This window comes from Campylobacter ureolyticus ACS-301-V-Sch3b, from assembly GCF_000413435.1.
In the GTDB taxonomy this organism is placed as follows: Bacteria; Campylobacterota; Campylobacteria; order Campylobacterales; family Campylobacteraceae; genus Campylobacter_B; species Campylobacter_B ureolyticus_A.
Genome location: NZ_KE340326.1, coordinates 781901 through 839571, shown reverse-complemented (window position 1 = coordinate 839571; position 57671 = coordinate 781901). Strand labels below are relative to the sequence as shown.

The 57671-nt window shown below is 30.6% G+C and carries 59 protein-coding genes and 6 tRNA genes (2 of these 65 running past the window's edge); 16 read left to right on the top strand and 49 right to left on the bottom strand.

All coding sequences use genetic code 11. The annotated features are described in order from the left end of the window. A protein-coding gene (locus tag HMPREF9309_RS04350) for a saccharopine dehydrogenase family protein (protein WP_016646704.1) crosses the window boundary here: on the top strand, positions 1 to 324 show its end. 939 nt of this gene lie to the left of the window's left edge; only the last 324 of its 1263 coding nucleotides appear in the window; its start codon lies beyond the left edge, outside the window; its stop codon occupies positions 322 to 324. Positions 325 to 541: 217 nt separating this feature from the next. Beyond that, complete coding sequence (locus HMPREF9309_RS04345) at positions 542 to 1561, top strand: AI-2E family transporter (RefSeq protein ID WP_016646703.1); 1020 nt, start codon at positions 542 to 544, stop codon at positions 1559 to 1561. A gap of 36 nt (positions 1562 to 1597) precedes the next feature. Here HMPREF9309_RS04345 and HMPREF9309_RS09210 read toward each other — a convergent pair whose 3' ends face one another. The 29 genes from HMPREF9309_RS09210 to hemB form a co-directional block, all read right to left on the bottom strand. Then, positions 1598 to 1789 (bottom strand): STAS domain-containing protein, encoded by a 192-nt coding sequence (locus tag HMPREF9309_RS09210; protein WP_016646702.1) that lies wholly within the window; start codon positions 1787 to 1789, stop codon positions 1598 to 1600. Between the two features lies 1 nt (position 1790). Next, on the bottom strand, positions 1791 to 3296 hold the full coding sequence (locus HMPREF9309_RS04340; RefSeq protein ID WP_016646701.1) for a SulP family inorganic anion transporter: 1506 nt from the start codon (positions 3294 to 3296) through the stop codon (positions 1791 to 1793). Between the two features lie 176 nt (positions 3297 to 3472). Next, a tRNA-Arg gene (locus tag HMPREF9309_RS04335) sits at positions 3473 to 3549 on the bottom strand. A 101-nt stretch (positions 3550 to 3650) separates the two neighbouring features. Then, positions 3651 to 4037: a hypothetical protein gene (locus tag HMPREF9309_RS04330; RefSeq protein ID WP_016646700.1), complete on the bottom strand. Its 387-nt coding sequence runs from the start codon at positions 4035 to 4037 to the stop codon at positions 3651 to 3653. 302 nt (positions 4038 to 4339) lie between these two features. After that, complete coding sequence (gene fusA / locus HMPREF9309_RS04325; RefSeq protein ID WP_016646699.1) at positions 4340 to 6415, bottom strand: elongation factor G; 2076 nt, start codon at positions 6413 to 6415, stop codon at positions 4340 to 4342. Between the two features lie 12 nt (positions 6416 to 6427). Then, positions 6428 to 6898: a 30S ribosomal protein S7 gene (rpsG, locus tag HMPREF9309_RS04320; RefSeq protein WP_016646698.1), complete on the bottom strand. Its 471-nt coding sequence runs from the start codon at positions 6896 to 6898 to the stop codon at positions 6428 to 6430. A 77-nt stretch (positions 6899 to 6975) separates the two neighbouring features. Next, the gene (gene rpsL, locus HMPREF9309_RS04315) at positions 6976 to 7350 is read right to left on the bottom strand and encodes a 30S ribosomal protein S12 (protein ID WP_016646697.1); all 375 of its coding nucleotides are present in this window, start codon (positions 7348 to 7350) and stop codon (positions 6976 to 6978) included. Between the two features lie 245 nt (positions 7351 to 7595). After that, positions 7596 to 7994 carry a DoxX family protein gene (locus HMPREF9309_RS04310; RefSeq protein WP_016646696.1) on the bottom strand — a complete coding sequence of 133 codons (399 nt, stop codon included), beginning with the start codon at positions 7992 to 7994 and terminating at the stop codon, positions 7596 to 7598. An 87-nt stretch (positions 7995 to 8081) separates the two neighbouring features. Beyond that, the gene (gene rpoC, locus HMPREF9309_RS04305; protein WP_016646695.1) at positions 8082 to 12590 is read right to left on the bottom strand and encodes a DNA-directed RNA polymerase subunit beta'; all 4509 of its coding nucleotides are present in this window, start codon (positions 12588 to 12590) and stop codon (positions 8082 to 8084) included. Next, complete coding sequence (gene rpoB, locus HMPREF9309_RS04300) at positions 12583 to 16722, bottom strand: DNA-directed RNA polymerase subunit beta (RefSeq protein WP_016646694.1); 4140 nt, start codon at positions 16720 to 16722, stop codon at positions 12583 to 12585. Before rpoB ends, rpoC begins: the two co-directional genes overlap by 8 nt. 93 nt (positions 16723 to 16815) lie before the next feature. Next, positions 16816 to 17193: a 50S ribosomal protein L7/L12 gene (gene rplL, locus HMPREF9309_RS04295; protein WP_016646693.1), complete on the bottom strand. Its 378-nt coding sequence runs from the start codon at positions 17191 to 17193 to the stop codon at positions 16816 to 16818. 26 nt (positions 17194 to 17219) lie between these two features. After that, positions 17220 to 17699, bottom strand: coding sequence for a 50S ribosomal protein L10 (gene rplJ, locus HMPREF9309_RS04290; protein WP_016646692.1), 480 nt, complete (start codon positions 17697 to 17699; stop codon positions 17220 to 17222). Between the two features lie 98 nt (positions 17700 to 17797). After that, positions 17798 to 18499: a 50S ribosomal protein L1 gene (rplA, locus tag HMPREF9309_RS04285; protein ID WP_016646691.1), complete on the bottom strand. Its 702-nt coding sequence runs from the start codon at positions 18497 to 18499 to the stop codon at positions 17798 to 17800. Between the two features lie 56 nt (positions 18500 to 18555). Then, positions 18556 to 18981 carry a 50S ribosomal protein L11 gene (rplK, locus tag HMPREF9309_RS04280; protein ID WP_016646690.1) on the bottom strand — a complete coding sequence of 142 codons (426 nt, stop codon included), beginning with the start codon at positions 18979 to 18981 and terminating at the stop codon, positions 18556 to 18558. Between the two features lie 18 nt (positions 18982 to 18999). Continuing rightward, complete coding sequence (gene nusG, locus HMPREF9309_RS04275) at positions 19000 to 19530, bottom strand: transcription termination/antitermination protein NusG (RefSeq protein ID WP_016646689.1); 531 nt, start codon at positions 19528 to 19530, stop codon at positions 19000 to 19002. A 9-nt stretch (positions 19531 to 19539) separates the two neighbouring features. After that, positions 19540 to 19719, bottom strand: coding sequence for a preprotein translocase subunit SecE (gene secE, locus HMPREF9309_RS04270; RefSeq protein WP_018712752.1), 180 nt, complete (start codon positions 19717 to 19719; stop codon positions 19540 to 19542). 15 nt (positions 19720 to 19734) lie between these two features. Beyond that, positions 19735 to 19810: transfer RNA gene (locus HMPREF9309_RS04265), tRNA-Trp, on the bottom strand. An 8-nt stretch (positions 19811 to 19818) separates the two neighbouring features. Continuing rightward, complete coding sequence (gene rpmG, locus HMPREF9309_RS04260; RefSeq protein WP_016646688.1) at positions 19819 to 19977, bottom strand: 50S ribosomal protein L33; 159 nt, start codon at positions 19975 to 19977, stop codon at positions 19819 to 19821. 59 nt (positions 19978 to 20036) lie between these two features. Continuing rightward, a complete protein-coding gene (gene tuf, locus HMPREF9309_RS04255) occupies positions 20037 to 21236 on the bottom strand; it encodes an elongation factor Tu (protein WP_016646687.1) in 1200 nt (399 codons plus the stop codon). 73 nt (positions 21237 to 21309) lie between these two features. Beyond that, positions 21310 to 21384, bottom strand: a tRNA-Thr gene (locus tag HMPREF9309_RS04250). A gap of 125 nt (positions 21385 to 21509) precedes the next feature. Next, positions 21510 to 21586, bottom strand: a tRNA-Gly gene (locus tag HMPREF9309_RS04245). 6 nt (positions 21587 to 21592) lie between these two features. After that, positions 21593 to 21677 (bottom strand) — tRNA-Tyr (locus HMPREF9309_RS04240). A 37-nt stretch (positions 21678 to 21714) separates the two neighbouring features. Continuing rightward, positions 21715 to 21790, bottom strand: a tRNA-Thr gene (locus HMPREF9309_RS04235). A 137-nt stretch (positions 21791 to 21927) separates the two neighbouring features. Next, on the bottom strand, positions 21928 to 23388 hold the full coding sequence (locus HMPREF9309_RS04230) for an aldehyde dehydrogenase family protein (protein WP_016646686.1): 1461 nt from the start codon (positions 23386 to 23388) through the stop codon (positions 21928 to 21930). 76 nt (positions 23389 to 23464) lie between these two features. Next, positions 23465 to 24727: a (Fe-S)-binding protein gene (locus tag HMPREF9309_RS04225; protein WP_016646685.1), complete on the bottom strand. Its 1263-nt coding sequence runs from the start codon at positions 24725 to 24727 to the stop codon at positions 23465 to 23467. After that, positions 24724 to 26097 (bottom strand): oxygen-independent coproporphyrinogen III oxidase, encoded by a 1374-nt coding sequence (gene hemN, locus HMPREF9309_RS04220; protein WP_034907699.1) that lies wholly within the window; start codon positions 26095 to 26097, stop codon positions 24724 to 24726. Before hemN ends, HMPREF9309_RS04225 begins: the two co-directional genes overlap by 4 nt. Beyond that, entirely contained in the window at positions 26078 to 26536 is a 459-nt protein-coding gene (locus HMPREF9309_RS04215; protein WP_016646683.1) for a DUF2603 domain-containing protein, read from the bottom strand. The genes hemN and HMPREF9309_RS04215 overlap by 20 nt, the downstream gene beginning before the upstream one ends. 9 nt (positions 26537 to 26545) lie before the next feature. Continuing rightward, positions 26546 to 27469: an ornithine carbamoyltransferase gene (argF, locus tag HMPREF9309_RS04210; protein WP_016646682.1), complete on the bottom strand. Its 924-nt coding sequence runs from the start codon at positions 27467 to 27469 to the stop codon at positions 26546 to 26548. Positions 27470 to 27477: 8 nt separating this feature from the next. Next, the gene (gene hemB / locus HMPREF9309_RS04205; RefSeq protein ID WP_016646681.1) at positions 27478 to 28443 is read right to left on the bottom strand and encodes a porphobilinogen synthase; all 966 of its coding nucleotides are present in this window, start codon (positions 28441 to 28443) and stop codon (positions 27478 to 27480) included. Positions 28444 to 28607: 164 nt separating this feature from the next. On the opposite strand from hemB, the gene ribA reads away from it, so the two are divergent. Genes ribA through HMPREF9309_RS04185 form a run of 4 tightly spaced genes read left to right on the top strand, consistent with a single transcriptional unit; the run spans position 28608 to position 30314 of the window. After that, on the top strand, positions 28608 to 29171 hold the full coding sequence (gene ribA, locus HMPREF9309_RS04200) for a GTP cyclohydrolase II (RefSeq protein WP_016646680.1): 564 nt from the start codon (positions 28608 to 28610) through the stop codon (positions 29169 to 29171). Further along, positions 29168 to 29734 (top strand): 16S rRNA (guanine(527)-N(7))-methyltransferase RsmG, encoded by a 567-nt coding sequence (gene rsmG / locus HMPREF9309_RS04195; RefSeq protein WP_016646679.1) that lies wholly within the window; start codon positions 29168 to 29170, stop codon positions 29732 to 29734. The genes ribA and rsmG overlap by 4 nt, the downstream gene beginning before the upstream one ends. Beyond that, positions 29727 to 29927: a PP0621 family protein gene (locus HMPREF9309_RS04190; RefSeq protein ID WP_016646678.1), complete on the top strand. Its 201-nt coding sequence runs from the start codon at positions 29727 to 29729 to the stop codon at positions 29925 to 29927. The genes rsmG and HMPREF9309_RS04190 overlap by 8 nt, the downstream gene beginning before the upstream one ends. A gap of 3 nt (positions 29928 to 29930) precedes the next feature. Next, the gene (locus HMPREF9309_RS04185) at positions 29931 to 30314 is read left to right on the top strand and encodes a hypothetical protein (protein WP_016646677.1); all 384 of its coding nucleotides are present in this window, start codon (positions 29931 to 29933) and stop codon (positions 30312 to 30314) included. Here the strand turns inward: HMPREF9309_RS04185 and HMPREF9309_RS04180 are convergent. From HMPREF9309_RS04180 to bioB, 12 genes are all read right to left on the bottom strand, one after another. Beyond that, positions 30307 to 31566, bottom strand: coding sequence for a hypothetical protein (locus HMPREF9309_RS04180; RefSeq protein ID WP_016646676.1), 1260 nt, complete (start codon positions 31564 to 31566; stop codon positions 30307 to 30309). The two genes, HMPREF9309_RS04185 and HMPREF9309_RS04180, sit on opposite strands and share 8 nt — an antisense overlap. Next, complete coding sequence (gene cmeU, locus HMPREF9309_RS04175; protein ID WP_016646675.1) at positions 31563 to 31796, bottom strand: CmeU family protein; 234 nt, start codon at positions 31794 to 31796, stop codon at positions 31563 to 31565. The genes HMPREF9309_RS04180 and cmeU overlap by 4 nt, the downstream gene beginning before the upstream one ends. Before the next feature lie 3 nt (positions 31797 to 31799). After that, a complete protein-coding gene (gene argS, locus HMPREF9309_RS04170) occupies positions 31800 to 33395 on the bottom strand; it encodes an arginine--tRNA ligase (RefSeq protein WP_016646674.1) in 1596 nt (531 codons plus the stop codon). A 4-nt stretch (positions 33396 to 33399) separates the two neighbouring features. Beyond that, entirely contained in the window at positions 33400 to 33609 is a 210-nt protein-coding gene (locus HMPREF9309_RS04165; RefSeq protein ID WP_016646673.1) for a Sec-independent protein translocase subunit TatA/TatB, read from the bottom strand. Between the two features lie 17 nt (positions 33610 to 33626). After that, positions 33627 to 34241 carry a guanylate kinase gene (gene gmk / locus HMPREF9309_RS04160; RefSeq protein ID WP_231370848.1) on the bottom strand — a complete coding sequence of 205 codons (615 nt, stop codon included), beginning with the start codon at positions 34239 to 34241 and terminating at the stop codon, positions 33627 to 33629. Beyond that, the gene (locus HMPREF9309_RS04155) at positions 34241 to 35554 is read right to left on the bottom strand and encodes a hypothetical protein (protein ID WP_016646671.1); all 1314 of its coding nucleotides are present in this window, start codon (positions 35552 to 35554) and stop codon (positions 34241 to 34243) included. Before HMPREF9309_RS04155 ends, gmk begins: the two co-directional genes overlap by 1 nt. 87 nt (positions 35555 to 35641) lie before the next feature. Further along, positions 35642 to 36286: an ABC transporter ATP-binding protein gene (locus HMPREF9309_RS04150; protein ID WP_016646670.1), complete on the bottom strand. Its 645-nt coding sequence runs from the start codon at positions 36284 to 36286 to the stop codon at positions 35642 to 35644. A gap of 7 nt (positions 36287 to 36293) precedes the next feature. Beyond that, entirely contained in the window at positions 36294 to 37343 is a 1050-nt protein-coding gene (gene tsf / locus HMPREF9309_RS04145) for a translation elongation factor Ts (RefSeq protein ID WP_016646669.1), read from the bottom strand. Then, positions 37343 to 38134 carry a 30S ribosomal protein S2 gene (rpsB, locus tag HMPREF9309_RS04140; RefSeq protein ID WP_016646668.1) on the bottom strand — a complete coding sequence of 264 codons (792 nt, stop codon included), beginning with the start codon at positions 38132 to 38134 and terminating at the stop codon, positions 37343 to 37345. Before rpsB ends, tsf begins: the two co-directional genes overlap by 1 nt. Positions 38135 to 38251: 117 nt before the next feature. Further along, the gene (gene pgeF / locus HMPREF9309_RS04135; RefSeq protein WP_016646667.1) at positions 38252 to 38965 is read right to left on the bottom strand and encodes a peptidoglycan editing factor PgeF; all 714 of its coding nucleotides are present in this window, start codon (positions 38963 to 38965) and stop codon (positions 38252 to 38254) included. Next, the gene (locus tag HMPREF9309_RS04130) at positions 38929 to 39546 is read right to left on the bottom strand and encodes a riboflavin synthase (RefSeq protein WP_016646666.1); all 618 of its coding nucleotides are present in this window, start codon (positions 39544 to 39546) and stop codon (positions 38929 to 38931) included. The genes pgeF and HMPREF9309_RS04130 overlap by 37 nt, the downstream gene beginning before the upstream one ends. Positions 39547 to 39566: 20 nt before the next feature. Continuing rightward, entirely contained in the window at positions 39567 to 40532 is a 966-nt protein-coding gene (bioB, locus tag HMPREF9309_RS04125; protein ID WP_016646665.1) for a biotin synthase BioB, read from the bottom strand. A 104-nt stretch (positions 40533 to 40636) separates the two neighbouring features. On the opposite strand from bioB, the gene mnmG reads away from it, so the two are divergent. Continuing rightward, entirely contained in the window at positions 40637 to 42499 is a 1863-nt protein-coding gene (mnmG, locus tag HMPREF9309_RS04120; RefSeq protein ID WP_016646664.1) for a tRNA uridine-5-carboxymethylaminomethyl(34) synthesis enzyme MnmG, read from the top strand. A 91-nt stretch (positions 42500 to 42590) separates the two neighbouring features. Here mnmG and HMPREF9309_RS04115 read toward each other — a convergent pair whose 3' ends face one another. From HMPREF9309_RS04115 to petA, 3 genes are read right to left on the bottom strand one after another with little or no spacing between them, the layout of a single operon-like run. Beyond that, positions 42591 to 43724, bottom strand: coding sequence for a c-type cytochrome (locus HMPREF9309_RS04115; protein WP_016646663.1), 1134 nt, complete (start codon positions 43722 to 43724; stop codon positions 42591 to 42593). A gap of 1 nt (position 43725) precedes the next feature. Beyond that, positions 43726 to 44985, bottom strand: coding sequence for a cytochrome b (locus HMPREF9309_RS04110; protein ID WP_016646662.1), 1260 nt, complete (start codon positions 44983 to 44985; stop codon positions 43726 to 43728). A 10-nt stretch (positions 44986 to 44995) separates the two neighbouring features. Beyond that, positions 44996 to 45496 (bottom strand): ubiquinol-cytochrome c reductase iron-sulfur subunit, encoded by a 501-nt coding sequence (gene petA / locus HMPREF9309_RS04105; protein WP_016646661.1) that lies wholly within the window; start codon positions 45494 to 45496, stop codon positions 44996 to 44998. A gap of 243 nt (positions 45497 to 45739) precedes the next feature. On the opposite strand from petA, the gene HMPREF9309_RS04100 reads away from it, so the two are divergent. Further along, positions 45740 to 46156: an Hsp20/alpha crystallin family protein gene (locus HMPREF9309_RS04100; protein ID WP_016646660.1), complete on the top strand. Its 417-nt coding sequence runs from the start codon at positions 45740 to 45742 to the stop codon at positions 46154 to 46156. A 212-nt stretch (positions 46157 to 46368) separates the two neighbouring features. Here the strand turns inward: HMPREF9309_RS04100 and HMPREF9309_RS04095 are convergent, their stop codons facing one another. After that, complete coding sequence (locus HMPREF9309_RS04095; RefSeq protein ID WP_016646659.1) at positions 46369 to 47595, bottom strand: DUF2130 domain-containing protein; 1227 nt, start codon at positions 47593 to 47595, stop codon at positions 46369 to 46371. Further along, entirely contained in the window at positions 47585 to 49093 is a 1509-nt protein-coding gene (gene putP, locus HMPREF9309_RS04090) for a sodium/proline symporter PutP (RefSeq protein WP_016646658.1), read from the bottom strand. The genes HMPREF9309_RS04095 and putP overlap by 11 nt, the downstream gene beginning before the upstream one ends. Positions 49094 to 49243: 150 nt before the next feature. Between putP and HMPREF9309_RS04085 the strand changes: the two genes are divergently transcribed. The 7 genes from HMPREF9309_RS04085 to HMPREF9309_RS04055 all read left to right on the top strand — a co-directional run bounded on the left by HMPREF9309_RS04085 (position 49244) and on the right by HMPREF9309_RS04055 (position 54342). Beyond that, positions 49244 to 49675 carry a hypothetical protein gene (locus HMPREF9309_RS04085; RefSeq protein WP_016646657.1) on the top strand — a complete coding sequence of 144 codons (432 nt, stop codon included), beginning with the start codon at positions 49244 to 49246 and terminating at the stop codon, positions 49673 to 49675. 85 nt (positions 49676 to 49760) lie between these two features. Beyond that, the gene (locus HMPREF9309_RS04080; RefSeq protein WP_016646656.1) at positions 49761 to 50471 is read left to right on the top strand and encodes an amino acid ABC transporter permease; all 711 of its coding nucleotides are present in this window, start codon (positions 49761 to 49763) and stop codon (positions 50469 to 50471) included. Positions 50472 to 50475: 4 nt separating this feature from the next. Then, on the top strand, positions 50476 to 51204 hold the full coding sequence (locus HMPREF9309_RS04075) for an amino acid ABC transporter ATP-binding protein (RefSeq protein ID WP_034907793.1): 729 nt from the start codon (positions 50476 to 50478) through the stop codon (positions 51202 to 51204). A gap of 135 nt (positions 51205 to 51339) precedes the next feature. Continuing rightward, on the top strand, positions 51340 to 52167 hold the full coding sequence (locus tag HMPREF9309_RS04070) for a transporter substrate-binding domain-containing protein (RefSeq protein ID WP_016646654.1): 828 nt from the start codon (positions 51340 to 51342) through the stop codon (positions 52165 to 52167). A 23-nt stretch (positions 52168 to 52190) separates the two neighbouring features. Then, a complete protein-coding gene (locus HMPREF9309_RS04065) occupies positions 52191 to 52916 on the top strand; it encodes a basic amino acid ABC transporter substrate-binding protein (RefSeq protein WP_016646653.1) in 726 nt (241 codons plus the stop codon). Between the two features lie 33 nt (positions 52917 to 52949). After that, the gene (locus HMPREF9309_RS04060) at positions 52950 to 53579 is read left to right on the top strand and encodes a thiamine phosphate synthase (protein ID WP_016646652.1); all 630 of its coding nucleotides are present in this window, start codon (positions 52950 to 52952) and stop codon (positions 53577 to 53579) included. Then, on the top strand, positions 53566 to 54342 hold the full coding sequence (locus HMPREF9309_RS04055; protein ID WP_016646651.1) for an undecaprenyl-diphosphate phosphatase: 777 nt from the start codon (positions 53566 to 53568) through the stop codon (positions 54340 to 54342). The genes HMPREF9309_RS04060 and HMPREF9309_RS04055 overlap by 14 nt, the downstream gene beginning before the upstream one ends. Before the next feature lie 17 nt (positions 54343 to 54359). Here HMPREF9309_RS04055 and HMPREF9309_RS04050 read toward each other — a convergent pair whose 3' ends face one another. Both HMPREF9309_RS04050 and HMPREF9309_RS04045 read right to left on the bottom strand, forming a co-directional pair. After that, positions 54360 to 55139 (bottom strand): sulfite exporter TauE/SafE family protein, encoded by a 780-nt coding sequence (locus HMPREF9309_RS04050; protein ID WP_016646650.1) that lies wholly within the window; start codon positions 55137 to 55139, stop codon positions 54360 to 54362. Positions 55140 to 55208: 69 nt separating this feature from the next. Then, positions 55209 to 56513 (bottom strand): aminotransferase class V-fold PLP-dependent enzyme, encoded by a 1305-nt coding sequence (locus tag HMPREF9309_RS04045; protein WP_016646649.1) that lies wholly within the window; start codon positions 56511 to 56513, stop codon positions 55209 to 55211. Between the two features lie 141 nt (positions 56514 to 56654). Here HMPREF9309_RS04045 and HMPREF9309_RS04040 point away from each other — a divergent pair, with 141 nt between their 5' ends. Next, entirely contained in the window at positions 56655 to 57446 is a 792-nt protein-coding gene (locus HMPREF9309_RS04040; protein ID WP_016646648.1) for a DUF234 domain-containing protein, read from the top strand. A gap of 81 nt (positions 57447 to 57527) precedes the next feature. On the opposite strand, the gene HMPREF9309_RS04035 is transcribed toward HMPREF9309_RS04040, so the two are convergent. Continuing rightward, a protein-coding gene (locus HMPREF9309_RS04035) for a hypothetical protein (protein WP_016646647.1) crosses the window boundary here: on the bottom strand, positions 57528 to 57671 show its 3' portion. It continues 54 nt past the right edge of the window; only the last 144 of its 198 coding nucleotides appear in the window; the start codon falls outside the window, past its right edge; its stop codon occupies positions 57528 to 57530.

Below are 57671 nucleotides of genomic sequence, written 5' to 3'. Positions count from 1 at the left end.
GCAAGAACAAAGGGCAAGACCAATATCGGATGTGTGATTCGCGGAGTAAAAGATGGCAAAGAAAAACAAATTTACATCTATAATGTTTGCGACCACGAAGAGTGCTATGCCCAAACTGGAGCTCAAGGAGTAAGCTATACAACAGGAGTTCCAGCGATGATTGGTGCAAAAATGATAGCCCTTGGAAAGTGGAGTGGTAAAGGTGTGTTTAATATGGAGGAATTTGACGCAAAACCTTTTATGGATGAGCTTAACAAGCAAGGACTTCCTTGGAAGATAATTGAGATGAAACCAGGTGAAAGCTATAAAGTGGGCGAAATTTAAAAAATTAAAGCAAATTTGAGATTTTTTAAAATTTGCTTATTTTGCCAAAATGCATTTAAGTAAGTTGATAGCACAACTCAAAATTTAACTAAAAATAAATTTTGTACTTTGTCTTGTAAAATCAACTTACTTTTCTATTCATCAAATCAAAATTTTTATTATATTTTTATATCTTTTTGCTAAAATTACAAAATTTAGTAAATTTGAGGAATTTATTTTGAGACTACAAACAACTTTAATAACTCTTGCTTCCATAATTATAATTTTTGCAGGTTTAAAAGCCGCAAACTCGGTAGTAGTGCCGTTTTTATTAGCTACTTTTATAGCAATTGTAACTTCTCCTGTTTTAGACGCCTTAGAAAAAATTAAAATTCCAAGAACTATTTCATTTATATTTGTAGCATTTTTACTGCTTGGATTTTTAGCATTTATCGGAAGTGTTGCAGTTACTACGATGTTTGACTTTTTAGGACAACTTCCTGAGTTTAATAGAAAATTTCAAGTATTGCTAAATGAATGGATGGAAAAACTAAATAGCACAGATTTTAGAGATATGATAGTTTTTGATCCAAATATGTTTAACCTAGAATCTAATAAAATTATCACAACAACAAGCTCACTTGTTAGAAAAACAGGTTCGATGATGTCGATGTGGCTTTTTGTACTTTTACTTGTTGCATTCATGCTTTTTGAAACAAGAGTTATGCAAGAAAAAGTAAAATATCTAAGCCGTAAATATTCAAATGCTGTTGTTTTTGTAAACTCTTTTGTCTATAATCTTAAAAGATATCTTTTTATAAAAACAATAGTTTCAGCAGCAACTGGACTTGTTATAGGTTTTGGGCTTTATTATTTAGGCATTCCATACGCAGTTTTATGGGGAATAGTTGCTTTTATAATGAATTATATACCTACAATTGGTTCTTTTGTAGCTGCTGTACCAGCTGTTTTTGTAGCATTAATAAGTGGAAATTTTTCAGATACTATTTGGGTTGTAGCGCTATATGTAGCAGCAAATATTATTTTTGGAGTAATTTTAGAGCCAAGATTAGTTGGCGAAGAGCTTGGAATCTCAACTATAACTGTGCTTTTTAGCTTACTTTTATGGGGATATGTTTTGGGAATAGGTGGACTTTTTTTAGCAGTTCCACTAACCATGACTATTCAAATCGCACTTAAAATCAATCCTAAAACAGAATTTATAGCTGTAATGTTAAGCAACAAAGCTGAAAAATAACTGTTACTTTATATAGATTTATTTGAGCTTTTTAGACTACTTGTTATCTCTAGTTAAAGAATCTACTTTTTTATTTGGATATAACTCTTTAGGCTCAAAATCCTTTAAATAATCAATATTTGCTTTTAAGTCTTTAAAAATATTTTCTTTTTGTATCTCATCTATAAAACCATAATTTTTTAAAATTTTATAAACCCTACTTCTTATTCCACAAAAATATATTTTCAACTCATTTTTTTTTACAATTATTATAAAAAATTTTTAATCCTCTATATCCAGTAGCATCAATTAAAGGAACATTTTCTAAATTTACAACAATTATTTTTGTTTTAGGTTTGACTATATCTAGTAGCATATTAGAAAATTTCTCTGCAGCACCGAAGAAAAAAGGACCATTTATGTTATAAACAAGAACTCCATTTGGAATTTCTAATATATTGCCATCAGCATGTTTTAAATCTTTTGTAATCATTTCAAAATTTGTTAAATCACTCATTCGCTTCATAAATATAATCAAAGCAAATATCATACCAACTGATATACCAATAATCAAATCAAAAAATACCGTTAATAAAAATGTCGCAATAAAAACAAAATAATCACTTCTTGGCGCTTTTTTGATTTGTTTAAAATACTCCCATTCGCCCATATTGTATGAAATTACTAGCAAAATCGCACCAAGAGATGCCATAGGTATAAGATTTACAAAATTTAGTAAAACCATAACCATAATAAATAAGGCAATCGAGCTTATCATAGCAGAAACAGGGCTTTTTGCACCATTTTTTATATTAGTTGCAGTTCTTGCAATCGCTCCAGTTACAGGAATGCCTCCAATGGCCGCAGAAGCAATATTTGCAAAACCTTGTCCGACAAGTTCTGTGTTTGAATTGTGTCTATCATTTGTCATACCATCTGCAACTACCGCAGATAAAAGTGACTCAATACCAGCTAAAACCGCAATTGTTATGGATGCTGGCAATAAAGACTTAATAAGTTCAAAGCTAATTCCATTAAAATTTACAAAAGTAATTTTTAAATCCAAGCTTCCAAACCTTGAGCCAATGGTTTCAGTAGGAATGGTAAAAAACTGAACCAAAAGCGTTAAAACAATCACAGAAACTAACATACTAGGTATTAATTTGCCAAATTTTGGAATTTTTGGCCATAAAATAATTATAAAAATAGATACTATGGTTATTAAAATTGCGTAGAAATTTAGTGTTTGAATATTTTGTATGTAACACAAAATTTGTTCCATAAATTGAGCTGGAATTTTTTCAACACCTAAGCCTAAAATATCTTTTATCTGACTTGAAAAAATCGTTACGGCAATGCCACTTGTAAATCCTGCTACAACTGGATATGGGATAAATTTTATAATTTCTCCACCTTTTAAAAAACCTATAACTACAAGCATTACGCCAGCCATCATCGTTGCAATGGTTAATCCCAACATGCCGTGTTGCTCTATAATACTATAAACAATCACAATAAATGCGCCAGTTGGTCCTGCTATTTGAAATTTTGTTCCACCTAAAATGGCTACAATAAAACACCCAATAACAGCAGTAATAAGCCCAACTTCAGGCGTTACTCCCGATGCAATTCCAAGAGCTATAGATAATGGCAATGCAACAATAGCCACTATGATACCTGCGGCCATATCATTTAAAAACATCTTAAAATTATAATTTTTTAAGCCTATAAAAAACTCTGGGATAAAATCTTTCATATTATCTACCTGCATAAATTATTAATAAATACAATTCACCTATTTGAATCTTAGTAAGCATTATATCTTTTTATATCATAAAAATTTACTACTGCTTGAAATATGCCACGAATACTGGATTTTTGTTTAAAAAAGCGTGTTTAAAATATTAATATAACCTTAATAAGTATAAAAAGTGGTCTCCTCAGCGAGATTCGAACTCACGGCCTCAAAATTAGGAATTTTGCGCTCTATCCTGCTGAGCTATGAGGAGAAATTTTAATTCAAATCGTTATTTTATCTTATTTGAAATTAAACTATATTGAAATTTGTATAATTTTGAGAGAAAGGCTCAAATTTGAGCCTAAAATTTAATTATCTTCTAAAAATACCCCTAAGACTGTCTCTTATAGCAGTGGATGCTTCGTTTTTAAGAGTATTGGTGGCATCTTTTGTGATATCATCAGCAAAAGAACTTGACCCATCACCAGTTGAGCGAATGGAAACATCATCTACGATACCTTTCTTATTAAAACTAATGGAAACTGTATCACTATAATCATTATTATAATAATTCCAAACATCACTATATCTATTTGATGATTTAGAATTTGGGTGACCTAAAATTTGAATTACTTCGGTTTTTGTGCTTTTGTTAAGCTTAATATTTTCAGCTTTCGTGCCTAAATTTGGTGAAGGTTGTGCAAGATTGCAACCAGCTAAAAAAATTGTTAAAACTAAAACAGAGACTAAATTTTTCATAAATATACCTTTAAATAAAATTTAAAAAGCATTTTATCAAAAAAAAAAAAAAAAAAAAAAAAAAAAAAAACGACTTAAATAAAAATATTAATTATAAATTATAAGTTTATTTTAATATATAAAACCGCATAAATTTGAATTTTGAAAAATAAAAAATAAAATAAATTTTAAAGCAAAAAAAACAGAGGAAAAAAATTTAAAAAATAAAATAAAATTTAATCAATTTCAGCGGAAATTTAAAAAATTTTAAAAGGTAAAAATTTTTAAAAAAATAAAAAGGGGTAAAATTCTACCCCTTAAATTTAGCCGTTTCTTTGTTTAATTATCTCTTCGCTTACATTTTTTGGAACCTCATCGTAGTGATCAAATTCCATTGAGTAAGTTGCACGACCTTGAGTTTGACTTCTTAAATCTGTTGAATAGCCAAACATCTCAGCTAGTGGGCAAAATGCATCAATTATTTTATTTCCACCTCTATCGCCCATATTATTAACTTGACCACGGCGTTTATTAATATCACCTATAACATCACCCATATACTCTTCTGGTGTCTCAATTTCAACTTTCATAACTGGTTCAAGTATAACAGCTCCTGCTTTTCTAGCACCTTCTTTAAAGCCCATTGAAGCAGCTAGTTTAAATGCCATTTCAGAACTATCAACTTCGTGATAACTTCCATCATATACAGTTACCCTAACATCCTCAACTGGATATCCTGCTAAAACTCCACCTTGCATTGCTTCTTGGCAGCCTTTGTCAACAGCTGGAATATATTCTTTTGGAATAGCACCACCTTTAATATCGTTAACAAACTCATATCCAGTGCCTGGCTCGAGCGGTTCAAGTCGTAAATAAACATGACCATATTGACCACGACCACCTGATTGTTTAGCATATTTATATTCTTGCTCAACTGTTTTTCTAATAGTTTCACGATATGCAACTTGTGGTTTACCTATTTCAGCATCAACTTTAAACTCTCTAAGCATTCTATCAACGATAACTTCAAGGTGTAGCTCACCCATGCCGCTAATAATGGTTTGACCGCTTTCTTCATCAGTTTTTACTTGAAAGCTTGGATCTTCTTGAGCTAGTTTTTGAAGCGCAATACCCATTTTTTCTTGATCTGCTTTTGTTTTAGGCTCAACTGCAACACTTATAACTGGATCTGGAAAATCCATTTTTTCAAGTATTACTTGATCTTTTTCTCCAGCTAATGTGTCACCTGTTAGAGTATCTTTTAGTCCCACAACAGCACCAATTTCTCCAGCATAAAGTTCTTTAATTTCTTCTCTTTTGTTTGAGTGCATTCTAAGAATTCTTCCAATTCTTTCTTTTTTGCCTTTTACAGTATTGTAAACATAGCTTCCACTTTCTAGGATGCCTCTATAGGCTCTAACAAAAGTAAGCTGACCAACGAAAGGATCTGTCATAATCTTAAATGCAAGTCCGGCAAACTCACCATCATCTGATGATTCTACAAAAACCTCATCTCCGTTTTCGTACTCGCCTCTAATATCAGCAACCTCATCAGGTGCTGGCAAATAATCAACAATTGCATCAAGAAGTGGTTGAACGCCTTTATTTTTAAAAGCGGTTCCGCACATCATAGGAATTATACTTAAATTTAAACAAGCTTTTTTAATACCCTCTTTAATCTCATCTACGCTTAATTGTTCACCACTGAAGTATTTATCCATTAATGCATCATCAGTTTCAGCAACAGCTTCAATTAATTTATCATGGTATTCTTTTGCTTTATCCATTAGCTCAGCAGGAATTTCTCTTTCAACATAAGTTGTTGGTTTTGTATCATCTTCCCAAACTAAAGCTTTCATATTTACTAAATCAACAACGCCTTTAAAGTCATCTTCTGCACCAATTGGAATTTGAAGTGGTACAGGATTTGCTTTTAATCTATCTTTAATTTGTTGTTCAACATTGTAAAAATTTGCCCCAACTCTGTCCATTTTATTTACAAAAACAATTCTTGGAACATGGTATTTATTTGCTTGTCTCCAAACAGTTTCACTTTGAGGTTGAACACCACCAACTGAACAAAATACCGCAACAGCACCATCTAAAACTCTCATTGATCTTTCAACTTCGATTGTAAAATCAACGTGTCCTGGGGTGTCTATAAGGTTGATTTGGTGATTTTTCCAAAAACATGTTGTAGCAGCTGATGTAATTGTGATGCCTCTTTCTTTTTCTTGAGCCATCCAGTCCATTGTAGCTGTACCCTCGTGAGTTTCGCCAATTTTATGACTAACTCCTGTAAAGAATAAAATTCTCTCACTTGTTGTTGTTTTACCAGCATCGATGTGAGCAGCGATACCGATATTTCTAACCATATGTAAAGGTGTTTTTCTAGCCATAATAACAACTCCTTACCAGCGGTAGTGAGCAAAAGCTTTATTTGCCTCTGCCATTTTATATGTGTCTTCTTTTTTCTTAAATGAAGCACCTTTTGAACTTGCAGCATCCATAAGTTCATAAGCTAATTTTTCTATCATAGTTCTTTCACTTCTTTTTCTTGAAAATGAAATAATCCATCTAATAGCTAAAGCCTGTTGTCTTACCGGTCTAACCTCAACAGGAACTTGGTATGTCGCACCACCTACTCTTCTTGACTTAACTTCTAAAATAGGCTTAACATTTTCAATAGCATCATTAAAAACATCTATACCTTTTACATCTTCGCTTTTGCTGTCGATAAGATCTAAAGCACCATACATTATTCTTGTTGCAGTGCTTTTTTTACCATCATACATAAGTGCATTAATAAATTTAGTGACTACTTTATTGCCATAAATAGGATCAGGCATTACTTCCCTAACGGGAGCTCTTCTTCTTCTCATATTATTTTTCCTTCAAATTTATAAAATTTTACTCAAACTTAGCCAAATCAAGGGCTAGTCTGTTTTTGTTAGCTAAACTATTTTTTAGGGCGTTTAGCACCGTATTTAGATCTTGAAACAGTTCTTTTTGCAACGCCTGCTGTATCCAATGCTCCACGAACGATGTGGTATTTAACACCAGGTAAGTCTTTTACTCTTCCGCCTCTTACTAAAACGATAGAGTGCTCTTGTAGGTTGTGACCTTCACCGCCTATATAACTAATAACTTCAAATCCACTTGTAAGCCTAACTTTGGCAACTTTTCTCAAAGCTGAGTTTGGTTTTTTAGGGGTTGTTGTATAAACCCTAGTACAAACTCCTCTTCTTTGAGGACAATTTTGTAACGCTGGTGATTTTGATTTTTGAATCACTTTTTTGCGTTCTTTTCTGACCAATTGATTAATGGTTGGCACAATAATTCCTTTCATCATTAAATTTATTAAAAAGACCTAATATTATCTAAAAACTGCTTAAAAAATGTTAAAACCTACTAAATATCAAAGATTTAACAGTAGATATTGTAAAATAGATGATTTTTAAATTTCTTCATAATTGCTTTTTTTATAAAATTAAAAACTCATTATATAAGGCTTTTACGGTAGCAACTCCCATATTTATGAGTTTTGCATTTTTATAAGTAACATATTTTTAAAATCCTTTAATCATTTTTTATGCTGAATTTGCCACCGCCGCAAAATAATAAGCATAAAGACGCACCTAAATAAAGATAAACTATCTCAGGTACAAGCCCGCCAAAATTTGTAACAGCAAAAAGCTTATCCATATATGCAACATATAAAATCACACCAGATGTTGCTATTAACATAATAGAGGCAAAGCGAGTATAAATTCCAAATATTATCATAACTGGTGCTAAAATTTCACCAAGATATACAAAATAAGATAAAAATGAAGGTATTTTAGCATTTATAAGAAGTGAAGCAACAGGTTCTATTCCAAATTTTAGTTTAAAAAGTCCATGATATAAAACGCAAATTCCTAAAAATATCCTAAGAATTAATAATCCAAAATTTGGATAATTTAGATATTTAGACATAAATTTCTCCTAAATAAATTTATGTCATTATACAAAATTTATCTAAATTTCAAAAGGTTATCCCTTTTGAAATTTAGTGTTTTAAATCTACTCGTTAGATTTTATCTTAACTTTATCTTTTTTATAAAGTCCTGTTCCAACAGGAATCATTTTTCCTAAAATAACATTTTCTTTTAAATCTTCTAGATAGTCAAATTTACCAGAAATACTTGACTCGGTTAAAACTTTAGTAGTTTCTTGGAAAGATGCAGCTGAAATAAAACTATCACTTCCAATAGCCGCTCTTGTAACACCGAGTAAAATAGGCTCTGCAATAGCTGGTTCGCCACCCATTTTCATAACTTTTTCGTTTTCGGCTCTAAATTTACGCCTGCTTACCAAATCCCCTACAATAAAGCTTGTATTTCCACTATCTAAAATGCTAACTTGTCTTAACATTTGAGAAACGATAATCTCAATATGCTTGTCATTAATAGCAACACCTTGACTTCTATAAACTTGTTGAATTTCACTTATTAAGTATTGATGAAGTGCTTTTTCACCTAAAATTCTAAGCACATCTTGACTGCTTATAAGCCCATCAGTTAGCTTTTCACCAGCATGAACAAACTCACCTTCTCTTACTTGAATTTGAAGAGATTTATCTATCATGTGCTCAACCTCAAGACCATCAGGAGATTCAATAACAATCTTTTCTTTTGAACGAAGTGCCTTTCCAAATTTAACAACACCGTCAATTTCAGCTATAACAGCTGCATTTTTTGGTCTTCTAGCTTCAAAAAGCTCACTAACTCTTGGAAGACCTCCGGTAATATCGCTTGATTTTGCTACAGCTTTTGGAGTTTTTGCCAAAGTATCAGCCAAAGCTACTTTTTGACCATTTGATACATAAATGATAGTTTTTGGCTCTATTTGATAAGTTAGAGTTTTACTATCAGTAACTACACTAATAGTTGGTTTTATACCTTGTGGCAAATACTCATTTACAACTAAACGAGTTTGTCCTGTAAGCTCATCATACTGCTCAGTTGCACTAAATCCTGGCTCAATTCCCTCAAAACTTACAACACCATTATCTTCTGCAATAATTGGAGTTGAATATGGATCCCACTGAGCTATTATAATTTTTTCATTTTTCTTAGGTTTAAATATAACATCACCATTTTTTACTTTGCTATTATCATCAAACTCAACAATAGAAGTTCTAGGGATATAATATCTTGCAGCCTCTCTATCATCATCATCGGCAACTACTACAAAAAGACCTTTTTCTTTTACTTCATAGCCTTTTTTAATATCTCTAATTCTTGTAAGTGAAGCACCATCAAGAATATAAAATTTAAGTGTTCCACTTGAGCTAGTTTTTGTTACTTGGCTAATAGGCTCACCATCATCTATATGAATTTCACTTGCATATGGGATACGACCTGGAACATGCCAACCCTCTTTTACAATCTCAACTATACTTTCTGAAGCTGCTACTTTGTCGCCATTTTTATATGGAAGATAAAACTTACCTTCTATCTTTCCACTAACTCCTGCTAGCTCATTCACTTTTGCAATATTATGCTTTCTAATAGTGTGCTTTTCTTCTTTGCCTTTTGATTTTACTGTTAAAATAACATCTTCGTATGAAGTTTCAATTTCCAAAACTCCATCAAATGAGGCTTTTATCTTTGGTTCAACAATTAAAATAGCCGCATTTCTTCTATTTGCAACTATTTGCTTTCCTTTATTCTCGTAAGTTTTTATATTGTAATATCTTACAAAACCCTCACTTTTTGCTAGAATTTGGTGATCTTGCTGTTCTGTTGAGGCTGTTCCACCAACATGGAATGTTCTAAGTGTTAGCTGAGTTCCTGGCTCGCCAATTGATTGAGCTGCAATAATTCCAACTGCTTCTCCTGGTTTTACCATTTTACCTTCGCCTAAATTTATTCCATAACATTTCGCACAAACACCTTTTTTAGCCTTACAAGTAATTGGTGTTCTAATACTTACTGATTTAATTCCAGCTTCTGATATTTCTTTTGCGATTTGTGCATCTATTAAAGTGCCTTGAGAAAAAAGTATCTCATTTGTAATTGGGTCAATTACATCATCACTTAAAACTCTTCCAATAATTCTATCTTCTAAGCTCTCTATTAAAGCACCATTTGCAGTTATTTCTGTTATTTCGATACCTTCATGAGTTCCACAATCATGCATAGTTACCTTAACATTTTGTCCAACATCAATTAGTTTTCTTGTTAAATATCCAGCGTTTGCAGTTTTTAACGCAGTATCTGCAAGACCTTTTCTAGCTCCGTGAGTTGAGATAAAATACTCAAGCACGTTTAATCCCTCACGGAAATTTGAAGTAATTGGAGTTTCAATAATACTTCCATCAGGTTTTGCCATAAGTCCTCTCATACCTGCAAGCTGACGAATTTGTGCAGCACTACCTCTAGCTCCACTATCTGCCATCATATAAATAGAGTTAAATCCACTTTGGTCATTTTCAATTAAATTCATCATCTCTCTTGCGACTTTGGCATTTGTGTTTGTCCATATATCGATGATTTTATTGTATCTTTCGCTATCTGTTAAAAGACCTACGCCATACTGACTTTGTATTTCTTTAACCTCTTTTTTGGCCTCATCTATATATTTTACTTTTGACTTTGGAGTTATTATATCAGCCATAGAGATACTTACTGCAGCCTTTGTAGCCCAGTCAAATCCTAAATCTTTTAAATCATCTAAGAATTTTGCTGTTACTTCAAGCCCGCCTTTTTCATAAACTTGATCAATCAAATTTGCAATATCTTTTTTCTTTAAAATTTTATTCCACATTTTTTCATCTATAAAATCAGGAATAATTGATTTTAAAATAAGTCTTCCTGCTGTTGTAAATACTGTATTTGACTCGATCATAGTTTTTATTTTTGCATGAACATCTAAATATCCGCTATCAACAGCTATCATAACCTCATCAACGCTTGAATAAATTTTATTTGTTCCTTTTGCATTTTCTTTTTCCAAAGATAGATAATAAAGTCCTAAAACCATATCTTGTGAAGGAACACAAACTGCTTTTCCACTTGCAGGAAGTAAGATATTCATTGAGCTTAGCATTAAAACTTTACACTCTGCAATAGCCTCTTGAGAAAGTGGTACATGAACGGCCATTTGATCCCCGTCAAAGTCAGCGTTAAAAGCAGCACAAACGAGCGGGTGAAGCTTTATCGCTTTTCCATCAACCAATACTGGGTGAAAAGCTTGAATTGACATTTTGTGAAGTGTTGGAGCACGGTTTAGCATGATAGGATAGTTTTTAACAACTTCTTCTAAACATTCCCAAACCTCAACTGCTTTATCATCAAGCATTTTTTTAGCTTGTTTTACAGTTGCAGCATAGCCTTTTTCTTGAAGTCTTGCAATTAAATGTGGCTTAAAAAGCTCTAGTGCCATAGTTTTTGGCAAACCGCATTGATCCATTTTTAAATTTGGCCCAATAACAATAACTGAACGACCTGAAAAATCAACCCTTTTTCCAAGTAGATTTTGACGAAATCTTCCTTGTTTTCCTTTTATAATTTCACTTAAGGATTTTAAAGGTCTTTTGTTTGCTCCTTTTACAGCATTTGCGCGTCTTCCGTTATCAAAAAGAGCATCAACTGCTTCTTGAAGCATTCTTTTTTCATTTCTTATAATTATTTCAGGAGCATCAAGCTCTAAAAGTCTTTTAAGTCTTGTGTTTCTATTTATTACTCTTCTATATAGGTCATTTACATCGCTTACTGCAAATTTACCACCATCTAAACTAACCAAAGGTCTAAGCTCAGCTGGTAAAACTGGAAGAGCTGTTATCATCATCCACTCTGGTTTATTATTAGAAGATAAAAAGCTCTCTACAACTTTTAATCTTTTTATAATATCTTTTTTTCTAGCTTCTGATTTTGTTGACTCCATAGCTTCTTTAAGTTCTGCAACTATGGAAACTAAATCAAGCTCGCTTAAAAGCCTATGTATAACTTCTCCACCCATTGCAGCACTAAAGCCTGTATTGTAAAATCTACTACTTAAAAGTTGATATTGCTCTTCATTTAAAACTTCATATTTCTCAACTTTTTTTGTATTTTCATTATCATAATATGCATCACCTGGATTATCCACTATATAAGCTTCATAATATAAGACTCTTTCAAGATCTTTCATTCTAATGCCTAAAAGAGTACCAATTCTACTTGGAAGTGAGTTTACATACCAAATATGTGCAACCGGAGTAACTAGCTCAATATGACCCATTCTAGTTCTTCTAACTTTAGAGCTTGTTACCTCAACACCGCACTTTTCGCATCTATGTCCCTCAAATCTCATCTTTTTATATTTGCCGCATAGACACTCATAATCCCTTATTGGTCCAAAAATTTTAGCACAAAAAAGCCCATCTCTTTCAGGCTTTAAAGTCCTATAATTTATTGTTTCAGGTTTTTTTACTTCTCCATGACTCCAAGCTCTTATCTCTTCAGGGCTTGCAAGCTGAATTTGAACTGCATCAAAGTCGTGAGGTCTTTTATTTTCAGTTATCTCAATTTTTGCGAAATCACTCATTATCCTCATCCTCTTTTTTAAATATATTTATATCAAGTGCTAATGATTTAAGCTCTTTTGTTAAAACAAAAAATGTTTCAGGAACACCTGCTGATGGAACATTTTCACCTCTAATTAAAGCTTTATAAGCTTCAAGTCTACCATCAATATCATCTGATTTAATTGTTAGCATTTCTCTTAATGTATAAGCCGCACCGTAAGCCTCTAATGCCCAAACTTCCATTTCTCCAAATCTTTGACCACCACTTAGTGCTCTACCACCAACAGGTTGCTGTGTAACAAGAGAATATGGCCCTGTGCTTCTTGCATGAACTTTTTCATCAACAAGGTGATGAAGTTTTAGATAATACATACAACCTACATTTACTCTTTCTTTAAATTTCTCACCAGTTCTTCCATCATAAAGTTCGGTTTTGCCATCTGGGTCAATATTTGCCATTTTAAATAGTTTTTCAAAATCCTCAGGCACAATACCTTCAAAAATAGGTGCAGCAAATTTAATACCATGACTCCAATCTCTTGCATATTTTAAAAGCTCATCATCACTTAACTTTTCTAAAGTTTTTTTGGCATTCATAAGTTTTGAAGTACTTGCGATATCAATCATTTTTGCTCTTAAATTTTTAATCCATTCACCTGTTTTTTCTTCCATCATTTTTTCAATTTGTTCGCCAAGTTTTACACCAACTAAACCTAAGTGGCTTTCCATAATTTGTCCGATATTCATACGGCTTGGAACACCTAATGGGTTTAAAACTATATCAACTCTTTTTCCGCTTGGAAGATATGGCATATCAACTTCTGGAACGATGTTAGAAACAATACCTTTGTTTCCGTGACGACCAGCCATTTTATCACCAACTTTTAGCTTTCTCTTTGTTGCGATATAAACTTTTACAAGTTTTACAACACCACTTGGTAAAATATCATCTTTTTCTAAAATTTCAAGCTTTTCATCATGATTTTCTTTTAGTTTTTTCTTCTCGTTTTGGAAGTGATTTTTTATATCATCATATTCGGTTTGAATTGCTTTTTCATAAGATTTTATAAAACTGTTTAAAGCAAATCTATTGCTTTCTTCAAGATCACTTCTTGGAACGAAATCACCTTTTTTAAATTCCAACTTACCAAGTTTTCCATCTTCTTTTAATGGCTTTTTCTCAAGTAAAGATGAAACCATTAAAGTCTCTTCTCTATCTAGCATTAAAAGTCTATCATGGTGTTCTTTTTCAAGGGTTGTTTTTTCAGCCTCATACGCCTTTATAGCTCTTGAGTCTTTTTCATATCCTTTTTTTGTAAATATCTTAACATCTATAACAACACCTTCAGTTGAGGAGTTTGCATACAATGATTTATTTACAACATGGCCTGCTTTTTCTCCAAAAATTGCTCTTAAAAGTCTTTCTTCAGGAGTTGGCTTAACTTCACCTTTTGGGGTTACTTTACCAACTAAAATCATTCCAGATCTTACCTCAGTACCGATTTTTACGATTCCACTTTCATCAAGATGGATAAGCTCTTCTTCTTTTACATTAGGAATGTCTCTGGTTATTTCTTCAACACCATCTTTTAATTCTCTTGCCTCAATACTTTTTTCATAAACATGAATACTTGTATATTCGTCATTTCTAATCATCTTTTCACTCATAACAACGGCATCTTCGTAGTTGTATCCATGCCAAGGCATAAATGCAACAAGAGCATTTTTACCAAGAGCAAGTTCGCCCTCATGCATACTTGCACCATCTGCTATGATTTGACCAGCTTTTATTTCATCACCTTTATTGATAATTGGGTGCTGAGAAAACATTGTATTTTGGTTTGTTCTTAAGTTTTTTTCCATTGAGTAATGGTCTATAAAAGGACCACTTTCATCTTCGCCTAAAATAAATATGTTTTTACTATCTACTTTTTCAACAATTCCTGCTCTTTTTGCTTTTACAGCTGTCCAAGAATCTCTTGCAATAGTAGCTTCCATACCTGTTCCAACAATTGGAGCAATTGGCTTTAGAAGTGGAACGGCTTGTCGCTGCATGTTTGAACCCATCAAAGCTCTGTTTGCATCATCGTGCTCCAAAAATGGAATAAGTGAAGCTGCAACACCAGCTATCATGCCAGAACATAAGTCAATTAAACCTACTTCTTCTTTTCTAGCTAATATGTTTTCACCATCTTTTCTAGCTTCTAAAAACTCATCAAGTAAATTTCCATCCTCATCAACTCTAGCTGAGGCAGGCGCTATTACAATTCCTTCTTCTTGTGTAGCTGTTAAATAAACTATATCATCAGTTACTTTTGAGTTTACTACTTTTCTATAAGGTGCTTCAACAAAACCTAAGTCATTTACTTTTGCATAAGTAGCAAGTGTGTTTATAAGGCCAATATTTTGTCCCTCAGGTGTCTCAATAGGACAAATTCTACCATAATGAGTTGGGTGAACATCTCTTACTTCAAATCCTGCTCTTTCTTTTACAAGACCACCTTGTCCAAGAGCTGAAAGTCTTCTTTTATGGGTTATTTCACTTAATGGGTTTGTTTGATCCATAAACTGGCTAAGCTGCCCAACTGTAAAAAATTCCATCAATGTAGTTGTTATAATTCTTGCATTTATTAAATCATGCGGCATTAACTCATCTACATTATTGCTAAGTGTTGTAAATTTATCTCTTATAGTTTTTTGCATCTTTACAAGACCTAAATGAGTTTCATTTGCCAAAAGCTCTCCAATAGATCTAATTCTTCTGTTTCCTAAATGATCTCTATCATCTATAAAGCCTTTTCCATTTTTAACACCAATTAGATATTTTGCAGTTTTTATAATATCTTCGCTTGTCATTACAGTTACATACTCAGGAACTTCAATACCAAGCTTATGATTCATTTTCATACGACCAACTTTTGTTAAATCATATCTTTCTGGATTAAAGAAAAGATCATTTACAAACTCTCTTGCTGCTTCTTTTACAACAGGTTCGCCAGGACGCATAACTTTGTAAATTCTAATTGCTGCAAGATCATTTTCATTATCTATTTTTTCAAGCTGTTGAAGTGTTTTTAGAGTATCACCATCTTGTAAAAATGAGTTAATAACACTACTATCAACACCATCAGCAAGGTCGTTTACTATGGTGATTTCTTTTTGCGATTTTAAAATTTTTTCTATCTTTGCTTCATCAAGCAAGGATAAGGTATCGTATAGAATTTCTCCACTTTCATTATTTATAATAGGATCAAAAAGATATCTTTCAAGTAATACATCAATTGGATATTCTACATATTCCAAACCATCATCAATAAGTTTTTTAGCCTTACTTGGAGTAAGTCTTTTTCCAGATTGATGAACAACATTACCTTTTGGATCTTTTATATCATATTCTAACCTTGTTGTGTAGTCTTTTGGATCAAATTTTGTTAAAAATTTACCTTTTTCAACACGAAGTGTTTTTATAGGATAAAAAAGTTTTATAATATCTTGTTTTCCATATCCTAATGCCCTAAATAAAATAGTTATAGGCATTTTTCTTTTATTATTTATACGGACATATAAAATATCTTTTGCATCATATTCAAAATAAAGCCAACTACCTCTATCTGGTATTATTTGTGCTGTATAAATTCTTTTATTTGATACTGTTGGGCTTTCTTCTTCTTTGAAAATAACACCAGGACTTCTATGAAGTTGATTTACAACAACTCTTTCAACTCCATTTATGATAAAAGAAACTCTATCAGTCATTAAAGGAATATCTCTTAAAAATATCTCTTGTTCTTTTATTTCTTTAATTCCTGTTTTTTCCCCAGTTTTTTCATCTTTATCATAAATGACAAGTCTGATTTTCATTTTTGAGCTTACGGAGTAGGTTAATCCTCTTTCTACGCACTCTCTAATTGAATATTTTGGTTTTAAAATTTCATAATCAACATATTCTAAACTAAGTCTGTTTTGTGGATCGTGTATAGGAAAAATTGATCTTATAGCTCTTTCCATACCACTTTCAATACTGTCTTTTTTGTATAAAAAACTATCAAAACTCTTTTTTTGTAATTGTAATAAATTTGGAATATCAATCTCTTTTTTGGCTTTTGAAAAATCAATTCTAAGACGATTTCCAGAATATAGGCTATTTAGCATTTGACCACCTCATGGCAAAATTTGAAAGAAAAATTGGTGCTAAAGTTAGCACGAAATGTTTTGAAGGAAGGCTTACCCTCCTTCATTTTTGTTTTATTTAAGCTCGACTTTAGCTCCAGCTTCTTCAAGTTGTTTTTTAGCTGCTTCAGCATCTTCTTTACTGATTCCTTCTTTAAGAGTTGAAGGTGTTTTTTCAGTAGCATCTTTTGCTTCTTTAAGTCCTAATCCTGTTAAAGCTCTTACAACTTTAATAACATTAATTTTTTTATCACCTGCATCAAGTAATACAACATCAAATTCTGTTTTTTCATCTGCACCATCACCGCCTGCTGCACCACCTGCTGCACCTGCAACCATTACTGGTGCTGCACTAACACCGAATTTCTCTTCAAATTCTTTAACTAATTCACTTAACTCTAAAACTGTTAAATTAGAAATATATTCTAATACATCTTCTTTTGTAATTGCCATTTATTATCTCCTAAAATTTTTATTATTTATGCTGATTGTTCTTTTTTTTCTTTAAGCGCATTTAAGCCGATTGTAAAATTTTGAACCGGCGCATTCCAAACTTGTAAAAGCATTGCAATAAGCTCTTCGCGACCTGGTAATTTGGAAAGTGCTTCAACTTTACTAACATCACAAACTTCGCCATCAATATGAGCAGATTTTATGATAAAATTTTTATTTTTTTCTGCATATTTGAAAGCTACTTTTGAAACATTTAGCTGATCGCCCCAAAGAAAAATATTGGTATCTTTTAACTCTAATCCTGTTTTTTCTACACTATTTAAAGCAATTCCGGCTAATGTGTTTTTTATAACTTGAACTTTTACATCAGATTCTTTGGCTGCTTTTCTTAACTCTTCAAGTGAAGAAACACCAATTCCTCTATAATCAGCTACAACAACACCATCAGCTTCTTTAAAGCTTTCAGTTAGTTTTGAAACAAGAGCTACCTTATCTTCTCTATTCAACTTTTCTCCTTTCCGATCAGTGATTTCAAGCAGAGAGAATTACTTCAATTAAGCCTAAAGGCCTCTGGCTATCTCCAATCTAAAATATATTATTTATTTTATTTTAAATCAATTATTTCTTGCGAATCAAGATTAACTGATGGACTCATTGTAAGCGATAAGGCTGCATTTTTAACATATCTACCTTTTGCAGTGGCAGGTTTATGTTTATTTATCTCTTTAATAAAAGTAGTTAAATTTGCCATAATCTCTTCTTTTGAAAAACTTACTTTGCCAATGCCAGCATGAATATTTCCTTGCTTATCAACTCTAAAGTTAACTTGTCCGCCTTTTGCATTTTTAACAGCTTGTTCTACATCCATTGTAACAGTACCTGTTTTTGGGTTTGGCATAAGACCTTTAGGTCCTAAAATTCTACCAACTTTACCAACTAAACCCATTAAATTTGGTGTAGCTATTAAAACATCAAAATTAATATTACCTTTTTGAATTTCTTCAACCAAATCATCATCGCCAACTATATCAGCGCCTGCATTTTTAGCCTCATCAGCTTTAATATCTTTTGCAATAACTGCTACTCTTACCACTTTACCTGTACCTGATGGAAGAACAACTGAACCTCTTACCATTTGGTCTGCGTACTTTGGATCAACATTTAGTTTTAGTGCTATTTCCACTGTTTCATCAAATTTAGCAGATGAAAGTGTTTTTACAGTAGCTACCGCTTCTTCAAGCGAGTAATTTTTTTCAGAATCAACTTTTTTTAATAATTCCGTAAATCTTTTTGAATTTTTTTTCATAAATTTCTCCGCATTAATTTTGCTTCCACCTTTTTATCCTTGGTGGTAAAAGGATTTTAATCAACTACGGTTATACCCATAGATTTTGCAGAACCAGCTATAATTCTAGCGGCTTGCTCTTTATCTGTTGTATTTAAATCAGCAATTTTTTTCTCAACTATCTCTAAAACTTGTGCTTTTGTTAAAGTAGCAACTTTATTTTTTAGAGGATTATCTGAGCCTTTGCTAATTCCAGCAGCTTTTTTTATTAAATCTGTTGCTGGTGGTTGTTTTGTTACAAATGTAAAACTTTTATCAGCATAAACAGTTATAATAACAGGGATATTAAAACCTGCCATATCTTTTGTTTTTTCATTAAAAGCCTTACAAAACTCCATAATATTTACGCCTTGCTGACCAAGTGCTGGACCTACCGGAGGACTTGGATTTGCCTTTGCAGCAGCAATTTGTAGTTTAATCTGACCTGTTACTTTCTTAGCCATTAGATTATCTCCTTAATCTTAAACAATTTTCTCAACTTGTGAATATAATATTTCAACTGGGGTACTTCTACCAAATATAGAAACATTTAGTTTTAAAGTTCCATGTATCATATCATACTCTTCTACAGTTCCAATAAAATTTGCAAAAGGACCTTCTTTTATTCTCACGCTTTCACCCTCATCAAAAGAAATTTTTGGTTTTGGTGCAGCTCTTTTATTGACTTTATCCAAAATCATTTCAACGTCTTTATCACTTAAGGCTGAAGGTTTTTTACTCTCGCCAATAAAACGACTAACTTTTGGCAAACTTTGAATTTTGTGCCAAAGTGCAGTATCTAAATCAAGTTTAGCAAAACAATATCCAGGATAAAGGCTTTTTTCCTTTATTGTCTGTTTGCCATTTTTAATATCTATTAAATCTTCAGTAGGAACAACAACTTGTTCTACTTTATCTTGCAATCCTTGATTTTCTACCAAAGTCTCAATTGCATTCTTTACACTCATTTCAGAGCCAGCATAAGTCTGTATAGCATACCATCTGTGTGCCATCATCACACCTCACACTATCTTTGAAATGGTAAAAGACATAATTAAATCAACCAAAGCTAAAAATACAGATACAGCAAAAACTACGATAATAACCATAACAAAAGCATTTCTAATTTGTTCTTTTGTAGGGAATATTACCTTATCTAGTTCTATTTTTGATTGATATATATAACTTTTAATTTTTTCCATCATTAAACCTTTTGGTGGCAGGGCAAGAGGGATTCGAACCCCCAACCTGCGGATTTGGAATCCGACGCTCTACCGTTGGAGCTATTGCCCTAACTAATCTTAACTTTTTAGTTTAACCTCTTTATGAACTGTGTGTTTTTTAAGTCTTGGGCAATACTTTTTAAGCTCCAGTTTCTCAGTAGTAGTTTTACTATTTTTATATGTAGTGTAGTTTATATCTCCACTCTCACTACATTTTAAACCAACTTTTATTCTCATATGGGACTTCCTTAAATAAAAAATAAGAGTGAGACAAGCTCACTCTTTTTTGTAAAAAATTACTCTATAATTTTTGCAACAACACCAGAACCAACAGTTCTACCACCCTCACGGATAGCAAATCTTGTTCCTTGCTCTAGTGCAACTGGGTGAATAAGTTCAACTGTTATTTTAACGTTATCACCTGGCATAACCATTTCTTTGCCTTCACCAAGAGTAATTGAACCTGTAACGTCTGTTGTTCTAACATAGAATTGTGGTCTATAGTTATTAAAGAATGGTGTATGTCTTCCACCCTCTTCTTTAGTTAAGATATAAACCTCAGCTTCAAATTTACTATGAGGAGTAATTGAGCCTGGTTTACATAAAACCATACCTCTTTCAACATCATCTTTACCTGTTCCTCTAAGTAATATACCAACATTATCGCCAGCTTCACCTTGATCCATCTCTTTTCTAAACATTTCAACGCCTGTTACAGTAGTTGTTTGAGTTGGTTTAATACCTACTATTTCAATAGTATCACCTACTTTTACAACACCTTTTTCAACTCTACCTGTAACAACTGTTCCACGACCTGAAATTGAAAATACATCTTCAATAGGCATTAAGAATGGTTTATCAGTATCTCTTTGTGGAGTTGGGATATAGCTATCAACTGCATCCATAAGCTCCATTATTTTAGCTGACCACTCACCATCAACACCAGCTTTTGCTTCTTCTAGAGCTTTTAAAGCTGAACCTACAATGATAGGTGTATCATCACCAGGGAAACCATACTCGTTTAATAGCTCTCTAACTTCCATCTCAACTAGTTCGATAAGCTCAGCATCATCAACCATATCAGCTTTATTTAAGAAAACTACTATGTAAGGAACACCAACTTGTCTTGAAAGTAAGATATGCTCTCTAGTTTGTGGCATAGGACCATCAGCTGCGTTAACAACTAATATAGCACCATCCATTTGTGCAGCACCAGTAATCATGTTTTTAACATAGTCAGCGTGTCCAGGACAGTCAACGTGAGCATAGTGTCTATTTGTAGTTTCATACTCTATGTGTGAAGTTGCAATTGTAATACCACGATCTTTTTCTTCAGGAGCATTGTCTATGTTATCATAGTCTTTTAGCTCAGCTAGACCTTTTCTTGAAAGAACTGCAGAAATAGCAGCAGTTAAGGTAGTTTTACCATGGTCAACGTGACCAATAGTACCAATATTAACGTGTGGCTTGTTACGCGTAAATTTTTCTTTAGCCATTTTATCCTCCATTAATTAATGTTTTTTTATACTTTTAAAAAATTTGTGTTTATTTGTTATTCTATAATTTTGATGGAGCTCATAGTGGGACTTGAACCCACGACCTCTTCCTTACCAAGGAAGTGCTCTACCTCTGAGCCATATGAGCACAAACTCATGGCAAAAGTAGAATTAAACAAATTTAACATACACAAACAACTATTTGGAAACTTAAAGCTAGCAACTGTAATAAAAAATAATACATACAGCTCCCAGTTTTAAAATCCTAAATTTTGGAGCGGGAAACGAGGCTCGAACTCGCGACCCTCAGCTTGGAAGGCTGATGCTCTAGCCAACTGAGCTACTCCCGCAAACAATGGTGGTGAGACGTGGATTCGAACCACGGAAGGCGAAGCCAGCAGATTTACAGTCTGCCCTCGTTGGCCACTTGAGTATCTCACCCCTCTACATATCTGGTCAAACACTGTTTTTTAAAAAATGGAGCTGGTGAACGGACTTGAACCGCCGACCTACTGCTTACAAGGCAGTAGCTCTACCAACTGAGCTACACCAGCACCAAATACAATTTTTTAAATTGTAAAGGTGTATTGTATCTTATTTTTTTTTCTATGTCAAGGAAATTTATAAAAATATAACTAAAAAAATAATTTAAAACCCCTTTGTCTATAAAAGGGGTTACTTTATTAACTTATTAATACAGACCAGATGTTTTTCCTGTTAAATCTACCATTATATTTTTTGCTTGAGTGTAATGCTCAAGAATCATTTTATGTGTTTCTCTACCAATTCCTGAGTTTTTATATCCACCAAATGGTGCACCTGCTGGAATTTGATTATAACAATTTATCCAAACTCTTCCAGTTTCCATATTTCTTGCTGTTCTTAACGCTTTTGTAATATCTTTTGTAAAGACGCCGCCGCCTAAACCATACTCACTGTCATTTACCATTTTTATAAGTTCATCTTCGTTTTTAAACTTAATAACAACGCCTACTGGTCCAAAAATTTCTTCTTGTGCAACTCTCATATCATTTCTAGCATTTACTATCAAAGTTGGCTCTACAAAAGCATCTCCAGCAGCTGATCTTTTACCACCAACTGCAATTTTTGCACCTTCACTTAAAGCAATATCCATATAACTTAAAATTTTATCGGCTTGTTTTTTATTAATTTGTGCACCCATTTGAGTATTTGGATCAAGCGGGTCACCCATTTTTATATTTTTAAATTTCTCTACTGCTTTTTCAATAAACTCATCATAAATACTTTCTTCAACAAAAATTCTACTTCCAGCACAACAAACTTGACCTTGATTAAACAAAATGCCCATTTGAACGCCATCAAGAGCTTTTTCAATATCTGCATCAGCATATATTATGTTTGCACTTTTTCCACCTAATTCAAGAGTTGAAGGGATTATCCTTTTTGCAGCAGCTATTCCGATATCTCTACCAACTTCAGTTGAACCTGTAAAAGCCAATTTATCAAGATCTGGATGATTTTTTAACCACTCACCTGATTTACTACCTTTTCCAGTAATCACATTTACAATACCTTTTGGTAAAACATCTTTAATAAGTCTCATAAGCTCTAAAACACTTAAGCTTGTTTCGCTTGACGGTTTAAAAACAGTTGTATCACCGGCTGCGATAACTGGTGCTAATTTCCATGCTGCCATTAAAAATGGAAAATTCCAAGGAACAATTTGTCCTACAACACCAATTGGCTCTCTTAAAACCATACTTAAAATTTGTTCGTTTAGAACATTTGCACTACCTTCTTGTGCTAAAATAACACCAGCAAAATATCTAAAATGATCAGCAGCATAAGGAATATCAACATTTAAAGTTTCTCTAATTGGCTTTCCGTTATCCATAGATTCAACTTTTGCTAAAAATTCTTTATTTTCATCTATAATGTCTGCGATTTTGTTTAATATTTCTGAGCGTTCATTAACAGTCGATCGTCTAAACTTTTCAAAAGCTTTTCTCGCTGCTTTTACAGCCAAATCAACATCTTCTTTTGTAGCATCGGTAATGTCTGCAAGTTTTTTACCATTTGCTGGATTGAAAACCTCAAGTGTTTCATTGGCACTTGATTTTACAAACTCACCACCAATAAATAAATTATATTTTTCTTGTAAATTTACCATAATTTCTCCTTTAAATAATATGGAGAAATTATAAGGTACTTAATTAAACACTTTACTTACTTTTTGATAATATTTATTAAAAAGTAAGAGCTTTGGCAATTAATTCAACTGGATTAACACACCTTATATCTGATGATATTAAATTTAAAGAGTTGTTTAGTTGCATTCTACAGGCACTACACTCAGCACTTACAAAATCTGCCTTTGTTTTTTGTATCATCGGGGCTTTTTTAAGGCCTGCAGTTTTACTTAAGTGATAATTATTTGTCTGCATTGTAACCCCACCAAATCCACAGCACATATCAGGATTTTCCATCTCTAAAAGAGTAAAATTATTAGATAAAAGTTCACGTGGTTCTTTGAAAACACCTTGCATTTTTTTAGCATGGCATGGATCGTGATAGGTAATTTTTAAATTTAGTTTTTCTTTTTTTGCTAAAATTTCTTTTAAATTTGTGTGTTTGTAAAAATACTCACTTGCTAAAAATATCTTATCTTGCAATTTTATAGCTCTTTCTTGCCAGCTTGGCTCATCATAAAACAAATGAGCGTAATCAACCTTTATCATACCAGAACAGGTGGCTTCAGGTATTATAATGGCATCAACTTTTTTAAGCATTTCTTCAAAATAAACTATGTTTTTCTTAGCAAGTTTTTTTGTAGTTTTATTATCTCCAGTAAAATACATGGCCGCACCACAACAAACTTGCTTTTTCATTAAATCTAAATTTATTTTTAGACTTTGGCAAATTTTTAAAATACTTTCTCCAATATTTGTATAAGCATAATTTCCCATACAGCCGATAAAAAGTCCAATTGTTTTTTCTCCGCCATTATCTATAAACTCTTCATGTGAGTTTAAAAAGCTTTTTTTAGATGCAGTTGGAAGCAATCTTTCTTTTTTTACAAGAGGCATTTTAAATCGTGGCTTCATAGAATTTGAAAAATTTTCTTTTTTTATTTTAAAGCCACAGCTTTGAAAAACATATCCCATTCTTGCACAAATATCTAAAACTTTTCTATGACTTAAAAACCAAAAAGCCATCTTTTTATACCACGCAATACCATACTTTTTAGCGATATCAACTCTCACGTTTTCAATCGCAGCATCTGTTTTTATGCTTTTTGGACATGCATCAACACAATTTGTGCACAAAAAACAACTCTCAAATATAGTTTTTAAATTTTTATCAAGAGCTAAATTCCCATCCTTATAAGCTCCTAAAAGATCCAAAAATCCTCTTGGAGATGTTGTTTCATCGCGGTTTATATTATAAATCGTACAAACTTGTATACATTTACCACACTTTATACATTCATTTGAAATTTCTTTTATCATACTGTTTTTGAAAACCTCTTATTTGCTATATTTTTCATATATTCATCAAAGCACATTGCGATATTTCTTATAAGTAAAGTGCCTGTTGGATTTACTTTTATAGCCTCATCGCTAACCTCAACAAATTCGCTTAATTCTTTTAACTCTTCTAAACTTTCTTTAAAGTGCTCTTTAAAATTTATACTAAATTTAGTTTCAATTTTTTTGATATCAAGGTAGAAATTACTCATTAAACTCATTATAACTTCTTTCCTTAAAATATCTTCTTCATTTAGTAAAACTCCTTTACAATATGGTAGTTTTCCATTATCAATTGCTTCTTCATACTCTTTTAAATCTTTAGAGTTTTGTCCATAGTGCCTAACGCCCTCGCCAATGCTTGTAAGTCCTATGCCTATTAAATCCGCACCGCCTTTGGTTGTATATCCTTGAAAATTTCTATGCAAACTACCATCTTCTAAGGCTTTAAAAAGCTCATCTTCTGGCTTTGCGTAGTGATCCATGCCAATCATTTTATAGCCATTTGATGTTAAATAATCGTGTGTAAATTTTAAAATTTCAAGCTTAACACTAGGATGAGGAAGAGTTGTTTCATCAAATTTTCTCATAGATTTTTTAATCCATGGAACATGTGCATAATTAAAAATTGCATATCTATCAGGATTTAACTCAAGTGATAATCTTAGAGTTTCTTTAAAGGTTTCTAAATTTTGATAAGGAAGTCCATAAATTAGATCAATATTAACCGAAGTTATTCCTTTTTTTCTAACCATATCAATGGCATTTTTAGTTAGTTCAAAAGACTGGATTCTGTGAATTTCTTTTTGAACTTTTTCATTAAAATCTTGAACTCCAAAACTTATCCTATTAAAGCCATGTTTTATCAAAACATCACTTTGTTCTTCTGTTAAAAATCTAGGATCAATCTCGCAGCTAATCTCTGCATCATCGCTAAAATTTTTAAAATATTTTTTTATAGATATTATTAATCTATCAAGGCTTTGTGCATCATAAAATGTAGGTGTTCCACCACCAAAGTGCATTTGAGCTACAACTCTTGAAGTATCTACAACTTTACTTAAAAGTAAAAGCTCTTTTTCAACATAATCAAGATATCTTGTCATTTTGTCTTTTTTACTTGTATAAATTACATTGCATCCACAAAAATAACAGGCAGAACGACAAAATGGAAGATGAAAATACAAAGAAAGTGGTCTATTTCTATCTTGCTTTTTTAACTCGTTTAAATACTCATCATAGGTAAATTTTTCACTAAATTCCAAAGCAGTTGGATAGCTTGTGTATCTTGGTCCTGGTTTTGAATATTTTGCATACGCATCAAAATCAATTTTATTTAAAGTTTTCAACATTTCCCCTTATCATATTATCAATATCAACAAATAAATTTGGATATTTAAGCTTTACATTATCAACTATTTTATCAAGATCTAAATTTGAAACCTGAAGTTCAGGTTCTAATAAAGCAAGTTTTTTAATTTCTTCCATACAAACACTCCAAACGTCTCCAAAATCAATCGGCAAAGTCCTTGCTATGCTTTTTTCAAGCTTTAAATCAAAATTCTCCCTTGCAACATTTTTGTAGCTGTTTATAAGTGATGTTAGACTTTTGAGCGATAAAACTGAATAAATATTTTTTTCTTCATCTATACCAAACCATGGATATCTATTTTTCCATGAGCCTTTTTTTAGCATAATAGTCTTTTTATCGCTATTTTCGGTGTTTAAAATTTCAAAAATTGTTTGATCTTTTCCAAAATCTTGCTCTATTTTTTCTATTTCTTTATCCATTTTCACCTCTTATGAGTTTTTACACGCCTTATTAAGCCAAACCATAATACCTTTTTGTACATGAAGCCTGTTCTCAGCTTCCAAAAAAATCTCTTTACTATGTTTTTCAAAGACCTTATCGCTTATCTCATATCCTCTATAAGCTGGCAAGCAATGAAGTAAAATCGCATCTTTTTTAGCTAAACTCATCAAATCTTCATCTATTAAAAAACCTTTAAAATCTCTTACTTTTTGATCCTTGCTAACTTCATCACCCATTGAAAACCAAGTATCAGTAGCTACAACATCTACATCTTTTATTGCAATTTTTGGATCATTTGTTACTATTATTTTTGCACCACTTATTTTTGCATTGTTCATTGCTATTTTTAAAACTTCATCATTTATTTTATAATTTTTTGGAATTGCAACGCTTAAATTTAAACCCATAATGCTTGCTAAGTTTAGCCACGAGTTGCACATATTATTACTATCTCCAATATATGCTATGTTTTTACCAGCATTAAGTTCTATCATAGTTAGATAATCAGCCATTAATTGAACTGGATGAAAAAGATCACTTAGTCCATTAATAACTGGAATTTTGGCAAATTTAGCAAATTCTTTTAAATCAGCATGTTTATATACTCTAAGCATAGCCATATTACACATAGATGATATTACTCTTGCTGTATCTTTTATCGGCTCACCTCGTCCTAACTGAGTCGTTTTACTATCTAAAAAAAGTGCATGTCCACCAAGTTGATACATTCCAACTTCAAAGCTTATCCTTGTTCTGGTTGAGTTTTTTTCAAAAACCATTGCTAGAGTTTGGTTTTTTAAATAAGGCGTGAAAATACCTTTTTTTACTTCATTTTTTATATTTTTTGCAATTTCTAAAATTTCTAAAATTTGCTCTTTGCTAAAATCATTTAGCGTTAAAAAATCTTTCATAACATCTTCTATTTATTTAAAATTTTAGCTAGCTCTTTAGCGTGATAAGTTATAATTAAATCAGCCCCTGCTCTTTTTATAGAAATCATCGTTTCAAGCATTACTTTTTTATAATCAATCACCCCTGCTTTTTCTCCAGCTTTTAATAAGGCATATTCACCACTTACATTATAAGCGCAAACTGGAAGCAATGTTCTATCTTTTAAATCTCTTATTATATCTAAATATGCTAGTGCTGGTTTTACCATCAAAATATCAGCTCCCTCTTCTTCATCCTCCAAGCTTTCGTTTATAGCCTCAAGCCTATTTGCTGGATCCATTTGATAAGTTTTTCTATCTCCAAAACTAGGGCTACTTTCTGCTACATCTCTAAACGGTCCATAATAAGCACTTGCAAATTTGGTTGAATACGCCATAATAGGCAAGCTCTCATAGCCATTCTCATCAAGGCCATTTCTTAATGCCTCAATAATACCATCCATCATACCACTTGGAGCTATCATATCAGCGCCGTTTTTAGCATGGATTAAAGCTTGCTTAACTGAAATTTCAAGTGTTGCGTCATTATCTACTGTGTCTCCACACAAAATTCCACAATGCCCGTGATCAGTATACTCACAAAAGCAAAGATCAGTTATAACATATAAATTTGGAAACTTTTCTTTTATAGCTCTTAAAGTTCTTGCAATAATTCCATCATCGCTTAATGCATCACTTCCAACACTATCTTTTACATCAGGAATTCCAAACAATAAAATAGATTTTATACCTAAATTTACAACTTCTTCGCACTCTTTTAAAAGCTCGTCAATACTCATTTGAAAAACGCCTGGCATAGAGGAAGTTTCTTTTTTTACTCCACTTCCTGGAACGACAAAAAGTGGATAAATCAAATCATCAACACTCAAACGTGTCTCTCTTACCAAATCTCTAATTGCTACATTTCTTCTTAATCTTCTAAATCTTCTAAACATCTATAATCCTTTTATATCTATCAAATATCAAAATAAGTTTATATTTTATCATATAGCTAGTAAATAATCTATTAAAAATTTAATTTTAATATTTTAATTTCATTATAAAAGACCTGTCAAATTTAGATATAATGCAAGCTTAAATTTCAAATGATTGGATAAAAATGGATATAAAAATCTCAAATTTAGCAAATTTACCAACTAAATTTGGCGAGTTCAAAGTGCAAACTTTTAAAGAAAACGAAAAAGAACATTTAGTTATTTTAAAAGAGCCATTAAACGAAATTGTAAATGTAAGAATACACTCAGAGTGTTTAACAGGAGATGCTCTTGGAAGTCTTAAATGTGATTGTGGAGAACAACTTCAAAAAAGTTTAGAATACATCTCAAAAAATGGCGGAATGGTAATTTACTTAAGACAAGAAGGACGAAATATAGGTCTTTTTAACAAAATAAATGCCTATGCCTTGCAAGATAAAGGCCTTGATACAGTTGAGGCAAATCATCAACTTGGCTTTAGAGCAGATGAAAGAACTTATGAGATTGTGGATTTTATCCTAAAATACTACAAAATAGATAAAATAAATATGTTAACGAATAATCCAGATAAATTAAAAGGACTTCATTTTATAAAAGTAGAAAAAAGAATTCCTCTAATAATTAAACCAAATAGCTATAATGAGGGATATTTAAAAGTTAAAAAAAATCAAATGGGGCATCTTTTATGAATGATTTTGATGAAATTATTCATAGTCCAGATTTTAAGCAAAAAACTAAAAAATTTGGTGAAATTCTATCTAAATTTAATAAAATCCATAGCCTTACAAAGTATGAAAATTTAGATTTTGTAATGCAAGATAGCCTAAATGGGCTTAAATTTATAACAAACTCACCAAAAATAGCAATTGATGTTGGAAGCGGTGCTGGATTTCCTGCTATTTTTTTAGCTCTTGTTTTAAAAGATTGTAAATGGCATTTATTTGAACCAAATATTAAAAAATCATCTTTTTTAACATATGCAAAAATAAATTTAGGACTTGAAAATGTTATAATACACTCGAAAAAAATAGAAGATGAGGCTAAATTTGAGGCTGATTTAATAACATCAAGAGCTTTAATGAGAGCTGATTTGCTTTTAGAAATTTGCAAAGGTTTTTATAACAAAGAAACTTTGTTTTTGCTATACAAAGGCTCAAATGCAGAAAATGAGATAAAAAATTTAAAAGATTATAAACTTAACAGATATCAAAATAGAGTATTTCTAACTTTTAAAGGAGAGAAAAATGGCTAAATTATTAATGCTTGGAATTATCATAGCAATAGTTTATTTTTTTATATTACCAAGATTTCAAAGACCAAAAAACAGTGATAAAAAAATACAAAATTTTGTAGAATGTAAAAAATGTGGCACTTTTATCGACATAAAAGAAAGTGTTATAAAAAATGGAGATTATATCTGCAAAGAGTGCATAAACAAGGAATAAAATATGCAAATAATAGGGCATAAACTAATAGAATATGAGAATTTTAATTTAATTCAAACAGTTGAAAATATCTTAAATTTTGATAATTTAATTTTTGAATATAATGAAAATTTTATAAAAAATGCTAGAAATAGTGGTAAAACTTTTAGTGTCATTGTTAGAAATCTAAATGAAGCTATTTTGGCAAATGCATTAAATGCTAAATTTATAATTATAGAAAAAAATAATATTTCAATAGCAAAAGAAGTTGTAAAATTAGCTGAGTTTTATCTTTTTGATAGCAAAATAGCCGTAATTATTGAAAATTATGAAAAAGACCTGCTAAATGCTATAAACTTAAGAGTCGATGCTGTAATTTACAAAAATATTATAAATTATATTATTTAGAAGTTTTGAGCTCTTTATAGCCAAAATTTATAACCTTCTCTTCGCTATTTTTAAGTATAAAATTTTTTTCTATTTTACCGTTTGAGTCAGCACTTGCATTTAGATCGCCCAAAATTTCAACCTCTACATTTACTGGAATTTTTGTTACAAAAGTTATATTTTGATCTATTGATGAGCTATTTTTTATATTAAATTTTGCTTCATTGTTATTTAGATCTATTTTTGAGACCTCTATCAAATTATTAAGTCCAAAAAAGTAAGTTGAAATTTTGTTTTTTGATATCTTACTTTCATAGGAATTTTGCACAAAAACATCATTTAAAAAAAACTGAGTCAAAGCCTCATTTATATCATTTTTAGGACTAAAACTAGCAGCAATATAAGCTTTTGAGCCACTATATGCATCAATATAGTTTGTTAAATTTGCATCCAATACTTGGCTATTTAAAATAATAATATTTTCTTTTAGTGCTTTTAAGTGCTGTTTTGAAATTTCAAAAAAATTAATTTTATTTTGATTTTGGCTAACTTCTAAATTTGAAGCTTTTAAAGAGTCATTTTTAGCTATACTCATCGTAGCTGGCGCATCGAAGACTTTTGTTTTTTCCTCGTTATATATAAAAGTAGGTGTAAATTTTCCAGGAGTTTTGCTTGATTTTACGCTGTATGGATAGATTTTTATAAAAACATCATCTAGGTTTTCTTTTAAATTTGAAATTATTAAACTTTGTTTTATGGAAATTTTACCATCTTTAAAATTTACACTATTTAAAGTTTTAAATAAGGCATCATCTAATGGATAACTTATAGTTGCTTTTGGGTTTTTACAACTTTGTTTTATTGTAACTTTTTTAGTATAAAAAGCTGGTTCGTTAGACAAACTATCAATTTCTTTTAAAATTTCAGCTTGAGATGTAAGGTTTTCATTTAAAATGCCACTTAAATTTTTTATATCATTTATATTGTTTAAATTTGAGTTTTTTATAATTTCATAACTATCTTTTAGTGCTTTTAGCCTATTTTGCAAACTCTGTTTTTTTAAAGAAATTTCATCTTCTATTTTGTTTCCAAAACTTATCTCTTCTATATTGCAATTAGAGTTTATGCTAAGATCTTTTTGATCAAGCTCAAAAGGAACTATAAAACTATTTTCTTTAATATTTTTTGTAAGTATGGCTTTATCGCTATAAATTTCAAGAGTGTTTGCAAAAATAGGAAAAATACCTAAAAATAAAATTAAAACAATTTTCATATTTTTATTTCATAAGCCTTATAAAAATAAGGCAAAAGCTTTCTTATAGAGTAATCATAGGAGTAAAATTTTGCATAAATTTCTTTTAATTCTTTATTGTCTCCAAAATCTAAAACATCTGTATTTGGTATCTTTGAAGCTTTAGAATCGAGATGGTTAAAAAACTCATCTCTTGAGCTAAATAACTCCCTTAGTTTTTTAACAACTTCTTTTTTTTCTTCTTTTTGCAAAATTTATTCCTTTGTCATTATATTTTTAGCTTCAATTCCCATCAAAGACAAGCCAGTTTTTATACAAAGTGCCACAACAGCAAAAACTTTTAAAAGAGCATCTTCATTCTCACTACCTAAAACTCTGTTTTCATTATAAAATTTATGAAAATTTGAAGCTATATTTTTAAGATAATCAGGAATTTTTTGCAAATTTCTACTTAAAAATGCGTCTTCTAAAACTTCATTTAAAGTAAGTGCTTCAAATAATAAATTTAAAGCTTCGTCATTTAAATTTAAAATACTAGCTTCTTTTATATCGTCTATTTTTTTTTCACTTTTTGCAAAAATTTGATGAATTCTTGCATGGGCATAATTTATATAAAATATAGGATTTGAACTATCTTCTTTGCTAAGTTCTGAAACATCAAACTCTAAAGCCGTGTCACACTTTTTAGTTATAAATATAAATCTTAAAGCATCACTTCCAATTTCTTCCAAAACATCGCTCATAAGTATGAAATTTCCAGCTCTCTTACTCATCTTGAAAGTTTGGCCATCTTTTAAAAGACTAACCATTTGTGCTAAGATAACTTCAAGCTTATTTTCATCAAATCCAAGATAATGAATGCTTGACTTTACTCTTTTTATATAGCCGTGATGATCAGCTCCCCAAATATTTATGTAGTGATCATATCCTCTTTTAAATTTATTGTAGTGATAGACGATATCGCCTGCTAAATAGGTAGGCCTTTTATCTTCTCTTATAATAACTCTATCTTTTTCATCGCCAAGTGCACTAGAATTTATCCAAATTTTACCGTCTTTTTCATATACTCCGCCATTTTTTTTAAGGCAATCTAAAGTATCGAAAAGCTCATTTTCAAAACTTTTTTCACTAACCCAATTTTGAATTTTAATATTAGCCTTTAAAAGATTATCTTTAATTAGCAAAAGCATTTTATCTTTTCCCCAAAGGCTTAATTTTTCTACATTTTGCTTATTTTTAAAAATATCTTTTCCAAACTCTTTTAAAGCCTCATCTGATAAATTTTCTACATAATCGCCTTTGTAGCAATTTTCTTCAAAATCTAAATTTGCGTTTAAAAATTTATTTGCACCTGTTATAAAGATAGAAAGCCCAAGCATGTTTATCTGATTTCCAGCATCATTTATATAATACTCGGTTGTGATATCATATCCTAAATATCTTCCAACTCTTGCTAATGTATCTCCGTAAACAGCCCCTCTTACATGTCCTATATGAAGAGGACCTGTTGGATTTGCACTAACATATTCAAGTAAAATTTTTTCTTTTTTATCTTTGCTTTTTGCAAAATTTTTACCTGAATTTAAAGCATTTGTAGCAAGCTTATCTAAAAACTCAGGTTTTAAGTGAAAATTTAAATATCCATTTAGGGGACTAGCTGTAAAAATGTCACTGTTTTTAAACTCTAATGCAAGCTCATCGGCTATTAATTTTGGCGATTTACGAAGCTCTTTTGCTAAAGAAAAAGCTAAAGGTGTAGCATAATGAGCTAAGTTTTTATCTTTTGGCTTTTCTAAAACAAAATCTTTTTTTAAAATTTCTTTTATTTTGTCGAAAACTATATCTTTCAAACTATTAAGCCTTTGTTTCTTCTTTTATCTCATCAGTTTTTTTGGCTTCATCTTTTTGAGCTTCAACTTTTTCAGTTTTTTCTTCACTCTCCATCTCTTTTTTAAAGACCTTTATTCCTTGTCCAACGCCTTTTGCAAGTTCTGGAATTTTCTTTGCACCAAAAAGTAAAATTATAATTATCAAAACAATTAATAATTGTTGCATACTAACCATACTATTCTCCTTAAAAATTAATTTTCATATATCCAATTATCAATAATATCACTAAGATCTAAATTTTTAGTATTATATCTAATGGCGTTAAATATTGATTTTAAAGCCTTATAGGACTCATTGAAATCATCATTTATTATAAGATAATCATATTCGTTTAAATGCCCCATTTCAGTTGCTGCATTTATAACTCTTCGCTCTATATCTTCTTTTGAATCAGTTCCTCTTTTAATAAGTCTATTTTTTAACTCGCCCTTATTTTTAGTTGTTATAAAAATAGAAACTATTTCATCTTTTAAGCGCTCTTTTGCGAGTTTAAAACCTTGAACATCTATATCAAAAATAACAAATTTACCACTATCTAAAGCTTTTTGAACTGGCACCAAAGATGTTCCATAATAGTTTTTATGAACAAGAGCCCATTCTAGAAAATCACCATTTTCAATGCCTTTTTTGAAGTCATCTTTGCTTACATAGTGATAACTCACTCCATCTTTTTCGCCCTCTCTAATGCTTCTTGTAGTGCTTGAAATAGAGAAGTAGATATCTTTCTCATCTTCTAAAAGTCTATTTATAAGTGAGCTTTTTCCACTCCCACTTGGTCCTGATATTATTATCGCTTTTTTCACTATTAATCTTCTTTGAAAGAAATTTTTATTTTAATTTTCATATCTTTAAAAATCTCTTTAAATTTACCATTTTTCAAAGCCTCTTTAAGCTCTTTTTCCATCTCTTTTTTAGCAATTTTTTTAAGATCCTCATCTGAGGTTTCATTTTCTTTTTTGCTTAATAAGTCATTTAAGCTAATAAAGTCTTGTTTTTTACAAGCATTATCTTTTGCCTCACAAGATTTATCATCTTTATTTTCACACTCATTAGATTTTATTTTAAACTCATCATCAAGGTCATAATCATTTAATTCATCATCTTCTAATTCATCATCTTCAAAATTTTGGCTATTTTTATCATCACATCTATCATCAAGCTCTTCAATATCAAGAGCTGTTAGTGGAGGATTGTGTGGTTTTACCTCATCATATTCATCAAAAAAAGATAGCTCATCAGTAGTTTTTGACTCTTCGTTTTTTGTGACTTCTTCTATTTTTTTTGATTCTTCATCTTTATTAGAAATTTCATCTTCTAAATTTTTTTGATCATACATAACCAATGGGATAGTTTTAAAATCTTTACTAGTTTCTATTTTTTCTACTTCATCTTGCTTTGATTTTTGATCTTTATCGTGATTTTCTTTTGTAACATCTAAATTTTCATCCAACAACTCAGTATCTATAGAAATAGGCTTAATATCAGCATCATTTAGCTCTTTTTTTTCATCCTCATTGCAAGTAAGCTCATCATCAAAACCAGCATCAAGCTTGCCGATTAACTCATCTAAAGGCACATCATCATCTAAATTTTCAAGTAAATCATCTAATTCATCTTCATCTAAAGAATCTTCTTCTTTTAGAGTTTTGTCATTGGTTTTTGAATCATCCATCTTATCAATTTCATTTATTAAAGAGCCAATTTTTTCAAGCTCATCTTTTTTATCTTCATCTCTTAAAGAAATAATTTGCTTGCTTAAATTTTCTTCACTTACTAATGGACTTATTTTCTCATTTAGATTTTCTTTGGTATTTGATGAAAATTTTTCTTCACTAAAATCTGTCTTAGTTTCATAATCTTTTAAAAATTTAATTAATTCAGTAGGTAAAAAAGGCTTTATGATAAAATTTACATTTCCTACCTCATCTTTAAAATTTCTTGGAATTAAAAAAAGAGTTTCTTTATCATCAGTTACATCTTCCAATCTCTCACAATCCTTTATCACCAAATCAAACTCACCATCATCCTTGGTATAAGGTCTATCAAAACCAGCTCTCTCACAACAAATTTCAACTATTGATAAAACTGCTGGATTTTCGCTTTTTAGTAAAATTTTCATTTGGCATTTCCTTCTTATAATATATTTTATGATATTTTATGATAAATTTGATTATTAATTGCTTAGTTTTAAAAAGTTTTTTATTTTTTAACTGATTTTTTTTAAAATTTTATTTTCAAGTCTATAAACTTCATCGCAATTTGAAGCGATTTTTTCATCATGAGTTACTAAAATAAGACCGGAATTTGTATTTTTTATATAATTAAATAAAGTGCTCATAACATCACTTGCGGTATCTTTGTCCAAATTTCCAGTTGGCTCATCGGCAAAAATAATACTTGGTTTTTTACTAAGTACTCTTGCGATACTAACGCGTTGCTGTTGTCCACCGCTTAATTCTCCAACTTTTTGATTTAAAACATTTTCAATTTTAAGCTTTTTAAAAAGCTCGTTATCCATTTTTTGTTTTGTAAGAAGTGTGGAAAGTTCAATATTTTCATAAGCACTAAAACCTTTAAATAGGTAATGTGACTGAAAAATTATACCAAAATCGTGTCGTCTAATTTTTAATTTTTCATCTGTATTTTGCGAATAAAGTGAGATGTTCTTATAAAATACCTCGCCCTCATCAGGCTTTAAAAGTGTAGATAAGATGTGTAAAAGTGTAGATTTTCCACATCCACTAACCCCCAAAATAGCTAAACTCTGCTTACTTAAAAGAGTTAGATTCAAATTTTCAAAAAGAGTGTAGTCAAAACTATGTTTTAATCCCACACTCTTTAAAAGTTCCATATTTAGCCTATAGTTGTGCTGCTACTTCCGCTGCAAAGTCATCAACTTTTTTTTCTAAGCCCTCGCCTACTTCAATTCTTACGTATGAAGTAATCTCTATCTTATCGCCAAGCTCTTTACTTTTTTCTTCTATAACTTGCTCAACTGTTTTTTTGTCATCCATTACATAAAATTGACCTAAAAGAGTACATCTTTGATCAATTACAGTGTTATCTGCAAAAAATCTATCAAGTTTACCAGGAATTATTTTATCCCAAATTTTTTCAGGTTTTCCCTCTTTTTTAAGCTCTTCTTTTATCTCATTTTCTGCTTTTTTTATGGCTTTTTCATCTATTTGAAGTCTGCTGCCATACTCAGGAATGTGATGAAGTGTTTTGCCAAGTCTAACAAGTTCTTCGTTTTCCTTTTCAAACTCACCTTTTAAAGCAATAAGTTCTTCTTCAACAAACTTTGGATCAAGCTCTTTATAGCTTATTACTTTTGGTTTCATTGCTGCAGCGTGCATTGCTAAATTTCTTAAAAACTCAACTACTTTTTCTTTGTCAGCATTGCCGCATTTTGCAGCAATTGCTACAGCTATTTTACCATTTGAATGAACATAGCCATTTATAGCTTCACCTTTTATAGTAGCAAATCTTCTAACTACTAAATTTTCACCTATTGTTGCAATTTGTGATTTTAGATATTCTTCAAAATTTTCACCATTTATAGTTGCTTTATTTAGCTCGTCTAAATCCTTAATATCATTATTTTGGATTAATTTTAAAGTATCATTTACCAAAGTAATAAATTTATCATTTTTAGCAACAAAGTCTGTTTCTGAATTTACTTCAATTAAACTTGCTTTTGTGAAATTATCATTTATAATAAGACCTGCAAGACCCTCACTAGCTAGTCTATCAGCTTTTTTTGCTGCTTTTGCAAGACCTTTTTCTCTTAAAATAGCAACAGCTTTTTCAATGTCGCCATTAGTTTCAACAAGGACCTTTTTGCAGTCCATCATACCAGCTCCAGTTGCCTCACGGAGCTCTTTTACCATAGCTGCAGTTATTGCCATTATTCTTTATCCTCCATTTCATCTACATCAATTTCATCCAAATTCATAGCCTCATCTAAAACTTCATCTTTTTCTTCTTGTGTTGCAGGAACTTTTTCTTCACCATCTTCATCTCTTAAAGCTTTGCCCTCATTGATTGCCTCTGCCATTTCACTGCAAAATAGCTGAATTGATCTAATCGCATCATCGTTTCCAGGAATTGGGTAAGTTACAAGGTCTGGATCACAGTTTGTATCAAGCGGAGCAACAATAGGAATACCTAATCTATTAGCCTCTTGAACGGCAATTTTTTCTTTTGCAACATCAATTATAAACATCATATCAGGAAGTTTTTCCATGTTTCTAATACCACCAAGATAAGCAATTAATTTATCTTTTTGTCTTTTAAGCATTAAAGCTTCTTTTTTTGTTAGTAAATCAACTGAACCATCTTCTTCCATTTGCTCAATTACTTCAAGCTTTCTAATTGATTTTCTAATAGTTCCAAAATTTGTTAGCATACCGCCTAACCAGCGATGATTTACATACGGCATTCCACATTTTTCAGCATATTCTTTTAGAGTTTGACCGGCTTGCTTTTTAGTACCTACAAATAAAACAGTTTTTCCCTCAGCTGCTGCATCTCTTACAATGTTATAAGTATGTCTAAAATATCTTATAGTTTTTTGTAAATCTATAATATAAATGCCTTTTCTCTCTCCAAAGATAAATTTTTTCATCTTTGGGTTCCATCTTCTTGTTTGGTGACCGAAATGTACACCACACTCTAGTAAATCTCTCATTGTAATCATGAGTTTCTCCTTAAAAATATTTAGTTTTTTTCCTCCACGCACCTTAGCAAATTTGCAACTAAATAAGGATTTGCGTGTGTGAAATAAAGGCTTAATTTTATCAAAAATATCTTAATTTTACTTTAAATACACCCAACCTGCAAATCTTCCAGTTATTTTATCTCTTCTGTATGAAAAGTAGTTTTTATCACAATGCGTGCAAATTTTTGAAATTTTAACACTTTTTAAATTTAAATTCTTAATCTCATCTAAAACTGCACTTTTTAAATCAAAACATCTTTTATTTTTATCATTTAAAACTACAAATTTATTAAATTCTTTTAAATCTAAATCACCTATTTCATAACAATTTTTTTGTATAAAAGGTCCTATGAAAAGTGAAATTTGATCTACTTTAAACTCATCTTTCATTAAATTTATGGTTTTTGAAATAATATGTTTTAAAACTCCACTTCTTCCTGCATGAACAGCAGCTACGCATTTTTTTGAATATAAAATAACTGGCATACAATCAGCCACCATAACACAAAGTGCAATATTTTTTAAATTTGTAATCACAGCATCACATGGTTGCAAAATTTGGTTATGGCTTTTTAGAATTTCAACTTTATCGCTGTGAATTTGCTCCATAAAAATAATTTTTTCAACACCTAAATTATTTTGTAGAATCTTTTTATTTTTTATAACATTTTCTGCGATATCTCCAACATGAGAGCCTAAATTTAAGCTTTCAAATGGTTTTTTTGAAACACCTCCAAATATATTTGTAAAGCCTAAATTTACAAAATCATTATTTAATAAAGGCTTGAGATATGATCTATCTCTTCCCATGAAAGTTCCTTTTTTTTATCCTTATAACCCAAAATTCGTTTTGTATATCTTGCCAAAAGATCGCTTTCTACATTTACGACTCTGCCTACTTTATATTCACCAAAAAGCGTATCTTTCATAGTTAGTGCAATGATAGTAAGCCTTATGCCATCTTTTAAAACTTCATTTATTGTTAAACTAACTCCATCAATTGCCACGCTTCCTTTGTTTGCCATCAAAGGCATCAAATTTAAAGGAAGTTTTATAAAAAAATCAAACCCGCTTTTTAAAGTAGTTATTTTATAAATTTCTCCAAGTCCGTCAATATGACCTTGCACAAAATGTCCATCAACTCTATCACCAACTTTTAAAGCAGGCTCTAAATGAACTTTGCCTTTTAAATTCTGCACCGCCAAAACACTTTTACTCTCATCACTAAGCTCAACATTAAAGCCATTATCAAAAACTTTTACTACACTTAGACAAGCTCCATTTACAGCAATGCTATCACCTATATTTGGCTTTAAATTTGACTTTAAACTTAAAGTTTTTCCATCAAATTTTACAACTTCACCAAATTCTCTTATAAGTCCATTAAACATATTCTCTCCAAATTTGCATTTTAAATTTCAAATCCATTTTTTAAAACCATATTTTTATCATTTTCAACACCATCGCCTTTGGTTGTTAAAAAATCTCCCGTTAAAGCTGAGTTTATACCACCTTTTAATCCAGCTTCTACAAACTCGCCAAGATTATTTCTTCCACCTGCATATCTTAAATAAGCCTTTGGTAAAATAAATCTAAAAATTGCAATACTTTTTAAAATTTCATCTTTTGGTAATGGAGATAAATTCTCAAGTGGAGTTCCTTTTATCGGTGTTAAGATATTTAAAGGCACACTTGAGACATTAAGCTTTTTTAAATCAAATGCTAAATCAATTCTATCTTCTAAACTCTCACCCATTCCAAAAATCGCTCCACTACAAACATCAAGTCCGGCTAATTTCGCGTTTTTAATGGTATTTATCCTATCATCATAAGTGTGGGTTGAACAAATTCTTGGAAAAAAGCGTCTTGAGGTTTCAAGATTGTGATGATATGTTTTAAGCCCTGCATTTTTCAATTTTTTAAGAGTTTCAAGACTAACTATACCAAAAGAACCACAAAGATGGATCTTAGAGTTTTTAGTTAAGTATTTATAAATTTCTTCAAGCCTATTAAGCTCATCTGAGTTATCTTTTACACCTTTTCCGCTCATAACTAAAGAAAATCTGTGAACACCTTTTTCTTCAAATTTTAAAGCCTCTTTAAAAATTATATCATTGTTTAAAAGTGAGTAATTTGGTGAATTCGTTTTGAAATGAGCTGATTGAGCACAATATTTGCAGTTTTCACTACATTTTCCTGATTTTGCGTTTATGATTGAGCAGAGGTTAAAATTGTTTTTGCAAAAATGTTTTCTTATTTTATCAGCATTTTTTAAAAGCTCTTCTAAATCACTACTACAGGCTAACTTTAAAGCATCTTCTTTTGTAATATCTTCTGTTTTTATGACTGAATTTGCCAAATCTGAAATAAAACTCAAAATTTTTCCTTTTTTATATTTTAGTTTGAAATTGAAGTGACATTATATAAAATTAACATAAATTTTGATAAAATCTAAGCTTTAAATTTAAAGGAATATAGAAAATGAATTATGATGTAATAGTCGTAGGTGGTGGACACGCTGGAATTGAAGCGTGTTTGGCTGCTGCAAAAATGGGTAAAAAAACTCTTCTTATAACGATTTTAGCAGAACAAATCGGAGCAGCAAGCTGCAATCCTGCAATTGGAGGTTTAGCAAAAGGACACCTAGTAAAAGAAATAGATGCTCTTGGCGGCTGGATGGGTGTAGCAACTGATGAGTGTGGTATTCAATTTCGTGTATTAAACGAAAGTAAAGGTCCAGCAGTTAGGGGAAGTAGAGCTCAAATTGACATGGATAAATATAGAATTTATCAAAGAAATACACTTTTAAACACAAAAAATTTAGATGTAACCCAAGAAATTGCAACTGAAATTTTAACGAAAGATGGAGAAATACAGGGCGTAAAAACTCATCTTGATAGTATTTACTATACTAAAAAATTAATAATTACAACAGGAACTTTTTTAAACGGACTAATTCATGTTGGCACAAATAAACTTGAGGCAGGAAGAGTTGGAGAGTTAAGTTCAAAATCTTTATCAACTTCTTTAAAAAGTCTTGGCTTAAATATGGGGAGATTAAAAACAGGAACTTGCTCTAGAGTGCTTGGAAATAGTATCGATTTTAGTGATTTAGAAATTCAAGGCGGAGATGAAAATCCAAAACCATTTAGCCTAAGAACAAAAAATTTTAATCCCAAACAACTTCCTTGTTATATAACTTATACAAATGAAAAAACACATGAAATAATAAGAGCAAATTTTGATAAAGCTCCAATTTTTACAGGACAAATAGCAGGTGTGGGACCAAGATACTGCCCTAGTATAGAAGATAAGGTAAATAGATTTAAAGATCGCGATAGACATCACCTTTTTATCGAACCTCAAACAAAAGATGCAACTGAATATTATATAAATGGGCTTTCATCCTCGCTTCCATTTGAGGTACAAAAAGCAATGCTTAAAACAATAAAAGGCTTTGAAAACGCTAAAATTGTAAGACATGGATATGCAATTGAGTATGATTTTGTCGAGCCTACTGAATTAAAACACTCACTTGAGACAAAAAAGATAAAAGGACTTTTTCTAGCTGGACAGATAAATGGCACAACTGGATACGAAGAAGCCGCGGCTCAAGGACTTATGGCTGGTATAAATGCCTCACTTGAAGCTGATGAAAAAAGCCCTTTGATACTAAGAAGAGATGAAGCTTATATCGGTGTTATGATAGATGATCTTGTTACAAAAGGAACAAAAGAGCCATATAGAATGTTTACAAGTAGGGCTGAATATAGACTTTTACTAAGAGAAGATAATGCATTTTTAAGACTATGTGAGTATGGACAAAATATCGGGCTTTTAGATGATGAAATTTATAATTTTTCACAAAAAGTAAAAGAAAATGTCAAAAAAGGAATGGACTTTTTAACCAACACTTCACTTAATCCATCAAATGAAAATAATGCTTTTTTAGAAAAACTTGGTGAAGAAAAAATAACAAATATCGTTACTTGGCAAAAAATAGTCGCTAGAAAAAGCTTTAACAAAGAAAAATTAAAACAAATTAACAGTTTTTTTGAAAATTTAGATGATAGAAGTTGTGAGGAAATTTTAATAGAATGCAAATATTATTTTTACATTCAAATGCAACTTGATGAAGTCAAAAAAATGAAAGAGATGTTAAATGTTAAAATTCCTAGCGATTTAGACTTTAAAAAAATTTCAGGCCTTAGCAATGAAGTAGTTGAAAAGCTAAATAAATTTAACCCACCAACTTTATTTGCAGCAAGTGAAATTAGCGGCATAACTCCAGCAGCAATTGATCTGCTTCATATTTATATAAAAATGCAAAGTAGAAAAAAATAGCTCTCACAAAAATATATAAAATAAATCTTTTATTATAATTTTAAATTTAAGTATAAAAAATTTACCGCCGTTTAAAGCGGTAAATTTTAACTTAGTGAAGACTTGACCAAACTTTTCTCTTCCAAAGTCCAGCAAATACAGCAAGTATCACAAAATATATCATTATGTAAATAGATAAGCTTTCTCTTTCAGCTTTTTTGCTATCTCCAATATTTTCCATATATTCTATGACTTTAGTTTCACTTTCTTTATTTAAGCCAACTCTTGGCATAGCAGTTCCTGGAAGCATCTTTTGAGTATCATTCAAAAAGTTATGTAAAAATTCTTTACTTCTTGATCTTATATACATAGAAAGATCAGGTGGAGTTGAACCAAGATATGCTGCAATGCTTGATTTATCTCCATCGGCATAAACATCATCATATTTCATATCATGGCATCTTTGACAAGCATCTGCATAGATTACTTTATTTATGATATTTTCTTTATCATTTTTACTTAGACCATCTATAAATTTAGCTTTGTCATTTTCGCTTAATTCATCTTTTGCAACCATTTTATTTGCATAAAGCTCTACTATGCCATCATCGCTTGGAACGATTGATTTTAAGTATGCAACAATATCAGCTAATTCTTGATTTATATCACCACCTACGCCGAAAAATCCAGGCATTGGATAAGGGACTTCATCGCCAAATTTATGATCTAGCTTTTGAGCCATAACTGGATCTTTAATAAGTGCTGCTAAAAATTTATCATCAAATATCTTACCAGCTATACTCAAATCAGGTGGATTTACTCCATAAGCTTGACTTGAATCCATTGCACTTAACGCAGCTGGCATACCAGCTGACTCAACACCGTGACATGCTGTACATCCAGCCATTAAAAATGTTTCTGCACCAGTTGCGGCATTGCCTTTTGTTAAATCTATTTTGTTTATCTCATCCCAAAAAGCACTGTATTTATCTAAATTTGACTTAGCATTATTAAGGTCAAGTTTTGCATTTTTTATCATATCTTCAAGACCTGATTTTTCTGCTTTTCTAACATCCTCTTCTGCTTTTTTAACATTAGATTTTGCTAAAGTTATATCTTCAGCCGCAAAATCATAATTTGCCGGATCAACATGTGGATTAAGTTTTGAATGAGCGTAAGGCTCTATCCCCCAATACAACAATAGTGTAAAAAATATAACTACTAATAATGGTTTTAACCCTTTCATCTTAACCCCTTTTTCTTTCTGCGATAGTTACAAGCGGCAATGCAACTAGGATTAGAATAATATAAAGCATTGATAAAACAAAACCTATATAAGTATTTGCAATTCCAAAAGTAGAGCCATCAGCAGGTAATTTACCAAACACACTTAAAAGTATTAAATCAACTAAAAGCACCCAAAACCATACGAAAAATCCTTTATTTTTATGGGCAGGAGCTACAACATCACTTCTATCAAGCCATGGAATAAATGCTAATGAAACCATAGCAAAAGCAAATGCAATAAGCCCGATATCAGCAGCTTTTAAAGGCCCAACATCAAAGAAAAATCCTCTTAAAATTTCATATTCCCATAAAAAATACCATTCAGGATATATATGCGGTGGTGTTTTTAAGCTATTTGCTGGATCGAAATTTATAGGATCCATTGCAAAACCAAAATTAAATCCTACAAGATAGAAGAAAAATACCATAAATATAGAAACATAATAAAAGTCTTTTGCCAAAAATCCAGGCCAAAATGGAATAACTTTACTCTCTTTTGTTTTTCCTTCTAAATATTTTTCAGCTTCTAAGTCAAAATCTATTTCCTCACCTGTTAGGTTATTTACATGTGGAAATCTTAAAGCATAAAAGTGAAGTGCTAAAGCAACTATAACAACAAGTGGAAGCAAACAAACATGAAGCATAAAAAATCTTGTTAAAGTTGGGTCACTTACTGCATAATCTCCTCTCATCCACTCAACAACAGCATCTCCAATAAATGGAATTCCACCAAAAAGTTGAGTTATAACTTGGGCTGCCCAATAGCTCATCTGTCCCCAAGGAAGCATATATCCACTAAATGCCTCAGCTGAGAAAACAACCATAAGTATAATACCACTTATCCAAATCATCTCTCTGCCTTGCTTATAAGAGCGGTAATAAATTCCTGTTAGTGTATGAATATATATAATTAAGAATGTAACTGAAGCAGCAATTGCGTGTATATGTCGCCAAAGCCATCCATACTCTACTTCTTGCATAATTGTTTTATTAACACTATCAAATGCAAGCATAGCATCAGGCTTATAATAACACATTAGCATTAAGCCACTTATTATTAAAAGAACAAAAAGTGCTAAAAGGATAACTCCCATAGCCCAAAGAAAGCTGATATTTTTAGGTATCCAATACTCAGCAACCATAACTTTCCAAAACTTATTTATAGCTAGTCTCTGGTCAAACCAATCACCAAGACTAGTAGCTTTTCTAATTCTCGCCATCTAATCCTCCTTATGCTTTGCCAACAAGTTTTTCATACTCAGGTCCAACTTCGCCTAAAACCAAAGTTGTTCCTTCTATCTTAAACGGAGGGATATCAAGCCCACGAGGCGGTGGCCCAAAAGTTGCATTTCCACTAGCATCAAAAAGCCCACCATGACAGGCACAAATAAATTGGTTATTTTTAAAGCTTGGAATACAACCCAAATGTGTGCAAAGCCCGATACAAACTGTATATCTAGCATCTCCAACTACAACATCCCTAGAATCATCAGGTTTCATATCAGATGATTTTTTAAGTATGAAAATAGGTTTTTTTCTCCACTGGGTTTGATAAAGCTCCCCTTCTACAACAGCACTTAAATCAACTGTTGTAAAACCTGCAGCTTTAACGCTTGGAAGCGGATCCCAGGTTTTTTTCATAGCTACAAGTCCGGCAAGCCCGCCAACTGCTGCAACCGCAGTAAAAGAAAGTCCTATAAAATCTCTTCTTTTTTTATTTTCAATAGACATTCTTATCCTTTCATAAAATAATGATTAGTTGATTTTATCTAAATAATTATTAAATTATAATAATTTATAAAACATTTGAGTAAATTTTTAGTTTAATTTTAAGCATTAATTTAAAATAAATTTATATTTATAAATTTTATTAGCACTTATAATATTTAATTGCTAAAAATACTTGACATTTTTTATAAAGTTTAGTATAATACACTCAATTTAAATAAATAATTTAACTTAAAGGAGAAAATTATGAAAGTTAAAAGATATGAACCATTCATCAGTTTTTCAGAACTTGGAGATAGATTTTTCAATCTTCCACTAAGTAGTGAAAAAAGTATTTCTGGATTTACTCCATCTGTAAATACAAGAGAAGATGATAAGGCATACTACATAGAAGTTGATCTTCCAGGAGTTAAAAAAGAAGATGTTAGTGTTGATTTGGATAAAAACCATATCTCAATAAGTGGAGAAAGAAAAATTAAAAATGAAATTAAAGAAGATGACTACTACAAAGTAGAAAGTGTTTTTGGCAAATTTAGTAGAAGTTTTTCACTTCCTGATAGTGTAGATAACGAAAACATAGAGGCATCTTTTAATAATGGAGTTTTAGAAATTTCAATTCCAAAAGTAGCTCCAAAAGTTGCTAAAAAAATAGAGGTTAAATAAACTTTTGCCACCTTTTTGGTGGCAAATTTATAATTTTATTTAAAACAACTTAGCATAAAAATTTGCAAAAGTTCTAAATTTTTCCTACTCTTTGGCAAATTTCATAAACTCATATATTTTTAAATACGAACTAATTTTATTTCACAAAAAAATAATTCGCTGTATTTGATAAATTTACAAAACAAAAAACCAAAACTATTTTTTAAAAAAACTCATTCATCTTTTAATTCTAAGATATTTTCAATTTCCAAGCTCTCAACACTTGCGACACTTTCACCGGCAATGCCTTTTATTTCACCAAACATATCAATAGCACTATCTCTTGCTTTTTCTATAGCAACTTCTCTTTCTTTCCAGATCTTTTTCATCGCATTTTGCTCTTTTATTAGGCTATTTTGCATATTATTAAAACTTTCAACAACCATTTCAACTTGCATTTTAAATTTATTGGAAGTTAGATATTTATATAAAAGTCCCATTTTTAAATCAGTATTTTGAGAATTTACTTTTGCGCTTGATATTTTTATGATGCTTTCTCTAAGCACTGCGCAAAGTCCTTTAAACTCATCAAAACTACAAACCCAAACGCCATCCATTAGTCCCATTCTATTGAGTTCTTTTGGCATAGTTTGAGTTACTAAAACCCCGATATCTGCACTACTTTGAAGCATATCATCTTTTAGTTTTGCTATCCAATCAGAGCCAAAATTTTTAGTTCTTTTGCTTTCATAAATTATTTTTCCACACTTAATACCAAATTCATTTTTTACGATATGTTCGCAGTCAGCTCCATTTACGCCTTTTTTAACTTCTAAAATTTCATCAAGTGGAAATTTCGCGCTTAAAAACTCCTCAATAGCAAGTTCCATAACCTCACCTTGGAGTTGCTGTGAAGTAAGTTCACTTTTTCTTTTTAACTCATTAATTTGTTTTATTAAATCATCTTTTTGCTTTTCAAATTCTTTAAATTTGAGTTCATTTTCATCATTTAATTGTTTTGAAATTTTTTCTTTTTCATCTTTTAGTTTCTCATTTAAAGAAATTTCCATTTTTGCTTTATACTCAGCTTCAAGTTCTAAATTTTTTCTTTTTAGCGCTTCAATTTCGGCAGTTTGTTTATTAAGCTCTGAAATTTTGCTTGATTGCTCTTTTAAGTCATTTTTTAAAGTTTCAATTAAGGCTTTATTTTCAGCTTCAAATTTGCTTTTTAAATTTGCTTCTAAGCTTAAACGCTCTTTTTGAAGCTGTAAATTTACAGCATTTTGTAAATTTTCATCAAATTTTGCCTCTTTTTGTTTTAAATCATTTATTTTCTTATCAAAATCACTTTTTATGCTTAAAAATTTAGCATTATATTCTTGCTTTAATTCCTCTTTTATACTTTCATTTATAGGAAATTCATTACCACATTTTGGACATTTGACTAAATTATTTGTCATTGCTTCTTGCTTTCATCTTATCAAATTCTTCAAATATCACATTTTGCTTTGGCTCATCTGTCATTTTTCCTAAAACTTCACTATATTTATTTACTAGAATTATTACAAGGCTTGAAACAAAAAAACCAGGAAGTATTTCATAAACCACACTTGATAGATTAAAAACTATCCATAAAATAACTACTCCACCACCACTTACCATACCAAGAAGTGCTGAGAGTGCGGTCATTTTTTTTGAATATAGGCTAAATAAAAGCACCGCACCAAAACTAGCACCAAACCCAGCCCAAGCATTTCCTACAACGCCTAAAACGGTATTTTTATAAACAAAAGCTAAAAATGTTGAAATTACAGCTATAAATACAACTGAAATTCTACTTATTAGTGTTTGAGTTTTTGCACTTACATCTTTTTTATAAAAAGCAAAAATAAAATCCTTTGTAACTGAGCTTGCTGTAACTAAAAGCTGGCTTGACATAGTACTCATTATAGCAGCCAAAACAGCAGTTATGATAATTCCTACAAAAAATGGATGAAATAGTGTTTTACCAAGTTCCAAAAATACAGTTTCAGCGTCTTTTAGATTAATTCCTTGTTGATTAAAATAAACAAAACCTATAAGACCACTACAAACAGCACCCAAGAGTCCCAAAGCCATCCATAAAATTCCTATATTTCTAGCTTGATCAAGCTCTTTTGAGCTTCTTATAGCCATAAATCTAACTATTATGTGAGGTTGTCCAAAATATCCAAGCCCCCAAGCAAGAAGTCCTAAAATGCCTAAAAATGTCTGATTTGAAAATGGATTTAAATGCTGGCTAGAAGCAATATTTCCATATTTTATAACTTCTTTAAAAAAACTTGTATTACTTAAATCAAGTGCAAAATATGCTCCAATAGGAATCATGATAAGCACCAAAAACATCAATGCACCCTGAAAAGCATCAGTTAAACAAACAGCTTTAAAACCACCAAAAAATGTATAAAAAACAACAATTAAAGTTGTTAAAACTGCTCCAAGCACAAAAGGAAGTCCAAAAAAACTAGAAAATGTTTTTCCACCTGCAATTATTCCGCTACTTACATAAAGTGTATAAAAAACCAAAATAACAAGTCCTGAGACAATTCTTAAAACTTTTGTCTTATCTTTAAATCTATTTTCTAAAAAATCAGGTATTGTTACGCTGTCATCAGCTACTTCTGTATAAACCCTAAGTCTTTTTGCTAAAAATTTATAATTGCACCAAGCTCCGATTGTAAGTCCGATAGCTATCCAAACATTGCAAAGTCCGCTTAAATAAATTGCACCAGGAAGTCCTAAAAGCATCCATCCGCTCATATCGCTTGCCCCAGCACTTAAAGCTGTAACAAAAGGACCAAGGCTTCTATTGTCTAATAAATATTCGTTTAATCCAGCATTTTTGTTATAAGAAATTTTTCCTATAAAAAGCAAAATTGCAAAATAAAGCCCAATAGCTAAATATGTACTAAAATTCATATACTCTCCAATCATAGCTTTAAAAAATAATAATCTGTAATTTTATCTAAAATTAAATTAAATATATCTTTTTAAATTTAATTAATTTAATTTTTATAGTTAGCCTTTAATTTTGCTAAAATTCCATAAAATAAAATTTTAGGAATTAAAATGTATTTTTTTACTTTATTTATACATTTGCTTTGTGCGATATTTTTTATAGGATATGTATTTTTTGATGTTATCATCTATCCTTTTTCTAAAAAAAGCGTGGATGAAAAAGTATATAAAAATGTTAAAAAAGCCTACACAAAAGGAAGTGGAGTTGTTTTTGGTGTGATATTTTTACTGCTTTTAATAAGTGGAATTTGGCTTGGAAGTCATTATGTCGGTATTTCAAAAGGATTTTTTAACTCAAATTTGCAAATTTTTCTAAGTCTTAAAATTCTCACGATTATTTTTATGTGCGCTATAACCTTTATTTCAGTATATTTTGTAGCCATATTAAAAAAACCAGATCCATTTGGCAAATTTTCACATCTTATTGCTTTAGTTTTATGCATAATAATCGTATTTTTTGCTAAAGCTATGTGGCATTTATAAATTTAAAAATAAATTTCTTAAATTTAAGCTAAAAAATATCAAAATTTCAGTATTCTTTTAGTTTAAATTTTAAAAAGGCAATTGATTGAAAAAAGAAAATATCTTAAAATTTTTATTTTTTGTAATAGTTATCATAGTAGCAGTTTATTATACATATCCAAAAGATTTAAGCCAGGCACAAAAACTATCTTATATAACGAGCTATTTAATAACGATTAAACTTACTGTTGGTGGTATTTTTATAGGTATAGTTTTAGGTTTTATTTTGGCATTTTTAAAATTTCTAAATATAAAAGTTTTAAATTTCATAATTGATGAATATATTGATTTAATCCGTGGAACGCCGATACTAATACAACTTATGGTTTTTGCTTTTATTGTTTTTGCGGCCTGGTCAAATAGTCTTTATGCAGCAATAATTGCTCTTGGCCTAAACAGTTCGGCTTATGTTGCTGAAATAGTAAGATCTGGTATAAATAGCGTAGATAAAGGACAAATGGAAGCAGCAAGAGCTATGGGACTTAGCTATGGAGTTTCGATGAGAAAAGTAGTTTTTCCACAAGCTATAAAAAATATTTTACCGGCTCTTGCAAATGAGTTTATATCACTTTTTAAGGAAACTTCGGTTGTTGGAATGATAGGCATATTTGACTTAACAATGTTTTCGCAAAGTCTTCAAGCTACACTTTTTACAGCTCAACCTATACTTTTTGCAGCAGTTATTTACTATGCGAGTGTAAAATTTTTTACTCTTTTAGCAAAAATACTTGAAACAAGGCTTAACAAAAATGACTGAAAATTTGATAAAAATTAAAAATTTATATAAAAATTATGGAAAATTAAAGGTTTTAGATGATATCTCTACTGAGATAAAAAAAGGTGAAGTTGTCGCTATAATTGGACCAAGTGGTGGTGGTAAAAGCACATTTTTAAGATGTATTAACCGACTTGAAGAACCAACTAGTGGCGAAATTTACATAAAAGATCAAAATATTTTAGATAAAAACGCAGATATTAATAAAATTCGCCAAAAAGTGAGTATGGTTTTTCAACATTTTAATCTTTTTTCCAATAAAACTGTTCTTGAAAACTTAACTCTAGCTCCGATTAATGCAGGAATTTATAATGAAAAAAAAGCACAAGAAGTTGGGCTAAATTTATTAGAAAAAGTTGGACTTAAAGACAAGGCAAATGAATATCCACACAAACTAAGCGGTGGTCAAAAACAACGCGTTGCAATAGCAAGAAGTCTAGCAATAAACCCTGATATTATTTTATTTGACGAGCCAACTTCTGCGCTTGACCCAGAAATGGTTGGTGAAGTTTTGGCCATTATGAAAGATGTGGCAAAACAAGGCATTACAATGCTTGTTGTAACACACGAAATGGGTTTTGCAAAAAATGTCGCAAGTAGGGTGTTTTTTATAGATAAAGGAAAAATTGCAGTTGATAAAAAGCCAAGTGAGTTTTTCACAAATCCAGAAAATAAAAGGCTTGAAGACTTTTTAAACAAAGTTTTAAATCATTGAGTTTATATTAAATTACAACTCATTTAATTTTTTAATGTAACATTATTTATAAAAAGTTAAATTTAACACTCAAAAAAGCAAAAGAAATAAGAATTTATGGTAAAATGGTATGAAAATTTATATTTGGAGCAAAAGATGAAGAAAATAATGAGTTATTTTGCGGTGTTTTTTTTAGTAAACTTTCTTAATGCTGAAACTCCTGAAGCTGTAAAAGAGGCTAAGACTTTATCGACACAAGAACAATTGCATTCAGAAGCAACAATACAACAACCAAAAGCACATGAACAAAAAAACAATAAAGTGCTAATAGTAGGAACAAATGCAAATTATAAGCCTTTTTCATATATTGGAATGAGCTTTGAACCAATTGGTTTTGAAATTGACTTAATAGAAGATATTGCTAAAAAAGCTGGTTTTGAATACAAAATAAAAGAAATGGACTTTGATAAAATTATCCCAGCGCTTCAAGATGAAAGTATAGATATAGGCTTATCATCCATTAGTATTACTGATGAGAGAAAAGGGCTTGTAGATTTCTCAAACCCATATTTTCAAACAAAAACTGTTTATTTGAAAAATCTAAAAAACAGCAACATAAAAGACAAAAAAAGCCTAAATGGAAAAATAGTATCCGCACAAAAAGAAACTGTGTTCGAAGAAATTGCCTCATCAATAGAAGGCGCTAAGGTTGAGACTTTTAATACACCTGATGCTGGGATAATGAATTTAAAATTTAATAAAGTAGATGTTGTTATTTTAGATTTAGTAGTTGCAAATGAATACCTTGGCAAAAATAAAGACTTGGTTAAATTTTTTGAAGAAGATGATGGAACTGAAGGTTTTGGAATAGCTTTTGCAAAAGGCAAAAATGAAGCTTTAATAACAAAGATAAATGAAGCTTTAGATGCACTGAAATCTGATGGAACTTACAATAAATTGCTTACAAAATATCATTTAAAATAAAATTTTAGTAAAAAAGGATAGATATGAAAAAATTTTTAAAATTTTTATTAATTATGTTGGCGTGTTTAAATTTAGCAAATGCCAAGAGTTTAAAAGTTGGAACAAATGCAAGTTTTCCTCCATTTGAATTTGTTGATAAAAACTCACAAATTGTTGGTTTTGATATGGACTTGCTAGATGCAATTAGTAAAAAAATAGGTTTTGAATATGAGATAATAAATATGGGTTTTGATGGATTAATACCGGCTTTAAAAAGCGGTAAGATAGATATGGTAGCAGCTGGAATGAGTGCAACTGAACAAAGAAGAAAAGCAGCTGACTTCACAAATCCTTATTATTCAACAGAAAATGTTTTTTTAAAAAGAGCTAATGATGAATCTATAAAATCAAAAGAAGATATCAAAGGCAAGATTGTTTCAACTCAGCTTGGCACAGTTCAAGAAATAGCTATGAGAGAATTAAAAGATATTAAAGTATCAACTATGAAAGATCCATTTAATGTAATAATGGCTTTAAAAAATGGCAAAGTTGATGTTGCAGTATTTGACTCATCAGTAGCTTATGGATACTTAAAAGAAAATCCTGACTTAGTGCCATTTCACACAGAACCTGATGGAAGTGATGGCTTTTCATTTGCTTTTAACAAAGGAAAACACAGCGATCTTATAGCTAAATTTAATGATGCTATTGATGAGCTAAAAGCAGATGGAACTTACGATAAAATTTTAGTAAAATACGATCTTAAATAAAAAAAGCCCCAAAATCTTGGGGCTTAATTACACATGAAAAACCAACTTTATATATTAACTGATGACTTTTATACCCCAGATAGCACTATTTTTACCCAAGTTTTAGAAATGCTTGAATCAGGAATTAAACTTATACAATACAGAAGCAAAAAAGAAAATAAAGATGAAAAAATTGTTCGAAATTTAGTCTCTTTATGTGAAGACTTTAATGCATTTTTAATAATAAATGATGATTTAAATTTAGCCAAAAAAGTAAAAGCTCATGGCGTTCATTTGGGAATGGATGATGCAAGTTTAAATGTTGCAAAAGAGTTTTTGGGAAAAAATAAAATCTATGGAATAAGTTGTTATGGAGATATTAATTTAGCTTTAAAAGCTCAAAATGAAGGTGCAACTTACGCAGCTTTTGGAGCTGTTTTTAATTCTACCACAAAAAAAGAAGCTCAAATTTGCGATATAGACAATATTGATTTTTCAAAATTAAGCATTAAAACTTGTTTAATTGGTGGCATAAACACTTCAAATTTAGATAAAATTTTATATAAAAAAGCTGATTATTTAGCTATTGTAAGTGCGGCTTACAAGCCAAACTCAATCACACAAAACTTAGCAAATTTAAAAGCCATAATAGATAAAAATAAGGAAAAAAATGACAATATTTGATACCATAATTTTAGGCATAGTTGAAGGACTAACTGAATTTTTACCAGTTAGTTCAACAGGGCATTTAATACTAACTTCGCATCTGTTAAATTTAGAGCAAACTAATACTTTAAAATGCTTTGAAGTTGTAATTCAGCTTGGCTCAATTTTAGCAGTTGTTTTTATGTTTTTTAAAAGACTTAAACAAGATATAAATTTATGGATAAAACTTATAATTGGCTTTATTCCAACAGCATTGATAGGTTTTTTACTTTATTCATCAATAAAAGGACTTTTTAGTCCAAAAATTACTGCCTATATGCTTATAATTTGGGGTATTATTTTTATTGTAGTTGAACTTTTTCGTAAAAAAAATCCTCCCAAAAATGAAACTCAAAAACTTGAAGATATAACTTACAAGCAAGCATTTATAATAGGTCTTTCACAATGTTTTGCAATGATTCCTGGAACTTCTAGAAGTGGTGCAACTATCATAATTGGACTTTTAAGCGGACTTAGTAGAAAAACAGCAGCAAGTTTTAGCTTTTTGCTTGCAATTCCAACAATGTTTGCAGCAACTTTTTATGATACTTATAAAAATTTAAATATTTTTAAAGAAAATTTATCCCAAATTTGGCTATTTTTAATAGGTGGTTTTGTAGCATTTGTAGTTGCACTTTTGGCAATAAATTTATTTTTAAAATTTGTAAGCAAATTTGATTATATTCCTTTTGGGGTTTATAGAATTATTATTGGAATTGTATTTTTATTTTTTGTGCTATAAAACTATAGTTTTATAGCCTAGATAAACTCAAAAAGCATTTTCATACTTAAAATAAATAAAAATACTCCAAAGATTTTTTTTACATTTTGTGATTTAATATTATGAATTATTTTAACTCCAAGTGGTGCGAATAAAAAGCTGGTAATTGTTGTAAAAAATACAGCTTTTAAATTTACATACCCGATTATAAACTCACTCAAATTTGTATTTTGCCAGCCACTTACGATATAGCCAAAAGTCCCAGCAATAGCTAATGGAAAACCTATAGCAGCAGATGTTCCAATGGCTTTTTTAATATCAACTCCTTGAGAAGCGATATATGGAACGCTTAAACTCCCTCCGCCAATCGATACTATTGCTGAAACTGACCCTATGATAAGTCCTGCGATAAATTGAATATGTTTTTTATAAATTCGCCTTGTTTTACTTACGCTTTTTGAGAAAAACATTCTTAAGGCTGAAATAAACATATATAAACTAAAAACCATAGCAAGATAAAAAGCTGGTATAAAAGAGGCAATAAATGCACTTAGCATGGTTCCTATTATGATTCCAGGAACAATTAATTTAAGCAAATCCCACCTAACAGCATTATTTTTATTATGGGCTAAAAAACTAGATAATGAGGTTATTATTATGGCACACATACTACTGCCAAGAGCCAAATGCATTGCATCACTTATGCCTTCTTTTAAAAAAATCATAGTAAAGATGGGAACCATTATACCCCCACCACCGATGCCAAACATTCCAGCACATACACCAACAACGCACCCTAAAAGCAAAAACTCTATCACAAATTTCCCTTACCCGTATTTTAAAGCTATATAAAAATCTAAACCAAATTTGATAAAACTAAGTCAAAACTAGCAAAGATGTTTTCCACCTGTCATTTTAACTTTTTCTCTTAGCTTAATAACTGCTTTTATAGCACTTATTAAATAATCAATATCATCTTTTTCATGTGTATAATTAATACTAACTCTTACAAATCCAGGTTTGCCATCTTCTAAAAAATTTCTACCATCATTCATATTCATTAAATCATGTCCATAAGGTCCTGCACATGCACATCCTGCTCTAGTTTCTACATTATATTTTTGACTAAGAAGAGTTGAAAAAGTATATGGATCAAAACCCTTTACATTAAACGAAAATATTGGAAGTTTGTTTTCAACATCTTTGGCATACAATATCACATCTTCAAGTCTTAAAATTTTTTCTAAAAAATACTCTTTTAATTCAAGCTCTTTTTTTTCTATATTTTCAAGTCCAATATCATTTCTAAGCTTAAAAGCTAAATAACTCCTAATTAGCTCTGTAATTCCAGGTGTTCCTGCATCCTCAAGCTTTTCCTTATCTATTTTATAAATTTGAGTTTTTCTATCAACATATCTCACTGTTCCACCAGCTGCAAAAGTCGGCTCATCGCTTACACAAAGCTCTTTTTTCATAATTAAAATTCCACTTGATCCAACTCCGCCTAAAAGCTTATGTGGCGATATAAATAATGCATCATAAAAACCAGGATCAATTTGCATGTGAGATGCCACACTTGCTGCATCTAGTGTCACTATCCCGCCAAATGCTTTTACAATTAAATAAAGTCTTTTATAATCAGTCAAAACGCCTGTGATATTTGAAGCAACACTAAAAGAAGCAATTATTTTTCTACCTCTGTTTTCTGATAAAATTTGAGTCAAAGCGTTAAAATCAATTTCGCCTTTTTCATCTAATGGAATTCTTTTTACCTCGCAAAGCCCTGCTCTATAACTTATCTCGTTTGAGTGATGCTCGTATGGAGAAACTAAAACTAAAGGTAGATTTTCTAAATTTTTAATATCAAGTTTTAAAAACTCCCTACTCATTGGTGGAATATAAATTCCCATAAGTTCTTGAAATTTTTTAATCGCTGCAGTTGCTCCAAAACCACATGCAAAAAGATAAAATTTATCATCAAGTTCTAATAAATTTTTTAAACCAATTTTTGCTTTTTCATAATATTCGCTTGTAATTCTTGCATGCTCACTAGCTTCTGAATGGGTATTTGCATAAGTTTTTAAAATTCTTAAAATTTCATTTTCTATAGGTCTGTATGCCAAGCCAGAAGCCGTCCAATCAAAATAAAAAACGCCCTCTTTTAAAATAATATCTTCTTTATTTATCTTCAAACTATTTCCTTGAATTTTTGTAAATTATATCTAAATTTGGTAAAATGGCACTAAAAAAGGAGAACTAGAATAAACGCTTTAAAAATCACAGCAAAAAGATTTCCAAATCTAAATATAAATGAACTTTTAAAGTTTCATTTTGTGTTTGATGACTTCTTTTTTGAAAATTTGAGTGATACAAAAATTTATGACAATGTTTTTGAAGCTATAAAAAATGAAATTTTATATAAATTTGATGAATTTATTTTTGATTTAAGCAGTGATGAAAAGCTTGCATTAATGAAATTTGCAAAAAGCGATAGGAAAAAATACGGGCTTAATAAGATTTTTCCTCGCTATAAATCTCAAAAAATTGTAAATGATTTACTTAATAAAAATTATATAATTTTAGAAAAAACTAGAGAGAAAAAACCTACTCCAAAACATCCAAAAGAAAAGCTTCCAAGGCATTTACGAAGATATGTTATGCACGATAAAATTCATTTTAAAAGTAACTTTTTAAGATTTTGGTTTAGATTTGTCGAGCCAAATTTAACTCTACTTAAAAGAAACAAATTTGATGAAGTTTTGGAAAAAATAAAGTGTGATTTTGATAATTACTCAAGCCTAGGGTTTGAAACATTAAGTTGTGAGCTTTTAAAAAAAAGACTTGACTTAAAAGAGGTTGAAATTTACAGCTTTTGGACAAAGGAGTTTGAAATAGACATTTTTGCTAAGCTTAACGGTTTTTTCATAGTTGGCGAAGTAAAATACAAGGAGAGAAAAGTTTGTAAAAATATCTTAAATTTAATAGACTTAAAATGTCAAAAACTAGGAATTTCACCACACATAGTAGCACTTTTTTCAAAAAGTGGCTTTAGCAAAGAACTAATAAATTTAAGAAGTGAAAATCTACTTTTATTTGAGCTAAATGACTTCAAAGATTTAGTCTAAATTTCAAAAATTTATTTTAAAAATTAAATTTTTATGTTTAAAATACGTTTAATCATTTTCATTATTTAACTTTTAGCCAATCTAACTATTTTCAGGAATTGCTTCTTTTATCATCTCTTTTACTTTTTTATTTGTTTCTTCATCAAAAGAAATCGCCTCTCTAAGGATAAAAGAAGCCTCTATGATAGCATATAATTCAGGCTTTGTCGTTCGCCACCTTTGAAG

Coding starts and splice junctions, on each gene's coding strand:
- HMPREF9309_RS04340 (WP_016646701.1), bottom strand. CDS start 3,296: ATGAAAGATTTTATCCCAGAGTTTTTTATAGGCTTAAAAAATTATAAT.
- HMPREF9309_RS04330 (WP_016646700.1), bottom strand. CDS start 4,037: ATGAAAAATTTAGTCTCTGTTTTAGTTTTAACAATTTTTTTAGCTGGT.
- fusA (WP_016646699.1), bottom strand. CDS start 6,415: ATGGCTAGAAAAACACCTTTACATATGGTTAGAAATATCGGTATCGCT.
- rpsG (WP_016646698.1), bottom strand. CDS start 6,898: ATGAGAAGAAGAAGAGCTCCCGTTAGGGAAGTAATGCCTGATCCTATT.
- HMPREF9309_RS04310 (WP_016646696.1), bottom strand. CDS start 7,994: ATGTCTAAATATCTAAATTATCCAAATTTTGGATTATTAATTCTTAGG.
- rpoC (WP_016646695.1), bottom strand. CDS start 12,590: ATGAGTGATTTCGCAAAAATTGAGATAACTGAAAATAAAAGACCTCAC.
- rpoB (WP_016646694.1), bottom strand. CDS start 16,722: ATGCTAAATAGCCTATATTCTGGAAATCGTCTTAGAATTGATTTTTCA.
- rplL (WP_016646693.1), bottom strand. CDS start 17,193: ATGGCAATTACAAAAGAAGATGTATTAGAATATATTTCTAATTTAACA.
- rplA (WP_016646691.1), bottom strand. CDS start 18,499: ATGAAAAAAAATTCAAAAAGATTTACGGAATTATTAAAAAAAGTTGAT.
- rplK (WP_016646690.1), bottom strand. CDS start 18,981: ATGGCTAAGAAAGTAACAGGTCAGATTAAACTACAAATTGCTGCTGCA.
- nusG (WP_016646689.1), bottom strand. CDS start 19,530: ATGGCACACAGATGGTATGCTATACAGACTTATGCTGGCTCTGAAATG.
- secE (WP_018712752.1), bottom strand. CDS start 19,719: ATGGAAAAAATTAAAAGTTATATATATCAATCAAAAATAGAACTAGAT.
- rpmG (WP_016646688.1), bottom strand. CDS start 19,977: ATGAGAATAAAAGTTGGTTTAAAATGTAGTGAGAGTGGAGATATAAAC.
- tuf (WP_016646687.1), bottom strand. CDS start 21,236: ATGGCTAAAGAAAAATTTACGCGTAACAAGCCACACGTTAATATTGGT.
- HMPREF9309_RS04230 (WP_016646686.1), bottom strand. CDS start 23,388: ATGGTAAATTTACAAGAAAAATATAATTTATTTATTGGTGGTGAGTTT.
- HMPREF9309_RS04225 (WP_016646685.1), bottom strand. CDS start 24,727: ATGATAAAAGAAATTTCAAATGAATGTATAAAGTGTGGTAAATGTATA.
- hemN (WP_034907699.1), bottom strand. CDS start 26,097: ATGTTGAAAACTTTAAATAAAATTGATTTTGATGCGTATGCAAAATAT.
- HMPREF9309_RS04215 (WP_016646683.1), bottom strand. CDS start 26,536: ATGGATAAAGAAATAGAAAAAATAGAGCAAGATTTTGGAAAAGATCAA.
- argF (WP_016646682.1), bottom strand. CDS start 27,469: ATGAAAGATTTTTTAACGCTAAATGATTTTAGCAAAGAGCAAATTTTA.
- hemB (WP_016646681.1), bottom strand. CDS start 28,443: ATGTTTAGAAGATTTAGAAGATTAAGAAGAAATGTAGCAATTAGAGAT.
- ribA (WP_016646680.1), top strand. CDS start 28,608: ATGGATATAAAAATCTCAAATTTAGCAAATTTACCAACTAAATTTGGC.
- rsmG (WP_016646679.1), top strand. CDS start 29,168: ATGAATGATTTTGATGAAATTATTCATAGTCCAGATTTTAAGCAAAAA.
- HMPREF9309_RS04190 (WP_016646678.1), top strand. CDS start 29,727: ATGGCTAAATTATTAATGCTTGGAATTATCATAGCAATAGTTTATTTT.
- HMPREF9309_RS04185 (WP_016646677.1), top strand. CDS start 29,931: ATGCAAATAATAGGGCATAAACTAATAGAATATGAGAATTTTAATTTA.
- HMPREF9309_RS04180 (WP_016646676.1), bottom strand. CDS start 31,566: ATGAAAATTGTTTTAATTTTATTTTTAGGTATTTTTCCTATTTTTGCA.
- HMPREF9309_RS04165 (WP_016646673.1), bottom strand. CDS start 33,609: ATGGTTAGTATGCAACAATTATTAATTGTTTTGATAATTATAATTTTA.
- HMPREF9309_RS04155 (WP_016646671.1), bottom strand. CDS start 35,554: ATGAAAATTTTACTAAAAAGCGAAAATCCAGCAGTTTTATCAATAGTT.
- HMPREF9309_RS04150 (WP_016646670.1), bottom strand. CDS start 36,286: ATGGAACTTTTAAAGAGTGTGGGATTAAAACATAGTTTTGACTACACT.
- tsf (WP_016646669.1), bottom strand. CDS start 37,343: ATGGCAATAACTGCAGCTATGGTAAAAGAGCTCCGTGAGGCAACTGGA.
- rpsB (WP_016646668.1), bottom strand. CDS start 38,134: ATGATTACAATGAGAGATTTACTAGAGTGTGGTGTACATTTCGGTCAC.
- pgeF (WP_016646667.1), bottom strand. CDS start 38,965: ATGGGAAGAGATAGATCATATCTCAAGCCTTTATTAAATAATGATTTT.
- HMPREF9309_RS04130 (WP_016646666.1), bottom strand. CDS start 39,546: ATGTTTAATGGACTTATAAGAGAATTTGGTGAAGTTGTAAAATTTGAT.
- mnmG (WP_016646664.1), top strand. CDS start 40,637: ATGAATTATGATGTAATAGTCGTAGGTGGTGGACACGCTGGAATTGAA.
- HMPREF9309_RS04115 (WP_016646663.1), bottom strand. CDS start 43,724: ATGAAAGGGTTAAAACCATTATTAGTAGTTATATTTTTTACACTATTG.
- HMPREF9309_RS04110 (WP_016646662.1), bottom strand. CDS start 44,985: ATGGCGAGAATTAGAAAAGCTACTAGTCTTGGTGATTGGTTTGACCAG.
- petA (WP_016646661.1), bottom strand. CDS start 45,496: ATGTCTATTGAAAATAAAAAAAGAAGAGATTTTATAGGACTTTCTTTT.
- HMPREF9309_RS04100 (WP_016646660.1), top strand. CDS start 45,740: ATGAAAGTTAAAAGATATGAACCATTCATCAGTTTTTCAGAACTTGGA.
- HMPREF9309_RS04095 (WP_016646659.1), bottom strand. CDS start 47,595: ATGACAAATAATTTAGTCAAATGTCCAAAATGTGGTAATGAATTTCCT.
- putP (WP_016646658.1), bottom strand. CDS start 49,093: ATGAATTTTAGTACATATTTAGCTATTGGGCTTTATTTTGCAATTTTG.
- HMPREF9309_RS04085 (WP_016646657.1), top strand. CDS start 49,244: ATGTATTTTTTTACTTTATTTATACATTTGCTTTGTGCGATATTTTTT.
- HMPREF9309_RS04070 (WP_016646654.1), top strand. CDS start 51,340: ATGAAGAAAATAATGAGTTATTTTGCGGTGTTTTTTTTAGTAAACTTT.
- HMPREF9309_RS04065 (WP_016646653.1), top strand. CDS start 52,191: ATGAAAAAATTTTTAAAATTTTTATTAATTATGTTGGCGTGTTTAAAT.
- HMPREF9309_RS04060 (WP_016646652.1), top strand. CDS start 52,950: ATGAAAAACCAACTTTATATATTAACTGATGACTTTTATACCCCAGAT.
- HMPREF9309_RS04055 (WP_016646651.1), top strand. CDS start 53,566: ATGACAATATTTGATACCATAATTTTAGGCATAGTTGAAGGACTAACT.